Origin of the sequence: Streptomyces similanensis, from assembly GCF_039543625.1 — a bacterium.
Classification (GTDB): domain Bacteria; phylum Actinomycetota; class Actinomycetes; order Streptomycetales; family Streptomycetaceae; genus Streptomyces; species Streptomyces similanensis.
Genome location: NZ_BAABKC010000132.1, coordinates 1 through 56,891, shown reverse-complemented (window position 1 = coordinate 56,891; position 56,891 = coordinate 1). Strand labels below are relative to the sequence as shown.

Genomic DNA, 56,891 nt, shown 5'->3' with positions numbered 1-56,891 from the left:
TGCAGGAGAAGCAGAAGGGCACCGGGCACGCCGTCCGCATGGGGCTTCAGGAGCTGGGCGGCTCCGTCGAGGGCACCGTCATCGTGGTGTGCGGGGACACCCCGCTGCTGACCGCCGGGACGCTGCGCGACCTGGCCGCCGCGCACACCGCGGACGGCAACGCCGTCACGGTGCTGACCGCCGAGGTGCCCGACGCCACCGGGTACGGCCGGATCGTGCGCGACGCCGCGAGCGGCGCGGTGACGGCGATCGTCGAGCACAAGGACGCCACCGAGGCCGAACTGGCCGTCCGCGAGATCAACTCCGGGGTGTTCGCCTTCGACGGGCGGCTGCTGGCCGACGCGCTGGGCAAGGTGCGCACGAACAACAGCCAGGGCGAGGAGTACCTCACCGACGTCCTCGGCATCCTGCGCGAGGCCGGGCACCGCGTCGGCGCCAGCGTGGCCGGCGACCACCGGGAGATCGCGGGCATCAACAACCGGGTGCAGCTGGGCGAGGCGCGGCGCACCCTGAACGAGCGGCTGCTGACCGCGGCGATGCTCTCCGGGGTGACCGTCGTGGACCCGGCGACGACGTGGGTGGACGTGACGGTGACGTTCGCGCAGGACGTGACCGTGCTGCCGGGCACGCAGCTGCACGGCGCCACGCACCTGGCCGAGGGCAGCGTGGTCGGCCCGAACAGCCGGCTGACCGACACCAAGGTGGGCGCCGGGGCGCGGGTGGACAACACCGTCTCGGACGGCGCGGTGGTCGGCCCGGAGGCGTCCGTGGGGCCGTACGCCTATCTGCGGCCGGGGACCCGGCTCGGCCTGAAGTCGAAGGTCGGCACGTACGTCGAGACGAAGAACGCCCGGATCGGCGAGGGCACGAAGGTGCCGCACCTGTCGTACGTGGGCGACGCGACGATCGGCGAGTACACGAACATCGGCGCCGCGAGCGTGTTCGTGAACTACGACGGCCAGGACAAGCACCACACCACGATCGGGTCGCACTGCCGCACCGGTTCGGACAACATGTTTGTGGCTCCGGTCACGGTCGGGGACGGCGCCTACACCGCCGCCGGCTCGGTGATCACGAAGAACGTGCCGCCGGGTTCGCTGGCCGTGGCCCGCGGCCAGCAGCGGAATATCGAGGGTTGGGTGGAGCGCAAGCGCCCCGGGAGCGCGGCGGCGAAGGCGGCCGAGGCGGCGACCCCGAGGGCGGAAGGCGAAGCCTGACCGGAAACAGGTGCGTCCGCGACGGCGTACCGTGATAAGTGCACACCCGCACCCCACCAGCTGAGACGGCCTCTCGCGCACGGTTGACGAGGTCATCTCGACACCCAGCTGCGAACACCCTCCGAGGAGACAGTGCTGTGACCGGGATCAAGACGACCGGCGAGAAGAAGATGATGTTCTTCTCCGGCCGCGCCCACCCCGAGCTTGCCGAGGCGATCGCCCACGAGCTGGGTGTCGGGGTCGTCCCGACGAAGGCGTTCGACTTCGCCAACGGCGAGATCTACGTGCGGTATCAGGAGTCGGCCCGCGGCGCGGACTGCTTCCTGATCCAGAGCCACACCGCCCCGATCAACAAGTGGATCATGGAGCAGCTGATCATGATCGACGCGCTCAAGCGCGCGTCGGCCCGCTCCATCACCGTCATCGTGCCGTTCTACGGTTACGCCCGGCAGGACAAGAAGCACCGCGGCCGTGAACCCATCTCGGCGCGTCTGGTGGCCGATCTGATGAAGACCGCGGGCGCCGACCGGATCCTCGCCGTCGACCTGCACACCGACCAGATCCAGGGCTTCTTCGACGGCCCGGTGGACCACCTGTTCGCGCTGCCGCTGCTGGCGGACTACGTGGGCAGCAAGGTGGACCGCGACAAGCTGACGATCGTCTCCCCGGACGCCGGCCGGGTGCGGGTCGCCGACCGCTGGTGCGACCGCCTGGGCGCGCCGCTGGCCATCGTGCACAAGCGGCGCGACAAGGACGTGGCCAACCAGGTCACCGTGCACGAGGTCGTCGGTGACGTCGAGGGCCGCATCTGCGTGCTGGTGGACGACATGATCGACACCGGCGGCACCATCTGCGCCGCCGCCGACGCCCTGTTCGCGCACGGCGCCGAGGACGTCATCGTGACCGCCACGCACGGCGTGCTGTCCGGTCCGGCCGCCGACCGGCTGAAGAACTCCAAGGTGAGCGAGTTCGTGTTCACCGACTCGCTGCCCACGCCGGGCGAGCTGGAGCTGGACAAGATCACCGTGCTGTCGATCGCGCCCACCATCGCCAGCGCGGTGCGCGAGGTGTTCCAGGACGGTTCCGTCACCAGCCTGTTCGACGAGCAGTAACGATCACTCCGGCGATCGTCCCAGATCGTTTTGGATCCGGCCTCCCTGGCCGAGTAGACTGCTCCAGTTGCTCGGCGAGGGAGGCCGTTTCCGTTTGCGCGGACACGGCGGTCCGTTATCGACGCGCTCTTCGTAGCAGGCCGTTCGTAGGCCGGGTGACCACAGTCCCTACTTTCTACGAGGAGTGAAGAGCATGTCCGAGGTGAAGATCTCCGCCGGTACGCGCAGCGAGTTCGGCAAGGGCGCCGCCCGCCGTATCCGCCGTGACAACAAGGTCCCCGGCGTCCTGTACGGGCACGGCTCCGAGCCGCTGCACCTGACCCTGCCGGGCCACGAGCTGCTGCTGGCGCTGCGCACGCCGAACGTCCTGATCTCGCTGGACATCGACGGCAAGTCCAACGAGCTGGCGATTCCGAAGTCCGTGCAGCGCGACCCGCTGAAGGGCTTCATCGAGCACGTCGACCTGCTGCTGGTCAAGCGCGGCGAGAAGGTCAACGTCGAGATCCCGGTCGTCGCCGAGGGCGAGCTGGCCGCGGGCGGCAACCTGCTGGAGCACGTCCTGGCCGCGCTGCCGGTCGAGGCCGAGGCCACGCACATCCCCGAGCAGGTCACCGTGTCCGTGGAGGGCCTGGAGGCCGGCGCCTCCGTCCACGCCAAGGACATCACCCTGCCGAACGGCGTCTCGCTGGCCGTCGACGCCGACGCGGTCGTCCTCCAGGTCCTGGCCGCCCAGGCCGAGGAGGCCCCGGAGGGCGAGGAGACCGAGGGCGACGAGGCCGCGGAGGCCTGATCCCCACGCGCACCGTTTTCGTCCGGCCGCCGCTCCCGTATCCCGTACGGGAGCGGCGGCCGGCGCGTATCAAGGAGACATGGACGTGAGCACCCCGGCGAGTTCCGCGACCGACCCCTGGCTGATCGTGGGGCTCGGCAATCCCGGACCGGAGTACGCCATGAACCGGCACAACGTGGGGTTCATGGTGGCGGACCTGCTGGCCGACCGCGTCGGGGGCCGGTTCAAGCGGGCCGGCAAGGCACAGGCGCAGGTCGTGGAGGGGCGGATCGGCCCGCCGGGGCCGGGCAGCCGGCGCGTGGTGCTGGCCAAGCCGATGTCCTACATGAACCTGTCGGGCGGCCCGGTGAACGCGCTGCGCGACTTCTACAAGGTGCCCCTCGACCACGTCGTGGCGATCCACGACGAGCTGGACATCGACTACGGGGTGCTGCGGCTGAAGCTGGGCGGCGGCGACAACGGGCACAACGGCCTGAAGTCGATGACCAAGGCGATGGGCCCCGGCTACCACCGGGTGCGGTTCGGCATCGGCCGGCCGCCGGGCCGGATGCAGGTCGCGGACTTCGTGCTGAAGGACTTCTCCTCGGCCGAGCGCAAGGAGCTGGACTACTTCGTGGACCGGGCGGCGGACGCGGTGGAGGCCCTGCTCTCCGACGGTCTGGAGCGCGCGCAGGGTGCGTACAACTCCTGACTTGTCCGGGTCCCGGCCGCCCGTGAGTTGACCGGGCGTACAGGTATGGCCAATGATCCCGGCCATGTCCCCAGCCACTGCCCGCACCGCCTCCGTCGCCGCGCTGCGGCTGGGCCGGGTCGTCTCGATGGGCGCGGTCGCGGCGCTCCTTCTGATCGCGGGCGTCTGGGCGTCCTGGAGCACCGCGCCGTACGTGCTGCTGACCAAGGGGCGCGAGCGCGGCACGGTCGAGGTGACGGCGTGCGCCCGGGAGGCGTGCAGCGGACCGTACACACCGCGCACGCCGGGGTCCACGGCGCGCGCCCGGGTGGAGATCGACTCGGTGGCGGTGCGCAAGGGGCATGCCTACGACGTGGTGGTGAAGCCGGGCACCGATCAGGTGCTCAGATCGGGTCCGGCCGGGATCCTGTACGCGTGGGCCCCGCTGGGCGGCTCGCTGCTGCTGGCCTCCGTGGTGGTGGCGGGCGGGCTGCGCCGGACCCGGGCGGCCTGGGTGCTGGCCGGTTCGGGCGTCGCGCTGCTGACGGCGGCGTTCCTGGCCCTGTGAGTCCCGACGGCGCACACGCGAAGGGCGCGCCCCCGGGTCGTACGAACCCGGGGGCGCGCCCTTCGCGCGGGACGGTCAGCCGGTGTTGCGCAGGCCGGCGGCCACGCCGTTGACGGTCAGCAGCAGCGCCCGCGCGAGCAGCGGGTCCGCCTCCCGCTCCGCCGCCGCCTCGTCGCGCTGCCGCTTGAGCAGGGCGACCTGGAGGTAGGAGATCGGGTCGAGGTAGGCGTCGCGGATGGCGAAGGTCTGCTTCAGCTCGGGCTGGGCGGCCAGCAGTTCGCTCTCGCCGGTGACCCGCAGGACCTCGGCGACGGTGAGTTCGTGCTCGGCCTTGATGACGTCGAAGACGTGCTTCAGCTCGTGGGGGACGAGGGTGTCGACGTAGTGCTGGGCGATGCGCAGATCGGTCTTGGCGAGCGTCATCTCGACGTTGGAGATGAAGTTGCGGAAGAAGTGCCACTGTTCGTGCATCTCGCCGAGCACGGTGTCGCCGTCCTGCCGCAGACCCGCTTCGCGCAGCGCCTTGAGGCCGGAGCCGACGCCGAACCAGCCGGGCACGATCTGCCGGGACTGGGTCCAGCCGAACACCCACGGGATGGCGCGCAGGCCGTCGAGCGAGACGCCCGAGCCGGGGCGGCGGGAGGGCCGCGAGCCCAGGTGCAGCTCGGCGAGCTGGTCGACCGGCGTGGAGGCGAGGAAGTACGTCGGCAGGTCGGGGTCCTCGACGAGCCGGCGGTAGGCGGCGTGGGCGGCGTCGGAGACGACGTCCATGGCCGCGTCCCAGCGGGCGAGCGCCTCGTCGGACTGGCGGGGCGCGGTGTGCAGGGCGGACGCCTGGAGGGTGGCGGCGACCGTCAGCTCCAGGTTCTCCCGGGCCAGGGAGGGGATCAGGTACTTGTCGGAGATGACCTCGCCCTGCTCGGTCACCTTGATCTCGCCCTCCAGGGTGCCCCAGGGCTGGGCGAGGATCGCGTCGTGCGAGGGGCCGCCGCCGCGGCCGACGGTGCCGCCGCGGCCGTGGAAGAGGCGCAGCCGCACGCCGTAGCGGTGGGCGACGTCGCGCAGCCGGCGCTGGGCGCGGTGGATCTCCCACTGCGAGGTGGTGATGCCGCCGAACTTGGAGGAGTCCGAGTAGCCGAGCATGACCTCCTGCACGTCCCCGCGCAGCGCGACCAGGCGCCGGTAGGACGGGTCGGAGAGCATGTCCTCCAGGATGGTGTCGGCGGCCTTCAGCTCGTCGGTGGTCTCCAGCAGCGGCACGATGCCGATCTTCGCCCAGCCGGCGTGCAGGTCGATCAGACCGGCCTCGCGGGCGAGGACGGCGGCGGCGAACACGTCGTCGGCGCCCCGGCACATGGAGATGATGTACGACTCGATGACCTCGGGCCCGAAGACGCGCAGGGCGCGCCCGACGGTCTCGAAGACGCCGAGGGTCTTGGCGCCGGCCGCGTCCACGGGCGCCGGGGTCGGGGCGAGCGGCCGCCGCGAGCGCAGCTCCTTGGCGAGCAGCTTGGCCCGGTACTCGCGGGGCATGTCGGCGTAGCGCCAGGACTCCTCGCCGAGCCGGTCGAACAGCTGGCCGAGGGCGTGGTGGTGGGCGTCGGCGTGCTCGCGCACGTCCATGGTGGCGAGCTGGAGTCCGAAGGCGGCCAGGGTGCGGATGGTGCGGGCGAGCCGGCCGTCGGCGAACAGGCCGCCGCGGTGCTGGCGCAGCGAGTCCTGGAGCAGCCGCAGGTCGGCGAGGAGTTCGGCGGTGCCGAGGTAGTCGCGGCCACTCTCGTGCCCGGTGGAGCGGGCCAGGCGGCGCTTGGTGTTGACGAGCTTCTGCCGGATGCAGGTGGCCTTGAGCCGGTAGGGCTCCTCGGCGTTGAGCCGCTTGTAGCGGGGGCTGATCTCGGGCAGGTTCTCCAGGTCGCTCCGGAGGGAGTCGAGCAGTTCCTCGGTGGCGCCGGTGTAGCGGATCGAGTTGGACAGGAAGCCGCGCAGCTCGTCCACCATGTCCAGGGCGTCGTTGATGCCGTGCTCGTGCTGGAGGATCAGCACGTCCCAGGTGACCTGCGGGGTGACGTTGGGGTTGCCGTCGCGGTCGCCGCCGATCCAGGTGCCGAAGGTGAGCGGGCGGGTCTCGTCGGGCAGCTTGACGCCGACGCGCTCCAGTTCGGCGGTCAGGTCCTCCAGGACGTCGCCGACCGCGCCGGCGTGCAGTTCGTCCAGGTAGTAGATGGCGTTGCGGGCCTCGTCGGTGGGTTCGGGGCGGGCGACGCGCAGTTCGTCGGTCTGCCAGACGAGGTCGATGTTCTCGGCCAGGCGGGTGTCCAGGCGGCGCCGGTCGGACTCGATGACCGGCGTCTCCAGCAGCGCGGCGATGCGCCGGAGCTTGTTGAGCACCGAGCGGCGGGCGGCCTCGGTGGGGTGGGCGGTGAACACCGGGCGCACGTTGAGGTGTTGGACGCTCTGCCGCAGGTGCTCGGGGTCGGCGTCCTTGAGCCGGTCGGCCGTACGGGCGAGCAGGCCGCCCTCGGCGGCGCGCCGGGCGCGCAGTTCGCGGCCGCGGTGCACCTGCTCGGTGACGTTGGCGAGGTGGAAGTAGGTGGAGAAGGCGCGGACCAGCTTGGCCGCGGTCTCCAGTTCGGTGCCGCGCAGCAGTTCGGCGGCGGCCTCCCCGTCCTCTCTGGTGAGGCGGCGGACCTTCTCGACCAGGTCGAGGAGTTCCGGGCCTTCCTGCCTGACCAGGGTCTCCCCCAGCAGGTCGCCCAGTCGGCGGATGTCGGCGCGCAGCTCGGTGCTGGTCGTGGTCTGGTCGTCGGCACTGCTCACAGGTGCGGCTCCTTGCAGTGTGGAAGCTCTCTGGAAGGGGACCCGGAAGCGTGCCGCGCGGCGGGGGCCGCATACGGGCCGGGCATCCGGGAAGTCATCTTCAGCGGACCGCGCTGTCCGACCGGGACCAAGTCTAGGTGTCGGGCCGGACGCGCAGGCCAGTGGCTCTTGCCGGGCGGCGACGCACTGCCATACTTACGTTGCCGTAGGTTACGCAACCGTAGGGAGCGGGTCGTTCCCGTAAGACCTCCGGCACCTGTCTCGACCCTCGACCCCACAGGGGACGCCCATGACCGCAAGCTCCTCCGATGTGATCGACGACGCCCCGCGCACGGCGGCCGACGCGACGCCCTCCGCCACCCTGGGCGGCGAGCAGAAGCGTTCGATCGAGCAGATCACGCTGCTGCTGTTCATCACCGTTCCGTTCCTGGCGCTGCTCGCGGCGGTGCCCCTGGCGTGGGGGTGGGGGGTGAGCTGGCTGGACCTCGGTCTGCTGGTCTTCTTCTACTTCCTGGGCTGCCACGGCATCACCATCGGCTTCCACCGGCACTTCACCCACGGCTCCTTCAAGGCCAAGCGGCCGCTGAAGATCGCGCTGGCGATCGCGGGGTCGATGGCGGTGGAGGGACCGCTGGTGCGCTGGGTGGCCGATCACCGCCGGCACCACAGGTTCTCCGACCACGAGGGCGACCCGCACTCGCCGTGGCGCTATGGGGAGAGCGTCCCGGCGCTGCTGAAGGGCCTGTGGTGGGCCCATGTGGGCTGGATGTTCGACGAGGAGCAGACCCCGCCGGAGAAGTACGCGCCGGATCTGGTCAAGGACCCGGCCATGCGGCGGATCTCCCGCCAGTTCGTGCTGTGGACGGTCGTGTCGCTGGGGCTGCCGCCGCTGATCGGCGGACTGGTGACGATGTCGTGGTGGGGCGCGTTCACCGCGCTCTTCTGGGGTTCACTCGTCCGGGTGGCGCTGCTGCACCATGTGACCTGGTCGATCAACTCCATCTGCCACGCGGTCGGCAAGCGCCCGTTCAAGTCGCGGGACCGCTCGGGCAACGTGTGGTGGCTGGCGATCCTGTCCTGCGGCGAGTCCTGGCACAACCTGCACCACGCCGACCCGACCTCCGCGCGGCACGGTGTGGAGCGCGGGCAGCTGGACTCCTCGGCGCGGATCATCCGCTGGTGCGAGCGGCTGGGCTGGGCGTACGACGTGCGCTGGCCGTCACGCTCGCGTATCGATTCCCGCCGCAACACCGACGAACGCGGCTCCCGCCGCCGGAGGGAAACCGCGAAGGCGGCATGATTGACGCCGTGGCGACCGACTCCAGCACCCCCAGCGATGACAAGCCGCGGCGTGCGCGCCGCACCCGCATGACCGGTGCCGAGCGCCGCCAGCAGCTGCTGGAGATCGGTCGCACGCTGTTCGCGGCGAAGGGGTTCGAGGGCACGTCGGTGGAGGAGATCGCGGCGAAGGCCGGGGTGTCCAAGCCGGTGGTCTACGAACACTTCGGCGGCAAGGAGGGGCTGTACGCGGTGGTGGTGGACCGCGAGATGCGGCGGCTGCTGGACATGGTGACCGGCTCGCTGACCGCCGGCCACCCGCGCGAGCTGTGCGAGCAGGCCGCCTTCGCGCTCCTGGACTACATCGAGGAGTACACCGACGGCTTCCGGATCCTGGTCCGCGACTCCCCCATCCCGCAGTCCACGGGTTCCTTCGCCTCGCTGATCTCCGACATCGCCACCCAGGTGGAGGACATCCTGGGCCGCGAGTTCAAGTCCCGCGGCTTCGACCCGAAGCTCGCCCCTCTCTACGCCCAGGCCCTGGTCGGCATGGTCGCGCTGACCGGCCAGTGGTGGCTGGACGTGCGCCGCCCGAAGAAGGCGGAGGTCGCCGCGCACCTGGTGAACCTGGCCTGGCACGGCCTGGACGGCCTGGAGCCGAAGCCGCGGCTGATAGGGCACCGGAAGAGCTGAGGGCCACTCGATCGGGTGGATATCGACTGACAATCACTCGATCGAGTGACACCAAGAGGGCGCAAGATTAATCTTGTGGCATGGTGCGCATATGACTGAGATCGCGATCAGCGCTGCCCGTTCCCAGCTCGGCGACCTGGTCCGCCGGGCCGCCCACAGCCGCGAGACCATCGCCCTGACCGACCACGGCCACGTGGCCGCGCTTCTGGTGTCACCGCAGGTGATAGAGGATCTTGAGGACGCCTTGGCGATCGCCGACTACCAGCGGCGCAAGGCGGAGGGGACGCTCGGGCCGGGCATTCCGATGGCCGAGGTGCGCAAGCGGCTGGGGCTTGAACAGAAGTGACCTACGAGATCGTCTTCGACCCGCACGCTCTCGACGCGGCGACCCGGTTCCTGGCAGAGGACCCCGGCGGCCTCGCCGTGGTCCTGGACGCCATCGACAAGCTGGCCGACGATCCACGCCCGGCGGGGTCGAGTCCGTACAGCTCGTACGACCTTCGCCGCCTGCGGGTCGGCGACTACCGGGTCCTGTACGCCATCGAGTCCGAGGTCATCCAGATCCTCGTCACCCACCCGGGCCGCACCCCCTCCTGAAGTCCTGAGGTCACCCGGTCGGCTCCAGGAACTCCAGGCGGTTGCCCACCGGGTCCTCGGAGTAGAAGCGCCGGTGGCCCGGCAGGTGGTCGTCCCAGGTGACCGGGGCGCCGCGCTCAGCCAGCCGGGCGGCGTACGCCTCGATCCCGCGCACCCGCAGCCCCGGATGGGCCTTGCGCGCGGGCCGGAAGTCCTCCTCGATCCCCAGGTGGAGCTGGACGGACCCGGCCTGGAACCAGCAGCCGCCGCGGGCCGCGAGCAGCGGCGGCTTGGGGATCTCCGTCATGCCGAGGACACCGGCGTAGTACGCCCTCAGGTCGCCCTCGGAGCCGGGCGGGGCGGCGAGCTGGACGTGGTCGACGGCGGTGAGCACGTCTCATGCCTCCTTGACGGCGACGGCGAAGATCCGGCGGAACGGGAACGGGGTGCCGTGCGGGCCGGCCGGATAGGCCTCGCGCAGGGCGGCCCGGTACTCGGCGAGGAACTCCTCGCGGGCCGCCGGCTCGTCGGCGAGGGCGGTGAGCACGGGCCGCAGCCCGGTCCCCATCACCCAGTCCAGCACCGGGTCCTCGCCCGGGAGCAGATGGACGTACGTCGTCTCCCACACGTCGGCGGCGCAGCCGAGGGCGGTGAGCCGCTCCAGGTACTCCTGGGGCTCCAGTACGGCGTCGGCGTGGCGCAGGACGCCGGCGAGGCGGTCGCGCCAGCGGGCGGAGCCGGCCAGGGCGCGCATGATCCGGTGGCTGGGCGCGCCGAAGTTGCCGGGCACCTGGAAGGCGAGGGCGCCGCCCGGCCGCAGGGCCGCCACCCAGTCGGCGAACCGTCCGGCGTGGCCGGGCACCCACTGGAGGGTGGCGTTGCTGACGATCACGTCGTACGGCTCCGGGGGCGTCCAGGTGCGGACGTCGGCGGGCGCGAAGTCGAGCCGGCCGCCGCCGGGGGTCGCGCCCTCGTGGTCCACGACGGCCTTGTCGAGCATCTCGGGCGAGTTGTCGTACCCGGTGATGTGCGCGGCGGGCCAGCGGCCGGCGAGGTACGCGGTGACGTTGCCGGGGCCGCAGCCGAGGTCGGCGACGCGGGGCGCGGGGGCGGGCGGGGACGGGACGCGGGCGAGGAGGTCGGCGAACGGGCGGGCCCGGTGGCCGGCGTGGCGCAGGTACTGCGCCGGGTCCCAGACGGGGTTGCGGGCGCTGGACTCGGACATGGCGGCTCCTCGGGCTCGTCGTTCGGCGACACGCTGGCGCCTTCCCACTGTCGCCCGTCAATTCTCTCTATGTCAAGAATGTTGATGTCAAGAGACTTCACATCGACACAACCACTACACTGATCGCATGGAGGACGAGGTCGATCGGCTGGTCGCGGCGTGGCGGCGGGAGCGCCCGGACCTCGACGTGGAACCGCTAGAGGTGCTGAGCCGGGTCAGCAGGCTGGCCCGGCACCTGGACCGGGCGCGTCGACTGGCCTTCGCGGAGCACAGTCTGGAGCCCTGGGAGTTCGACGTGCTGACCGCGCTGCGGCGCGCCGGGACGCCGTATCAGCTCTCGCCCGGGCAGCTGCTCACCCAGACGCTGGTCACCTCGGGCACGATGACGAACCGCATCGACCGGCTGGCGAAGAAGGGCCTGGTCGAACGGCTGCCCGACCCCAGCGACCGGCGCGGGGTGCTGGTGCGGCTCACCGACGAGGGCCGCGACCGCGCGGACCAGTCCCTCGCGGGCCTGCTGGCCCAGGAGCGCGCGATCCTCGGCGAACTGTCCGCCGCCCAGCGCTCGGAACTGGCCGGACTGCTGCGGCAGTTGACGGCCCCGTTCGACAACATCCCGGGCTGAGGCGCCCGGCGCTCAGGCGCTGCTGCTCTCCTCCACGCCGACACGGCCGGCGGCGGGCGGCAGGTCGACCGGGCCGACCCCGGCGCGGCGGGCCAGGGCGACGGCGGCCAGCGTGGAGTGCACGCCGAGCTTGCCCAGCACGTTCTGCATATGGGTGCGGACGGTGTGCGGGGAGAGGTACAGCCGCTCGGCGACGGCCTTGCGGCCGAGCCCCGCGACCATGCACCGCAGCACCTCCCGCTCGCGCGGGGTCAGCGACTCCACCAGCCGCTCGCTCTCGGTGCGGTGCTTGCGGGCCGCGGTCAGTTCGCGCAGCACGCCGGTGAGCAGCGCGGGCGGCAGATGCGTCTCGTCGCGCAGCACGCCCCGGATCACGGTGAGCAGCCGGGACAGCGAGCAGTCCTTGGCCACCCAGCCGCAGGCCCCGGCCTGGAGCGCGAGCGCGGCCCGGCGCGGATCGTCCTTCTCGGCGAGCACGACGGTCCGCACCCCCGGCTGGGCGACGCGCACCCCGGCCACCAGGGAGATCCCGTCCACCAGCCCCTCCGCGTCGCCGTCCCGCACGGGCACGGCGGCCCGCTCGCCGGGTGCGTTCCCGCCGAGGTCGGCGTCTACGAGGAGCACGTCGAAGCGGCGGCCCTCGGCGGCGGCGCGCTCAAGGCAGCGCAGCGCGGCCGGTCCGGAACCGGCCGCGGACACGTCGACGTCCGGCTCGGCCGCCAGCGCGGCGGCGAGCGACTCGGCGAAGATCCGATGGTCGTCGACGACCAGGACCCGGACTCGAACCACTGAACCCCCCTCCCCCAGGCTCCCGGCGGAGCAGGGGATTCCCGTCGTCGCAGACGCGCATGGCGGACACCGGAGCGGGTACCGCACCCGGGGCCGGCGGGACCGCACGGCCGCCGCCCCGCGGAAGTGCTACCCCCACGGCGGGCGCCGTACCCGGCGGTCGCGCCCCCTGAACGGCGCCGGCCCCCACCGGCACCGTTTTTCAGAGTACGGGCGGCGGCCGGAAGGGGAAGACAATTCGCAGAACTGACCGGACGACGCGTTTGGGGTGTGCCGCATGTTCCGTATCGAGGCGGGAGTCGACAAAGTACGCCGCGATCTGCTCCGCTCCCGGCTCCGCGACACGAACACGGCGGCCTCCCCCGTGCTGGCGGCGCTGCGCGGCACCCCCGCGGAACGCGAGGCGCCCCTGCACGTCTGGGCGCTGGACCCGGCGGGCGCGCTGGCGGGCGGCCTGGTGGGCCACACCTGGACGACCTGGCTGCACGTGACCTACCTCTGGGTCGACGCCCGCCACCGGGGATCGGGCCTCGGCTCCCGCCTCCTGACCCGCGCCGAACGCATCGCCCGCGACCAACGCGACTGCACCGCCGCCCGCCTGGAGACCTGGGACTTCCAGGCCCCCCACTTCTACCGCCGCCACGGCTACAAGGTGATCTGCGCCCTCCCCGACTACCCCCCGGGCCTCACGGAGTACACCCTGGTGAAGCCCCTGGGCTGAGCGGACGCCAGCCCGGGCGCCGGAAACCCGTGGTCCTTCGTCACCGGGGATCAGCGGGGTGGGAGGGCGGTGGTGGTGGCTCGGTGGACTGCTCGGGCGAGGCGGGCGCCCCAGAGGGAGCGGGGGCCGGCGAAGGCGTGGGGGGTGGAACCGGGGGTGGGGACTCGGGCGGCTACGCAGACCGCGTCCGTGGGGGTGCCGGAGCAGTCGTGGCCCGCCTCCAGGAGGGCCTGGACCTTCGCCTCGGTGGCGGTGGCGACCGCGTTGACCAGGGCCGCGTCGGTCAGCGCCACCGGCACGGCGACGACGATGTTGATCGTGCCGGGCTGGGCGGGCAGGACGGCGGTCTGCGCCGGGGCGGCGGCCCAGCCGCGCACGCTGATGCCCGCCGTGACGACCGCCTCGACGCCGGCGTCCGCCGCCTGGCCGTAGCGGGTGACGTCGGCCGCCGTCATCAGCCCGACCCCCGGCCCCACCGCACCGGCCCCGGCGGCCAGTTCGGCGAGGTGCCGGTCGGGGTCGGTGCGCCGGTAGCCGTGGGCGACCTGCGCGTTGAGCACCCAGCCGCGCTCGCCGATCCCGCCGCCCAGCACCGCGCTGCTGATCATCCGCCAGCCCGGCCCGGCCGCCCACAGCAGCGCGTGCAGCCGCTCACCGTCCTCGGAGCGGGCGAGCAGCCGCGCGGCGCGCGGGCCGGCGGTCGTGGTGGACGGGGGCAGGGTGGCGGTCACCGGGCACGGCTCCTTGCGGTGGGAGGACCGGGCGATCCTATGCGGGGCGCCCCCATCCCGTGCCGGCGGCCGCCGCGGCACTCACCCCACCCGGCGCGCCCCCGCCGAAGGCACCGCCTCGAAGACGCGCGGGAGGGTGAAGTCCGCCGTCGTGAAGGCGTCTTCGAGGGACTTGGTGATCGCCGGGACGTCTGACTCCTCCGCCAGGACGATCGCCGAGCCGCCGAAGCCGCCGCCCGTCATGCGGGCGCCCAGGGCGCCGGCGGCCAGGGCGGTGTCGACGGCCAGGTCCAGTTCCGGGCAGGAGATGCGGAAGTCGTCGCGCAGGGAGGCGTGGCCCTCGGTCAGCACCGGGCCGATCGCGCGGGTGCGGCCCGACTCCAGGAGCGCGACGACCCGTTCGACCCGCTCGTTCTCGGTGACGATGTGCCGCACCAGGCGCCGTACCTCCGGCTCGTCGCCGAGCCGGTCGAGCGCCGCGTCCAGTCGGGCGTGGGGCACGTCGCGCAGGGCGCTCACGCCGAGCAGCGCCGCGCCCTTCTCGCAGCCGGCCCGCCGCTTGCCGTACTCGCCGTCGCTGTGGGCGTGCTTGACGCGGGTGTCGACCACCAGCAGACGCATGCCCTCGGCCGCCAGGTCGAAGGGGATCTGGCGCTGGGACAGGTCGCGGGTGTCCAGGAACAGCGCGTGGCCGGCCGTGCAGCAGGCGGAGGCGGTCTGGTCCATGATGCCGGTCGGCGCGCCGACGTAGACGTTCTCCGCGCGCTGGCACAGGCGGGCCAGCTGCCCGCCTTCCAGGCCGAGGTCGTAGAGGTCGTTCAGCGCCAGGGCGACCACCACCTCCAGGGCCGCCGAGGAGGACAGGCCCGCGCCGGACGGCACCGTGGAGGTGAGGTGCACGTCCGCGCCCGGCACCTCGTGGCCGGCCTCGCGCAGTGCCCACACCACGCCCGCCGGGTACGCCGTCCACTCCCGGTCCGAGCCGGGGGCCAGGTCGGCCACCCGCAGTTCGACCGGGCCGCCCGGCACGTCCGCCGAGTGCAGCCGCAGCACGCCGTCGTCGCGGTGGGCCACCGCGGCGAGGGTGTCGTGCGGCAGCGCGAACGGCATCACGAAGCCGTCGTTGTAGTCGGTGTGCTCGCCGATGAGGTTGACGCGGCCCGGCGCCGCCCACACGCCCTCCGGCGCGGCGCCGTAGAGCGCGGCGAAGCCGTCGGTGACTTCCTGTGCCCCCACTTACTGCTCCTTCGCGGTGTTCTGCGCGAACTCCCAGGCGTCCGCGACGATTCCCGCGAGGTCCGCGCGGGACGGGTTCCAGCCGAGCTTGTCGCGGGCGGCGGCCGCCGAGGCCACCAGGACCGCCGGGTCGCCGGCCCGGCGCAGGGCGGTGACCTCCGGGATCGGGTGGCCGGTGACCTGCCGTACGGTCTCGATCACCTCGCGGACGGAGAAGCCGTTGCCGTTGCCGAGGTTGCAGATCAGGTGCTCGCCCGGGGTGGCGGCCCGCACCGCGAGCAGATGGGCCTCGGCCAGGTCGGCGACGTGGATGTAGTCGCGTACGCAGGTGCCGTCCGGGGTCGGGTAGTCGTCGCCGTAGACGGAGATCGCCTCGCGGCGGCCCTGGGCGACCTGGAGGACGAGCGGGATCAGGTGCGACTCGGGCTGGTGGCGCTCGCCGCAGGCGCCGTACGCCCCGGCCACGTTGAAGTAGCGCAGCGAGACCGCGCCCAGGCCGTGGGCCGCCGCCTCACCGGTGATCATGTGGTCGACGGCCAGCTTGGACGCGCCGTAGGGGGAGGTCGGGGCCGTCGGGTCGGACTCGGTGATCGGCGTGTTCACCGGCTCGCCGTAGGTGGCCGCCGTGGAGGAGAAGACCAGCCTGCGCACGCCGGTCTCGCGCATCGCGCCGAGCAGCGCCATGGTGCCGCCGACGTTGTTGTCCCAGTACTTCTCCGGCCGCGCCACCGACTCGCCCACCTGCGAGAACGCCGCGAAGTGCAGCACCGCGTCGTAGGAGGCGTCCAGCCACTTGGCGGCGTCGCGGATGTCGCCCTCGACGAAGGCCGCGCCGGCGGGGACGCCCTCGCGGAAACCGGTCGAGAGGTTGTCGAGGACGGTGACCTCGTGACCCGCCTCCAGCAGGTGCTGGGCGACCACGCTGCCGACGTAACCCGCGCCGCCCGTCACCAGGTACTTCCCGCTCATGAACTCGCTACCTCTCGCAGTCGCTCGGCCGCGCGCTCCGGCGGCACGTCGTTGATGAACACGTTCATGCCGGACTCGGAACCCGCGAGGAACTTCAGCTTGCCCGAAGTGCGGCGGATGGTGAAAAGCTCGAGGTGGAGCGCGAAGTCCTCGCGGACCACGCCCTCGAACTCCGCCGGCACATCGAACGGCGCCTGGTGCCAGGCCGCGATGTACGGGGTGGGGGCCTCCCCCTCGCCGAAGATCCGGTCGAAGCGCCTCAACAGTTCCAGATACACCTGGGGGAACTCTGTGCGCGCCGCCTCGTCCAGCGCGAGCAGGTCGGGGACGCGGCGCTTGGGGTAGAGGTGCACCTCGTAGGGCCAGTGCGCGGCGTACGGCACGAAGGCCGCCCAGTGCTCGCCCTCCAGGACCAGCCGTTCACCGGCGAGTTCGCGGGCGAGGACGGCGTCGAAGAGGTTCTCGCCGCCGGTCGTCTCCTTGTGGGCGGCGAGCGAGGCCAGCATCCGCGCGGTGCGGGGGGTGGTGAAGGGGTAGGCGTAGATCTGGCCATGGGGGTGACCCAGGGTCACGCCGATCTCGGCGCCGCGATTCTCGAAACAGAACACCTGCTCGACGGAGGGCAGATGCGACAGCTCCGACGTCCGGTCGGTCCACGCCTCCAGGACCAGCCGCGCCTGCTCCTCGGTCAGATCGGCGAAGGACGCGTCGTGGTCGGAGGTGAAGCAGACGACCTCGCAGCGGCCCGAGTCGCCGGCCAGCGAGGGGAAGCGGTTCTCGAAGACGGCCACGTCGTAGGACGCGTCGGGGATCTCGGTCAGCCGCTCGCCGTGCGTCGGGCACAGGGGGCACTCGTCGGCCGGCGGGTGGTAGGTGCGGCCCTGGCGGTGCGAGGCCACCGCCACCGCGTCGCCGAGCAGGACGTCGGGGCGGATCTCGGAGGTGGTGACGGTCGGCTCCAGCGGGCGGCGGTCGACGGCGTCGCGCACGGTGTCGTCGCTCAGGTCGTAGTAGATCAGCTCGCGGCCGTCGGCCAGCCGGGTCGAGGTCTTCTTCACTGTCGGACTCCCTACTGGTCCAAGCCCGGGCCACCGCACCCGCTCAGCCAATCAACCGAATCACTCAACACAATCAAACATAACACGTCACAACCAATCATCGTAGCCCTCGCAGCAGCACAGCGCTGGCGTGGCGAAAGGTCACTCCGGCGGCTACATCACAATCAAACAAAGACAACCAACAAAAGTGTTCAATTCATGAACGCACAGGCGTAGGTTCCCCGCTGGATCAGTTCGCGCGACGAAGCGAGTTCTCATGCAAACCCCCACATACGCACCCGCGTACCTGGCAGCGGAGCTACGGCTGCCCACCAACGGTCTCGACTACGCGATCCTCGGCATCTACTTCGCCGTGGTCCTCGGCATCGGCCTCGCCGCCCGCCGCTCGGTGAAGACCAGCCTCGACTTCTTCCTGTCCGGGCGCTCACTGCCCGCCTGGATCACCGGTCTGGCGTTCATCTCCGCCAACCTGGCCGCCACCGAGATCCTCGGCATGGCCGCCAACAGCGCCCAGTACGGCGCCTACACCGTGCACTGGTACTGGATCGGCGCCATCCCGGCCATGGTCTTCCTCGGCCTGGTGATGATGCCCTTCTACTACGGCTCCAAGGTGCGCTCGGTCCCCGAGTTCCTGCTGCTGCGCTTCGACAAGGGCGCGCACCTGCTCAGCTCGATCCTGTTCGCCTTCGCGGCCATCCTGATCGCGGGCGTCAACCTCTACGCCCTCGCGATCGTCGTGGAGGCGCTGCTGGGCTGGCCGCAGTGGGTGGCGATCGTGGTCGCCGGCTTCTTCGTGCTCGCCTACATCACCCTCGGCGGCCTGTCGTCCGCGATCTACAACGAAGTGCTCCAGTTCTTCGTGATCCTCGCGGCGCTCATCCCGCTCGTGGTGCTCAGCCTGAAGAAGGTCGGCGGCTGGGACGGCCTGACGCACAAGCTGAACGCCGCCCACGGCGACAACTTCACCTCCGCCTGGGGCGGCACCGGCATCGGCCACGCCAACCCGCTCGGCGCGAACTGGCTGACCATCGTCCTCGGCCTCGGCTTCGTGCTGTCCTTCGGCTACTGGACGACCAACTTCGCCGAGGTGCAGCGGGCGCTGTCCGCGAAGAACCTGTCCGCCGCGCAGCGCACCCCGCTGATCGCCGCGTTCCCGAAGATCTTCATCGTCTTCCTGGTGATGATCCCGGGCCTGGTCGCCGCCGCGCTGGTGCCCAACATCGGCACCTCCACCTCCGGGCTCCAGTACAACGACGCGATCCCCTACCTGATGCAGGAGCTGCTGCCCAACGGCGTGCTCGGCATCGCGGTGACCGGACTGCTCGCCGCGTTCATGGCCGGCATGGCCGCCAACGTGTCGTCGTTCAACACCGTGTTCACCACCGACATCTGGGCGAAGTACCTCGTCAAGGACCGCGAGGACGCCTACTACGTGCGGTTCGGGCGGCTGATCACCGCGGTCGGCGTGCTGGCCTCGGTCGGCACGGCGTTCCTGGCGTCGTCGTTCTCGAACATCATGAGCTACCTCCAGACGCTGTTCTCCTTCTTCAACGTGCCGATGTTCGTCGTCTTCATCGTCGGCATGTTCTGGAAGCGGGCGTCCATGAAGTCCGGCTTCTGGGGGCTGCTGGCCGGTACGACGGCCGCGATGGTGAACTACTTCGTCCTCTACAAGAAGGGGATCGTGGACATCCCCACCGACCAGGGCGCCAACTTCGTCTCCGCGATCGCCGGGTTCGTCGCGGGCGCGGTGGTCATGGTGGCGGTGTCGCTGTTCACCAAGCCGAAGCCCGCCGAGGAACTGCACGGGCTCGTCTACGGCACCACGTCGCCGGGCATGGCGGAGGCGCCGGCGCCCGGGGACGAGGCCTGGTACCGCCGGCCCGCGCTGCTCGGGTGGGGCGCCGTCGCCCTCGCCGCCGTCTGCTACATCCCGTTCTCGTTCTGACCGCGGGAGGATTGAGAGACCATGTCACAGTCTGAGAACTCCGGACGGTCCGAGCGTCCCGGTCACCCCGAGCGTTCCGGTCACTCCGAGCGTTCCGGTCACTCCGAGCGTTCCGGTCACTCCGAGCGTTCCGGTCACTCCGAGCAGGACGTCCACCAGCACGTCACCGAGCTGGAGGGGAAGTCGGCGACCGCCGCGCGCATCTTCGACCTGCGGCGGATCATCGGCGGCCTGTTCGTGCTGTACGGGATCATCGTGACGATCACGGGGATCACCGACTCGCAGGCGGCGATCGACAAGGCGCAGGGCGTCAACATCAACCTGTGGACCGGCATCGGGATGCTGGCCCTCGGGGTGTTCTTCCTGGTGTGGCTGAAGCTGCGCCCGGCCGAGGCGCCGAAGGGCCCGGAGCCGGAGTGACCGGAGCCTTAAGTGAGGTGACCGGGGGCGGTTCGGCCGGTCCCGGTCAAGCGTCAGGGGCGGTTCGCCCGGTCCAGCAGGCCGGTGCGGGCCGCCAGGGCCGCCGCCTCCAGGCGGGAGCCCACCCCGAGCTTCATCAGGACCCGCTGCACATGGGTGCGGGCCGTGCTGGGAGCTATGCCCATGCCCGCGGCGATCACCCGGGTGTCCTCCCCTTCGGCGACCCGCACCAGCACCTCCACCTCGCGCGGGGTGAGCAGCCGCAGCAGCCGGCGGCCCTCGTCGTCCGGTTCGGCGGCCGGGTTCAGCAGCTCCGCGAAGGCGCCTTGCAGCAGGCCGGGGGCGATCGCGGCCTCGCCCGCCCGCGCCTTCGCGATCGCCCGCTCCACGCCCTCGATCCGCTCGTCGTGGCGTACGTAGCCGCAGGCCCCCGCCGCGAAGGCGGCCGCGATGCCGCGCGGGGAGGGGACCGGGCCGAGGACCACCACCGCCACCTGCGGGCGTTCCCGCCTGATCCGGGCGACCGGGTCGAACGTGCCCGGCTCGGCCGGCGCCGCCGTGCCCAGCAGGCACACCTCCGGCGCCCGGCTGATCACCAGGTCCGCCGCGCCCGCGGCCGGCGCCGCCGCCGCCAGCACCCGGTGTCCCCGCAGCTTCAGCGCGGAGGCCAGCGCCTCGGCGAGCAGTCGGTGGTCGTCGACCACCATGAGCCGCACTCCCATCGAGCAACCCCCCAGTCCCCCGGCCGGCGCCCGTGCGGGCCCGTCCGTGCCGCTACGGCCCGTACGGACGGGAGGCCCCCCGGCTCTCCCGCCCGTCGCGCACCGGTGCTCCGGGAAACTACACGCTCGCCCGACCCCGCGCTGCCCCTACCGGGGGAAAGAAACCCGGATCGGCGCACTTTCCGGCGCGCGGAGGTCAGCCCACGCCGAAGGCCGTCGCCAGATACTTCTGGCCGCTGCTGCTCCAGTCGGAGATGTAACGCTGGGACAGGTACAGGCGGCCGTTCTGGTAGAGGGTCTCGCCGTAGCGCACCGGGAAGCTGGCCACCAGGTCGCGGACCGAGTCGTCCGCGGAGGTCTGGAGCAGGACGGTCTGCTTGAACGTGGTGCCGTCGATGCCGACGACCTGGCCGCCCTTGTTGTAGGGCGGTTCCTTGTAGGCCACGATGTTCTGGCCGTCCATGCGCAGCGGGGTGACCGTGTAGCCCTCGCCCGCGTCCGCGCGCTGGCCGGTCTCCTTGCCGGTGCCGAGATCGAGGGCGACGACCTCGTTGGTCTGGGCGATGCTGTCGCCGCCCGCGTCGTGCTGCGCGGTGGCCAGGTACGCCTTGTCGCCGCCGACGACGATGCCGACGCAGTCCTCGATCCGGGTGATGCCGTCGCACTTGGCGCCGTACCGGTCCGGCGGGATGGAGATCCGGGTGCGCAGGGCGCCGGTCCCGCTGTCGATGCTGAACAGGTCCGAGACGCCCTGGCCCTTGCCGGAGTCGCCGACCTCCGCGCCGACCACGAGCGGATCGGTGGAGACGACGCTCGCGTACTCGATGCCGGTGGCCAGCTTGTACTCGGAGAGCACCTTCCCGGACTTCGGGTCGATGGTCTGGATGTGCAGCTGACGGCTGCCGTACTGGCCGCACTTGCGCACCGCGACCAGCTTCGCGCCGCCGCCGTAACCGGCGTCGTAGCAGGTGTCGCCGGGCTTCGGGCTCCACAGGACCTTGCCGGTGGCGAGGTCGAAGGCGGCGCCGCCGTTGGTGCTGCCCGCGGCGACCGTGGTGCCGCTGAGGGTGATGTTGTCGAAGTTGACGAGTTCGTCGCCGGACTTGACCGTCTTCGTCCACAGCTTCTTGCCGGCGTCGAGGTCGATCACCGCGACCTGGCTGCAGCCGTGCGAGGGCTTGGCCTTGGTCGCCATGGCGGGCTCGTACATGATCGCCGTCTTGTGGTCCGCCGTGGTGTGCGGGGTGATCTCGCACATCGGGCCGGGGAGCTTGATCGTCCAGAGCTTGGTGCCCTTGGCCGGGTCGTAGCCCACGACCTCGGCGATGCCCGTCTTGGCGTACACCTTGTCGGTGAGCCAGGAACCGGTGACCGTGACCTGGTCCGCCACCTTGGTCAGCGGCACCTGGAAGAGCGTCTTGGCGGTGGGGTCGGCGGGCGCCTTCTCGGTGCCGTGCGCCGAGCCGCCCTTGTCGTCGCCCTTGCCGCCGGCGCCGCCGCTGGAGTGCGCGGTGTCCTGCTTGTCGTCGTCACCGGAGGAGCGCGCGTACCAGAAGCCGCCGCCGACGATCAGCGCGATGGCGACGACGGCCGCGGCGATGATCAGCAGCTGGTTCCGGCGCGCTCTGTCGCCCCCGCCCGGCCCGCCGGGGCCCTGCTGCGGGGGGTACGGGGCGGTGGGCGGCTGGCCGGGGTAGCCGTAGCCCGGCTGTCCCGGGCCGCCCGGGCCGCCCGGAACGCCAGGACCGCCCGGCTGGCCGGGGTAGCCGTAGCCGGGCTGCGGGGTGCCGTACTGGCCCGGCTGGCCGGCGCCGTAGGCGTTCGGGGGCGGGGCCTGGGCCGGAGACGGGGCCGGGGCCGGCGGCTGCGCCGGGTAGCCGTAGCCCGCCGGCTGCTGCGGCGGCTGCGGGGTCTGCGGAGACTGGGGAGACTGGGGATAGCCGTAGCCGGGCGGGGTCTGCGGCGGGCCCGCCGGGGGCGGCGGGGTCTGCGGGGCGCCCTGCGGGGGCGGGGGCGTCTGCGGGGCGCCCTGCGGGGGCTGCGCCGGGTAGCCGTAGCCCGCCGGCTGCTGGGGCGGCTGCGCGGGCTTGCCGAGGTCCGGGCCGCTCGGGGGCGGCCCGAACCCGCCCTGCGGCGGCGGCTGGTGGGGCGGTGGCGGCGGCTGGGTCATGACGGTGCACCTCGAAGAAACGGGAAGAGCCGGGGAAGGGCCGGGAGGAACCGGGCGGGGCCGGCAAGGGCGGGGACGAAGGCGGCGGCGGGCGACGCAGGCGGCGGGCGGTCCGGCTCAGTTGCCGAAGGCGAGCATCAGCTTCTCCCGCGACTTGTCGCTGCCGCTCAGCCGCGTGGTGGAGAGGTAGAAGCGGCCGTCGACCCAGTCGATGTCGCGGGAGAAGAAGCCGTTCTCGATCTCCGCGGTGCTCTGCGGGTTCTGGAGCAGCCTGGTCGTGGCGTGGCTCGCTCCGGCGGTCGGCACGGAGACGATCTGGCCGCCGCTGTCGTAGGACGGCTCGACGTAGGCGATCAGCTTCCCGTCCGCCACCTTGACCGGCATCATCGAGGTGTCCTCGGGGGACTTCACCCGCCACTTCTCCTTGCCGGTGGCCAGGTTGACCGCGACGATCTCGTTGGCGCCGGTGGTCGCCTGGGTCGGCAGGTAGAGGGTGTCCGCGTCGGCGGCCACGCCCTGGCAGCCCTGGAGGTCGCGTTCGAGGATGGCCCAGCCGCACTGGGGGGCGAAGGAGCCCTTGACGTCGACCTGGGAGCGGACCGCGCCGTCGTCCTTCAGGGTCGACACGTTCCAGTGCTTCTTGTCGTCCGTCGAGTACAGGACCAGCGGGTCGAGGGAGTACACCCGCTGCACCGACCAGCCCTTGGGGATCTTCCGGGTCCACCTGACCTTGCCGGTGGCCGGGTCGAGCTGCTGCACCTCGTCGTGTTCGTTGGCGCCGCCGGCCCCGCAGGAGGCGACCGATATCAGCTTGGCGCCGCCCGCGAACGCGGTCGGGAAGCACGCCTCGCCGTACTTCTCCTTCTCGTAGAGCTTGCGCCCGCTGTCCATGTCGTAGGCGACGCCCGACTGCGAGCGGCCCACCATCAGCGTCCTGCCGGTGACGGACAGCTCGACGGTGATCGTGCTGTCGAAGAGCCGGCCCTCGGAGAGCTTGACGCTCCAGCCCTTCTTGCCGGTGTTCAGGTCGAGTTGCTGGAGCTGGTTGCACTTGGCGCGGTCGCTGGTGCCGCTCTCGTAGGCCACCACGACCTTGTCGTCGGCCGACTTCTCCGGCGTCACGGCGCAGATCTTCTGCGGGAAGGCGATCGGGGCCCAGGTCGGCTTGCCGTCACCGACGTCGTAGGCGAAGACCTGCTTGTACGCCGCCTTCACCGCCGTCTTGTCGGTGATCCACATGCCGGGGGCGTCGGCGCCGGAACCGGGCGCGTCGGGCGCCTCCTTGTACCAGAGCACCTTGGCCTCGCCGGCCTGGCGGCCCTCGTTGAGGTTCTCCGGGTCGTCGCCGCCGTCGCCGCTGCCGTCACCGGGGTTGGCCGGGAGGCCGGAGGCGCCGGAGGCGGAGGGCTTGGGGTCGTCGCTCTGGTGCGCGACCGGCTTCTTGCCGCCGTCGTCGCCGCCGCTGGTGACGGCGTACACGGTGCCGCCGACCACGAGCAGCCCGGCCACCGCGGCGCCGATCACCACGGCGGGGCGGCCCTTGAACGGGTTGCGGGAGCCGCCGGGCGGCGGGGTGCCGGGCAGGCCAGGGCCGCCGGGGAACTGCGGCTGCTGCGGATAGCCGTAACCGGGCTGCGGGGCGGTGCCGTAAGGGCCCGGGGTGCCGGGGGCGCCGTAAGGGCCGGGCTGCGGGGTGCCGTAGGGGCCGGGCTGCTGCGGGGGCTGGCCGTACGGGCCCGGGGTGCCGGGGGCGGCGTAGGGGCCGGGCTGCGGGGCGCCGTACGGGCCCGGCTGGGCGTACGGGCCGGGGGCCTGGGCGGGCTGCTGCTGCTGCTGCGGGTAGCCGTAGCCGGGCTGGGGCTGCGGAGGACCCGCCGGGGGCGGCGGGGTCTGCGGGGCGCCCTGCGGCGGCCCCGCCGGGGGCGGCGGCGTGGCCCGGCGCGGGTCCTGGTCGGCCGGGGGCGGAGTCGGCTGGGCGCCCTGGGGCTGCTGCTGGGGCGGTTGCGGGGCGCCGAAGCCGGGGCTCTGGGGGGCGCTCTGGGGTGGCTGCGGCGGCGGCTGCGGAGGCCGGTCCTGTGGTTCCGGTGCGCCGAAGCCGCCCTGCGGCGGCTGGTTGGGTGGCTGAGACATCAGCGCGTTTCCCCCTCATCGGCTGATTTCTCGCCACGTCCGGAGCCGCGCGGTGGCCCCGGAGCCGTACTCAGCCGGTTTCAGACAGTTCTCGGACGGCCCTTTCTATCACTGGCCGCCGAGACCCCACCGGGCCGTGCCCACCCCTGTTTCCAAGGGAGGACCGGCCCGTGATGCCGCCGTTACGGCGCGCCGGGAATCCGCCGGAAACCGGCACGCGCCCTTCACACGGCGCACGCGCCCCCCGTCACGCGCCTAGGCGTCCTCGGCGAGTTCGAGCCAGCGCAGCTCCAGTTCCTCGCGCTCGGCGGCCAGGTCCCGCAGTTCGGCGTCGAGTTCGGCCACCTTCCCGAAGTCCGTGGCGTTCTCGGCGATCCGGGCGTGGAGCTTGCTCTCCTTGTCGGAGATCCGGTCCAACTGCCGCTCGATCTTCTGGAGTTCCTTCTTGGCGGCGCGCTGCTCGGCGGCGCTCTTCTCGGAGCCGCCGGAGGTCTCGGCGGCGGGCGCCGGGGCCGGGGCGGCGGCCGCGGCCCGCTGCTCCATGCCGTGGCGGCGCTCCAGGTACTCGTCGATGCCGCGCGGCAGCATCCGCAGCGTGCCGTCGCCGAGGAGGGCCTGCACCGTGTCGGTGGTGCGCTCGATGAAGAACCGGTCGTGGGAGATCACGATCATCGAGCCGGGCCAGCCGTCGAGGACGTCCTCCAGCTGGGTGAGGGTCTCGATGTCGAGGTCGTTGGTGGGCTCGTCGAGGAAGAGGACGTTGGGCTCGGCCATCAGCAGGCGCAGCAGCTGGAGCCGCCGCCGCTCGCCGCCGGACAGGTCGCCCACCGGCGTCCACTGCTTCTCCTTGCCGAAGCCGAACGTCTCGCACAGCTGGCCCGCGGTCATCTCCCGGCCCTTGCCGAGGTCGACGCGCTCGCGCACGTCCTGCACGGCCTCCAGGACCCGCTTGGCGGGGTCGAGTTCGGCGACCTCCTGGGAGAGGTAGGCCAGCTTGACGGTCTTGCCGACGGCGATCCGGCCGCCCGCGGGCTGCGCCTCGCCCTCGGTGCGGGCGGCCTCGGCCATGGCCCGCAGCAGGGAGGTCTTGCCGGCGCCGTTGACGCCGACCAGGCCGATGCGGTCGCCGGGGCCGAGCTGCCAGGTGACGTGCTCCATCAGCACCTTGGGGCCGGCCTGGACGGTCACGTCCTCCAGGTCGAAGACGGTCTTGCCGAGCCGGGAGGAGGCGAACTTCATCAGCTCGCCGCTGTCGCGCGGCGGCGGCACGTCCTTGATCAGCTCGTTGGCCGCCTCGACGCGGAAGCGCGGCTTGGAGGTGCGGGCGGGGGCGCCGCGGCGCAGCCAGGCCAGCTCCTTGCGGACCAGGTTCTGCCGCTTGACCTCCTCGGTGGCGGCGATGCGCTCGCGTTCGGCGCGGGCGAAGACGTAGTCGGAGTAGCCGCCCTCGTACTCGTAGACGTCGCCGCGCTGGACGTCCCACATGCGGGTGCAGACCTGGTCGAGGAACCACCGGTCGTGGGTGACGCAGACGAGCGCCGAGCGGCGGCCGCGCAGGTGCGCGGCGAGCCAGGAGATGCCTTCGACGTCGAGGTGGTTGGTGGGCTCGTCCAGGACGACCAGGTCCTGTTCCTCGATGAGCAGCTTGGCCAGCGCGATGCGCCGCCGCTCGCCGCCGGACAGCGGTCCGATGACGGTGTCCAGCCCCTTGGGGAAGCCGGGCAGGTCGAGGCCGCCGAACAGGCCGGTCAGCACGTCGCGGATCTTGGCGTTGCCCGCCCACTCGTGGTCGGCGAGGTCGCCGATGACCTCGTGCCGCACGGTGGCCTCGGGGTCCAGCGAGTCGTGCTGGGTGAGGACGCCCAGACGCAGCGCGCCGGAGTGGGTGACCCGTCCGGTGTCCGCGTCCTCCAGCTTGGCGAGCATCCGGATGAGCGTGGTCTTGCCGTCGCCGTTGCGCCCGACGACGCCGATCCGGTCCCCTTCGGACACGCCGAGCGAGACACCGTCGAGCAGGGCACGGGTGCCGTACACCTTGCTGACGTTCTCGACATTGACCAGGTTGACGGCCATTTCACTCCTGCCCGGGGGGATGGATCAGCCTTCAAGCGTAGGGCCTCCGGGGGGCGGCCCGGAGCGCGGTCCCGCTGAGCCCTCCGGCGGCCGTCAGAGCAGCGTCGCGCCCGGGGCCGGGGAGGCGGCGGCGCGGGTGGTGCGGCAGGTGCCGGAGGTCTGGAGGGTCCGGGCGATCTCGGTCGCCGCGGCGGCGTCCGGGGCGAGGAAGGCCGTCGTCGGGCCCGAGCCGGAGACCAGGGCGGCCAGGGCGCCGGCCGCGCGGCCCGCCGCGAGGGTGGCGGCCAGGGACGGGCGCAGGGAGAGCGCGGCGGGCTGGAGGTCGTTGGAGAGGGCGGCCGCGAGCGCGTGGACGTCGCCCTTGGCCAGCGCGGTCAGCAGGTCCTCGGAGGCGGCCGGCTCGGGGACGTCGGCCTGCGCGGTGAGGCGGTCGAACTCGGCGTAGACCGCCGGTGTGGACAGTCCGCCGTCGGCGACGGCGAACACCCAGTGGAAGGCGCCGCCCACCTCCAGCGGCCGCAGCCTCTCGCCCCGGCCGGTGCCGAGCGCCGCCCCGCCGACCAGGCTGAACGGCACGTCGCTGCCGAGTTCGGCGCAGATGCCGAGGAGTTCGTCGCGGGAGGCGCCGGTGCCCCACAGCGCGTCGCAGGCGAGCAGCGCGCCCGCGCCGTCCGCGCTGCCGCCGGCCATGCCGCCGGCCACCGGGATGTCCTTGGCGATGTGCAGGTGCACGCGGGCGTCGCGGCCGTACCGCTCGGCGAGCGCGAGGGCCGCGCGGGCGGCCAGGTTGGTGCGGTCCAGGGGAACCTGGGCGGCGTCCGGGCCCGAGCAGGTCACCCGCAGCTCGTCGGCCTCGGTGACGGTGACCTCGTCGTACAGGCCGACCGCGAGGAAGACGTTGGCCAGGTCGTGGAAGCCGTCGGGCCGGGCGGCGCCGACCGCGAGCTGGACGTTGACCTTGGCGGGGACGCGGACGGTGACGCTCACTGGTTTCCGGGCTCCTCGTGCTCGGTGACGCGGGTCTCGGCGGCGCGTTCGCCAGGGGTACGGTCGCGGTCCTCGCGGACGCGGTGTTCGGCGATGCGGGCGAACTCCTCGACGGTCAGGGCCTCGCCCCGCGCCTGCGGGGACACCCCGGCCGCGACCAGCGCCGCCTCGGCCGCCGCCGCCGAACCGGCCCAGCCGGCCAGCGCGGCCCGCAGGGTCTTGCGGCGCTGCGCGAAGGCCGCGTCGACCACGGCGAAGACCTCGCGCCGGGTGGCGCTGGTCCGGATCGGCTCGGTGCGCCGGACCAGGGAGACCAGTCCACTGTCGACGTTCGGCGCGGGCCAGAACACGTTCCGGCCGATCGCGCCGGCCCGCTTCACCTCGGCGTACCAGTTCGCCTTCACGGACGGCACGCCGTACACCTTCGAACCGGGCGCGGCGGCGAGCCGGTCGGCGACCTCGGCCTGCACCATCACGAGGGTGCGCTCGATGCTCGGGAAGGTTTCGAGCATGTGCAGCAGCACGGGCACGGCGACGTTGTACGGCAGGTTCGCGACCAGCGCGGTGGGGGCCGGTCCGGGCAGCTCGCCTACGTGCATCGCGTCCGAGTGGACCAGCGCGAACCGGTCGGCGCGCTCGGGCATCCGGGCGGCGACCGTCGCGGGCAGCGCACCGGCGAGCACGTCGTCGATCTCCACCGCCACGACCCGCTCGGCGGCCTCCAGCAAAGCCAGGGTGAGGGAGCCGAGCCCCGGCCCGACCTCCACGACCACGTCCTCGGGACGGACGCCGGCGGTGCGGACGATACGGCGGACGGTGTTCGCGTCGATCACGAAGTTCTGGCCGCGCTGCTTGGTGGGACGCACACCGAGGGCCGCCGCCAGCTCACGAATGTCGGCGGGGCCCAGCAGGGCGTCAGGGGTGGGGCTGCTCACCGCACCAGGGTACGGGGGCGCGGTACGCCCGGTGACCGAGGCCGCCGGGCGCGGTGCGCGGTGCGCGGTGCGCGGTGCGCGGTGCGCGGTACATCGCGGCGCCGGGCCGCCGGGGCGGTCACGCGTGCAGGCGGGCGCCGCACTGGGGCCAGGGGCTCGGGCCCCGGCGCACGTAGAGCTCCTTGGCGCGGTCCGTCTGCTCCGCCGCCGGCGCGTCCTGCGGGCGGCCCCGGCCGCCGAGGCCGTGCCAGGTGACCTCGTCGAGCTGGTAGAGGCCGCCGTACGTGCCCGACGGGTCCACCGCGTCCGCCCGGCCGCCCGACTCGCAGCGCGCCAGGCCCGCCCAGTCCAGCCGGTCGGCGTCGCGCACCGTCGCCGGGTGGGCCCGGGTGCCGACCCTGACGAGCTGGGTGCGCGGGGCGCGCACCACCTCCGAGGCGACGCGCCGGGGCCGCTCCCGCACGCCGTTGACGGTGCGCAGCGTGTACGTCACCCGGCGCACCCCGGGCTCGCCGGGCCGCTCCACGACCTCCGTGCCCGAGAACAGCGTCGGATCGGCGACGCGCCGGACGCCGAAGGGCACCGGTTCCTCGCGCACCTCCCGCGCCCCGGTGATCCGCAGCACCGTGACGGTCTGCCCGTCGCGCGGGAAGCCGTCCGGCGGGACCGAGGTGGCGTCCTGCCCGCTCAGCGTGACCCCGGCCTCCGCCACCGCCTCCGCGACGGTGGCCGCGTTGGTGCGCACGGTGCGCGCCCGGCCGTCCGCCATGACGGTGACCGTGCGTTCGGTGCGCACGTCGAGGGCGAGGCCCGCGCGGCCGATCGGCTGGGAGCGCGCCAGGGACAGATACGCGCCCTCCGTCCGCACCCCCCACTGCCGGAGCGCGCCCTCCACCGTGCGCGCCGTGGTCCACGCCTGGCGCCGGCGCCCGTCGAGGGTGAGCCGTACCGGCCGCCCGTGCCGGACCGCGATCGCGTCGCCGCTGCGCAGCGGGGCGCCGGGGGCGGGCGCCACCGTGTCGTGCGCCCCCAGCGGCACGCCCTCCTCGGCCAGCAACTCGGAGACGTCGTCGGCGAAGGTGTGCAGGGTGCGCGGCCGGCCGTCGACGGTCAGCTCGATCGCCTTGTCCTGGGCGACGAACGCCGTGGTGCCGCCGGCCAGGAACGCCACCACCAGCGCCTGCGGCAGCAGCCGGCGCACCCCTGTCTCCGGGCGGCCCGGGTACGGCGGCCGCGCCCCGCGCCGCCGCAGCCCGCGCCCGGCGCCGCCGGACCGCGCCTGCCGGGGCAGCGCCGCCGGGGCGAGTGCGTAGGCGGGCCGGTAGGTGTCGTCGTACGGCGCGCCCTGCCCCGGCGGCTCGGTCCATTCGTACGGCTCGGTCGGCGCGTGCCGTTCGGACGACTCGTACGACTCGTAGGGCGTTGTGCTCACACCGACACGCTCCAGGGGCCGAGGTCGCGAGGGCCCGGATCGGGCCCCCAGAACCTAGCGGAGCGTCCGTCACTCTCCAAAGCGACCCGACTACCCTGCGTACGTCACCGCACGCTCAGTAGTCGAAGGCGCGTGCGGTGTTCGCGGCGAGCGCCGAGGCCAGCGCGTCCTCCCCGATGCCCCGCACCGCCGCCATCGCCCGCACCGTGACCGGGACGAGGTACGGCGCGTTGGGCCGTCCGCGGTAGGGCGCCGGAGTGAGGAAGGGCGCGTCGGTCTCCACCAGGACCAGCTCCAGCGGGGCGACGGCGAGGGCGTCGCGCAGATTCTGGGCGTTCTTGAAGGTGACGTTGCCGGCGAAGGACATGAAGTAGCCCGCGCGGGCGCACACCTCGGCCATCTCCGCGTCGCCCGAGTAGCAGTGGAACACCGTCCGCTCGGGCGCGCCCTCCTCCTTCAGCACGCGCAGCACGTCGGCGTGGGCGTCGCGGTCGTGGATGACGAGGGCCTTGCCGTGCCGCTTGGCCATCTCGATGTGGGCGCGGAAGGAGCGCTCCTGGGCGGCCTTGCCCTCGGGGCCGGTGCGGAAGTGGTCGAGGCCGGTCTCGCCGACGCCCCTGACCTGGGGCAGCGCGGCCAGCCGGTCGATCTCGGCCAGCGCCTCGTCCAGCGCCGCGTCGCCGCCGGCCTGCCGGGCGCCCTGGCGTGACCAGCCGTCGGGGTCCCCGTGGACGATGCGGGGCGCCTCGTTCGGGTGCAGGGCGACCGCCGCGTGGACGTTCTCGTACGTCGCGGCGGTCTCGGCGGCCCAGCGCGAGCCCGCGAGGTCGCAGCCGACCTGGACGACCGTGGTCACCCCCACCGACGCGGCCTTGGCCAGGCCCTCCTCGACCGTGCCGGACTGCATGTCGAGGTGGGTGTGGGAGTCGGCGACCGGTATCCGGAGCGTTTCCGGGAGCGGGGGCGCCGCGTTCTTGTCGGCGGGTGCAGGCATGCTCCGATCCTACGGAAGGAGCACGCCCCCACCCGCGCCGAAGCGGTGCGGGTGGGGGCGGTGGGCCCCGCTCCTCAGTCCGCCTTGCGGTGGTGGAACGGGTGCAGCAGGTCGGACAGGTGCCAGTGGTGGTCGCCCTCCGGCCTGCGGTCCGCCGCCTCCTCCCCGGGCGCGGACTCGGACGCGGGCGCCGTCACCGGCCCCGCCGGGCGCTGCCGCCGGTCGTGCAGATGGCTCTGCGCGGACGAGACCCGTCCGGCCGTCATGATCCGCACGACGTGGCCGTCGCAGTTCTGGCAGCTGGGCCGGCTCAGCGGCGAGGGCACGACGTGGCCGTCGGCGACGTAGAGCACGAAGTCGTGCCCGTCGGCGTCCGTGTGGTGCTCTATCTCGTACGACTGCTCCCACCCGTGCCCGCAGCGCATGCAGGCGAAGGAGTACGACTCGTTGACGACGGCCGTGGCAGTACCGCGGTGGCCGGTCTGCCCTGCTATCTCGCTCATGCCAGCTCCTCGTGTCCGCTGGACGAAGGGACCGGTGCGTCCCTGTCCTCCAGTGGACGCCTCCGGCGGCGCGGACGCAGCGGCCCTGTCGAGTGTTGGAGCCGATTTGGGCGGCGCTTGCCCAAGGGGCCCCCGAACGGCAGGTATCGCTTTGCGTTCACGAAACGCCGCTTTGCTCCCCCATGGGGCGCGCGCTCATGAGAGATACGCCCTGCTCAGCGGGGGTGTGAGCAAGGTCCCACCAGCTGCCCCGCCGTCAACCGGCGTACGCGGCCCTCAGCCGGCGTGCTTGGCCGCCACCACCGCGTCGAAGACCTCGCGCTTGGGCAGGCCGGCCTCCGCCGCGACCGCCGCGATGGCCTCCTTGCGCCGCTCGCCCGCCTCCTCGCGCACCCGCACCCGGCGCACCAGCTCCTCGGGGCCGATCTCCTCGGCGCCCTTCTCCGGCGCCCCCTCGACCACCACCGTGATCTCGCCGCGCACGCCCTCGGCGGCCCACGCGGCCAGCTCGCCGAGCCCGCCGCGCCGTACCTCCTCGTAGGTCTTGGTCAGCTCCCGGCACACCGCGGCGCGCCGCTCGGCGCCGAACACCTCGGCCATCGCCGCGAGCGTGTCGTCGAGCCGGTGCGGGGCCTCGAAGTAGACGAGGGTGCGCCGCTCGGCGGCGACCTCGCGCAGCCGGGACAGCCGCTCGCCCGCCTTGCGCGGCAGGAACCCCTCGAAGCAGAACCGGTCGACCGGCAGCCCGGACAGCGCCAGCGCGGTCAGCACCGCGGACGGCCCGGGCACGGCGGTCACCCGCAGGTCCTTCTCGACGGCCGCGGCCACGAGCCGGTAGCCGGGGTCGGAGACGGACGGCATGCCCGCGTCGGTCACCAGCAGCACCCGCGCCCCGCCGAGCAGTTCCTCGACCAGCTCCGGCGTCCGGGCGGCCTCGTTGCCCTCGAAGTAGGACACGATCCGCCCCCTGGGCGTCACGCCCAGCGCCTGCGTCAGCCGGCGCAGCCGCCGGGTGTCCTCGGCGGCGACCACGTCGGCGTCGGCCAGTTCCGCGGCGAGCCGGGGCGGCGCGTCCTGGACGTCGCCGATGGGAGTGCCAGCCAAGACAAGGGTTCCAGTCACCTCCCCATCCTCTCAAGCCCGCGCCGGGCGCCCGCCCCCAGCACCGCCCCGCCCCCTCCCGGAGCCCGCCGCGAGGCCGCCGAGAGGCTGCCGCGGGGCCGCCGAGAGGCCGCCCCGGACACGGACGCACCCCACCCGTACCGCCCATGCACGGGACTCACACAGCGCCGTTCCCTACGATGGCGCGGTGACCAGTACCGCGTCCTCCACGGACCCCCGGCAGGACCTGGCCCCGTACGACCGGCAGCCGACGTGGCGGCAGCGGCTGCGCCGCTTCGGCCACGAGGCGGCCCCGGCCGGGCCCGCAGGCGACGTACGCGACCGGCTGGCGCCCCCGTACGCCGAGCCGGGCCCCCGGCTGTGGACGGCCCTCGGCCTCCCGGCCGGGTTCGTCCACTTCCTCGTGCGCTGGTCGGGCTGGACCGGTCCGCTGCTGGTCACGCTGCTGGCGGGCGTGCTGCGCTTCTGGCACCTGGGCAGCCCGCACGCGGTGATATTCGACGAGACGTACTACGCCAAGGACGCGTGGGCGATCGTCCACCACGGCTACGAGGTCAACTGGGACAAGAACGCCAACGACCTGATCCTCAGCAGCCACGGCCACCTCGCGATCCCGTCGGACGCGGCGTACGTCGTGCACCCGCCGGTCGGCAAGTACGTGATCGGCCTGGGCGAGCTGATGTTCGGGTTCAACCCGTTCGGCTGGCGCTTCATGACGGCCCTGCTCGGCACGCTCTCGGTGCTGATGCTGTGCCGGATCGGCCGCCGCCTGTTCCGCTCCACCTTCCTGGGCTGCCTGGCGGGCACGCTGATGGCGGTGGACGGGCTGCACTTCGTGATGAGCCGCACCTCGCTGCTCGACGGCGTGCTGATGTTCTTCGTGCTGGCCGCCTTCGGCTGTCTGCTGATCGACCGCGACAAGGCGCGGGCGAGACTGGCCGCCGCGCTGCCGGTGGACGCCGACGGCCGGGTGCGGCCGGACGCGCGGATCGCGGAGAGCGCCCGGCTGGGACTGCGGCCCTGGCGCTGGACGGCGGGCCTGATGCTGGGCCTGGCGATCGGCACCAAGTGGAACGGTCTCTACGTCCTGGCCGCGTTCTGCGTGATGGCGGTGCTGTGGGACGTGGGCGCGCGCCGGGTGGCCGGCGCCCGGCGCCCGTACGTCGCGGTGCTCCGGCACGACCTGGGCTGGGCCTTCCTGGCGACGGTGCCGGTCGCGATCGTCACCTACCTCTGCTCCTGGATCGGCTGGATCCTCTCCCCCACCGACGGCACGGGCGGCTACTTCCGCAACTGGGCGGCGACCGACGGCAAGGGCGGCGCCTTCTCCTTCCTGCCGGACTGGCTGCGCAGCCTGTGGCACTACGAGCACGAGGTCTACAAGTTCCACGTCGGCCTGTCCTCGCCGCACACCTACCAGTCCAACCCGTGGAGCTGGCTCGTCGACGGCCGCCCGGTGTCGTACTTCTACGAGTCGCCCGCGCCCGGCGCCGACGGCTGCCCGGCCGACGCCGGCGAGAAGTGCGCCCGCGAGGTCCTCGCGCTGGGCACGCCGATGCTGTGGTGGGCGGCGTGCGCCGCGCTGGTCTACGTGCTGTGGCGCTGGTTCTTCCGCCGCGACTGGCGCGCGGGCGCCATCGCCTGCGGCGTCGCGGCCGGCTACCTGCCCTGGTTCCTGTACCAGGAGCGGACGATCTTCTTCTTCTACGCCGTCGTGTTCGTCCCGTTCCTGTGCCTGGCGGTTACGATGCTGGTCGGCGCGATCCTCGGCCCGCCCGGCGCCTCGGACACCCGCCGGGTGGCGGGCGCGACGGGCGCGGGCGTCCTGGTCCTCCTCATCACCTGGAACTTCATCTACTTCTGGCCCCTGTACACCGGCACCGCGATCCCGATCCAGGACTGGCGGGCGCGGATGTGGCTGGATACGTGGGTGTAGGCGGGCGGGAGGTCGGCGGCGCGGCCGCCCGCACCGTTCACATACGTGGCCGAATGGGCCCATCCGGGTCAGCCCGCTGATTGCTGTTCGGACAAGTTCCCCGGGCCTCGGTGACCCCGGGCCGCCGCTGCGCATACAGTGCAAGGCGCAGACAGTCTTTGAACGCGTTCAATAATCGCGCGGGTGAGGGCTTCCGGGGCGGAACGGGGAGGGAGCGCGCTGATGCGCAAGGGGGCCAAGGCCGCGATAGTCGGCGGGGTGTTCGTCGTGTTCGTGGGCGGGGCGGCGTACGGCGGGTACAACCTGCTGTCCGCGCTGCACGGGACGGCGGTCGCCGACACCCCCGCGCCGGTGCGGACCGGGCCGCCGAACGCGGCCGAGGTGAAGGACGCCTCGGCGAAGTTCTTCGCGGCCTGGGCCAAGGGCGACGCGACGACCGCCGCCTCGTACACCAACTTCCCCGACGCCGCCCGGTCGCTGCTGTCGTCCTACGGGCACGACGCGCACATCGGCCACGTGAAGATCACGCCGGGCGCCGCCGCCGGGGCCACCGTGCCCTTCTCGGTCACGGCCACCGTCTCCTTCGACGGCGAGTCCAAGCCGCTCGCCTACCGCAGCCGGCTGACCGTCGTGCGCGGCACCAACAGCCACCGGCCGCTCGTCGACTGGCAGCCCTCGGTCGTCCATCCCGACCTGCGGACCGGCGACACGCTCGTCACCGGCGCGTCCGCCGCCCCGCCGATCCAGGCCGTCGACCGCCACGGCACCGTGCTCACGAAGGACGACTACCCCTCGCTCGGGCCGATCCTGGACGAGCTGCGGGCCAAGTACGGCGACAAGGCGGGCGGCACCCCGGCGATCGAGCTGAGCATCCACCACGAGAACGCCGACGCCGCCGAGACCCCGCTCCTCACCCTCGCCAAGGGCAAGGCGGGCAAGCTGCGCACCACGCTCAGCGCACGCGTCCAGGCGGCGGCCGAGCAGGCGGTGCAGAAGTACGCCGAGTCCTCGGTGGTCGCCGTGCAGGCGTCCTCCGGCGAGGTGCTCGCGGTCGCCAACCACCGCCAGGACGCCTTCAACGCGGCGTTCCTCGGACAGCTCGCCCCCGGCTCCACCATGAAGATCATCACCGCCGCCGCCCTCATCGACAACGGCCTCACCACGGCGAGCGGCCCCGCGCCCTGCCTGGACGACGTGCTGTGGGAGGGGCAGACCTTCCACAACCTCACGGGCATGAAGGCGAACGAGCACGCCACCCTCTCCGAGAGCTTCGCCCGCTCCTGCAACACCGCCTTCATCAAGTTCACCCCCAAGCTCAAGACCGACTCCCTCACCCGGGAGGCCCAGGACCGCTTCGGGCTCGGCCGGGACGACTGGAAGACCGGCATCCCCTCCTACGACGGCTCGGTGCCCGCGGTCAGCGGCCCGGACCGGGCGGCCAACCTGATCGGCCAGGGCCAGGTGCAGATGAGCCCGCTGAACATGGCCTCGGTGACCGCCACCGCGCTCACCGGCCGGTTCCGGCAGCCGATCCTCGTCGCGCCGGGCCTGGACGACCGCGAGATCGCCACCGCCCAGGGCCTGCCGGCCGCCACGTCCGCCCAGTTGCGGCAGATGATGAACCGCACCGCCACCACCGGCACCGGCGCCGTCGCGATGTCCGGGCTGAGCGGCAGCATCGGCGCCAAGACCGGCTCCGCCGAGGTGGACGGGCAGGCCAAGTCAAACAGCTGGTTCACCGGCTACCGCGACGACGCCGCGGCCGCCGCGATGACCCAGGAGGGCGGCCACGGCGGCGACGCGGCCGGCCCGATCGTGGCAGCGGTCCTGCGCGCGGCCGGCTGAGGCCCTGCGGCCAGTTGAGGCGCCGCGGCCGGCTGAGGCGCCGTGGCCGGCCGTTGGGCCGGTCGGGTCCGTCCGGATGCGGCGGCGGAGCGATTGTCGCAGGTTGGCTACGGTCGGCCCCACGGCGTCAACCTGGCGTGACGGGACCCTAGGCTGGTCGCCGTCGTTGGGTCCGTGAGGCACAAGCGCGCACGAGGACGACGGCAGCACGGGCGGCGGGGCCCCGGATCGCGGAGGACGGACGGCAGTGGGCAAGAGAAGGCGCGTCACCGAGCGACGGAAGAAGCGTCCGGCCGTGATCGGCGCACTGGCCGCCGTGATCGTCGGCGGCGCCGGCATCGGCGCCTACGCGCTGTACGGCGGCGGCGCCGAGGCCGAGGGCCGCACCACGTCGGCGGGCGCCGTGAAGAAGGTGAAGACCGGCCCGCTCACCGCCCTGGAGGTGCAGACCACCGCCGGACGGTTCCTGACGGCCTGGCAGCAGGGCCGCACCGCCCAGGCCGCGGCGGCGACCAGCGACTCGGCGGCGGCCACCGCCCTGCTCACCGCGTACGCCAAGGACGCGCACCTCACCGGCGTCACCCTGACCGAGGGCACGCCCAGCGGCGGCAAGGTGCCGTTCTCCGTGAAGGCGACGGTGGCGTACAAGGGCGTGACCGCGCCGCTGCGTTACGACAGCGCGCTGAACGTCGTACGCCGTACCGCCGACGGCGCGCCGGTCGTCGACTGGCGCCCCGCCGTCGTCCACCCCGACCTCAGGGACGGCGACCGGCTCGTCACCGGCGCCTCCGGCACCCCGCCGGTCAAGGCCCTGGACCGGGACGGCCACGAGCTGACCGCCGCCGCCTACCCGTCGCTCGGCACGGTGCTGGACGGACTGCGCGACAAGTACGGCAGGATCGCCGGCGGCAGGGCGGGCGTCGAGCTGCGCATCGTGCGCGGCGCGGCGGCGAAGAAGGACAAGCTGTCCGACAAGACGCTCGCCGAACTGAGCAAGGGCACCCCGGGCACGGTCCGCACGACGCTGAGCCCCACCCTCCAGGCGGCGGCCGAGCGGCAGGTGGCCAAGCGGGACCGGTCCGCGGTGGTCGTCCTGCGGCCGTCCACCGGTGAGATCCTCGCGGTGGCCAACGCCGGCCACGGCTTCGACACCGCCCTCCAGGGCTCCCTCGCGCCCGGCTCCACCATGAAGATCATCACCTCGTCGCTCCTGATCGACAAGAAACTCGCTTCGGTGGACAAAACGCACCCGTGCCCGAAGACGTTCACCTTCGGCGGCTGGAAGTTCCACAACGACGACGACTTCGAGATCAAGGACGGCACCTTCAAGGCGAGCTTCGCCCGCTCGTGCAACACCGCCTTCATCAGCCAGGCGGGCAAGCTGAAGAACGACGACCTGACCCGCCAGGCCCAGCAGGTGTTCGGCCTGTCGAGGGACGACTGGGCGATCGGGGTGCCGTCCTTCGACGGCGCGGTGCCGGTGCAGTCGGCGGCCCAGATGGCGGCCTCGCTCATCGGCCAGGGCGGGGTGCGGATGAACCCGCTGAACATGGCCTCGGTGGCCGCGACCGTGAAGACCGGGACCTTCCACCAGCCGTACCTGGTCTCCCCGTCCGTGGACCACCGCAAGCTCGCCACCGCCTCGCGCACCCTGTCCGCGGACACCCTCGCCCAGCTGCGCGAGCTGATGCGGTACACCGCCGAGTCCGGCACGGCCGCCGAGGCGATGGCCGGGCTCGGCCCGGACTACGGCGCGAAGACCGGCTCCGCCGAGGTGGACGGGCAGAAGAAACCCAACGGCTGGTTCACCGCCTACCGCGGCGACCTCGCCGCGGCCGGCGTCGTCCAGGCCGGCGGCCACGGCGGCGACACGGCGGGCCCGATCGTGGCGTCCCTGCTGAAAACGGGCTGACCGGCCCCGCTGACGGACATGCGCTGAACGTCCCCGCTGACGGACACGTACGGAACGGCCCCGCCGGCGGACAGGTGCGGAACGTCTCCGCCGGGGCCGGACCGCGCGGCCGCTACCGGTGCGCCACCGCCGGCGCCTCCGCGGCCGCCGCCGTATAGGTGCGCCGCAGGAACCTGGTCAGCGTCCGCGTCTCGAACTGGACCACCGACACGCCTCCCGCCGAGTGGAACTCGACCACCGCCTGTACCCGGCCGCACGGCCACACCCGCACCTCACCGGTGCCGGTCGGGGCCCGCAGGCCCTGTTCGAGCAGCGCGCGGGAGAACGTCCACTCGTGCCGGTCGGGCAGCCTGACCCGCACGGAGCGCGGCTCCTCGGGGTCGTAGCGCAGGACGACCGGTACGGCGCCGGGATCGTCGCGCGGATCGTCGTCGGTGACTATGTGGGCTCGTGCGTACTGTTCGACTACCGACATCGGACGACCCCTTACGCTCGGTGACCCCCACAAGAGATGCTCATCCTCTTGAATCCCCGTTCCCTCCAATGTCGCACATTTCCCGGAGAGCGCTTCCCGAACCATCCGGGACCGGCACCGTCCCGCCGGCGCCGTCCCGAACCCACACCGACCCCAACCCACGACGACCTCGCTCTTGCAACTGGTTCGCAACTGCCCGCTATCCTCGAACGGTGCATGTGCCTGACGGATTCATCAACGCCCCCACCTCCGCCGCCGCCGGTGTGGTAGCCGCCGGCGCCCTAGCCGTGAGCCTGCGCGGCGCCCGCCGGGAGCTCGACGAACGGACCGCGCCCCTGGCCGGTCTGGTCGCCGCGTTCATCTTCGCGGTGCAGATGCTCAACTTCCCCGTCGCGGCCGGCACCAGCGGCCACCTCCTCGGCGGCGCCCTCGCGGCGATACTCGTGGGCCCCTACACCGGGGTCCTGTGCGTGTCCGTGGTCCTGCTGATGCAGGGCATCCTCTTCGCCGACGGCGGCCTGACCGCGCTCGGCGTCAACATCACCGACATGGCGATCACCACGACCGTCGTCGCGTACGCCGTCTTCCGCGGCCTGGTGAAGGTGCTGCCGCGCCGCCGCGGCTCGGTGACCGTCGCCTCGTTCGCCGCCGCGCTGCTCTCGGTCCCGGCCGCCGCGGTCGTCTTCACCCTGATCTACGCGATCGGCGGCACCACCGACGTCTCCCTGGGCAAGGTCGCCACCGCCATGATCGGCGTGCACGTCCTGATCGGCGTCGGCGAGGCCGCGATCACCGCGCTCACCGTCGGCGCCGTGATCGCCGTACGCCCCGACCTGGTGCACGGCGCGCGCGGCCTGGAGCAGCGCCTGAAGCTGCGGGTCAACGGCGAACTGGTCGACGCGCCCGCCGCCGAGCCGACGCCGGCGCCCGTCCCCGCCGCCGCCCGCTCCTCGCACCGCAAGCTGTGGATCACCGGCCTGGTCACCTCCCTGATCCTGGCCGGCTTCGTCAGCTTCTACGCCTCCGCCAGCCCCGACGGCCTGGAGAAGGTCGCCCACGACAAGGGCATCGACCAGAAGGAGAAGCCGCACACCAACGCGGACTCCCCGCTGGCCGACTACGGCGTGAAGGACGTCTCCGACGCCCGGCTGTCCGGCGGCCTCGCGGGCGTGATCGGCGTCGGCGTCACCGTCGTCGTCGGCAGCACCGTCTTCTGGATCGTCCGCAGGCGCCGTACGGACGCCGGGACCTCCGGCGGCTCCGTCTCGCAGGCCGCCTGAGATGGGCGCGGGGCACGCCCACCGGCTGTACCGGCACGGGCACTCGCCCGTGCACGGGCTGCCGGCGCACACCAAGCTGGCCGCCGCCTTCGCCTTCGTGGTGGTCGTGGTGTCCACCCCGCGCGAGGCGATGTGGGCGTTCGCCCTGTACGCCGTGCTGCTGGCCGCCGTCGCCGCGGCGGCCCGGGTGCCGGCCGGCTTCCTGCTGAAGCGGCTGCTGATCGAGGTGCCGTTCGTCGCGTTCGCGGTGCTCATGCCGTTCGTCGCCGAGGGCGAGCGGGTGCACGTCCTCGGTCTCTCGCTGAGCGTGAACGGCCTGTGGGGCGCCTGGAACGTGCTCGCCAAGGGCACCCTGGGCGTCGCCGCCTCCGTCCTGCTGGCCGCCACCACCGAACTGCGCGAACTGCTGCTGGGCCTGCAACGGCTGAAGCTGCCCCCGCTGCTGGTGCAGATCGCCTCCTTCATGATCCGCTACGGCGACGTCATCACCGACGAGATGCGGCGGATGCGGATCGCCCGCGAGTCCCGCGGCTTCGAGGCGAGCGGGGTGCGCCACTGGGGGGTGCTCGCCAAGTCGGCGGGCGCGCTGTTCATCCGCTCCTACGAGCGCGGCGAGCGGGTCCACCTGGCCATGGTCAGCCGCGGCTACGCCGGTTCGATGCCCGTCATCGACGAGGTGACCGCCTCCCGGGCCCAGTGGTCCTCCGCACTGGCCCTCCCCTGTGCCGCGCTCCTCGTCTGTCTGCTGGGATGGGTCCTGTGACTGCTTCTCTGGAGGTCTCCGGCCTCGCCTTCGCCTACCCCGACGGACACCAGGCCCTGTTCGGCGTGGACTTCACCGTCGGCCGCGGTGAGCGGGTGGCGCTGCTCGGCCCGAACGGCGCCGGCAAGACCACCCTCGTCCTGCATCTCAACGGCATCCTCGGCGGCGGCGCCGGCGCCGTGACGGTGGCCGGACTGCCGGTCGGCAAGCGGCACATGGCCGAGATCCGGCAGAAGGTCGGCATCGTCTTCCAGGACCCCGACGACCAGCTGTTCATGCCGACCGTGCGCGAGGACGTGGCGTTCGGCCCGGCCGCGGCCGGTCTGAAGGGGCCCGCGCTGGACGCGCGGGTGCGCACCGCCCTGGAGCGGGTGGGCATGGCCGACTTCGCCGACCGTCCGCCGCACCACCTCTCCTTCGGCCAGCGCCGCCGGGTGGCGGTGGCGACCGTCCTCGCCATGGAGCCGGAGATCCTGGTCCTGGACGAGCCCTCGTCCAACCTCGACCCCGCCTCCCGCCGTGAACTGGCCGACATCCTGCGCTCGTTGGACGTGACCGTGCTGATGGTCACGCACGACCTGCCGTACGCGCTCGAACTGTGCCCGCGCGCGCTGATCCTGAGCGACGGCGTGATCGCGGCGGACGGAGCGACCGGCGAACTCCTCTCCGACGACGCCCTGATGCGCGCCCACCGCCTGGAGCTGCCGTTCGGCTTCGACCCGCGCTCCGTGACGGCCCGGGCCTGAACCCGCGCCCGCCGCTCCACCCCGAGGAATCGCAGGCCGCGCGCCCGTGTTCCACTCACTGTCGCAGGCGAGCGGCGGCTGCGGGTGACGAGTGACGGGAGTACGGACGTGGGCGTGGACGTGAACGGCACGGTGGCCGAGGGCTTCGAGCCGGTCCGGGAAGCGTTCGCGGACAACTTCGCCGCGCGCGGCGAGCGGGGCGCGGCGGTCGCGGTCTACCGGGGCGGGCGCCGGGTGGTCGACCTGTGGGCGGGGACACGGGACGTAGACGGCGCTGACGGCGGCGCCGACGGCTCCGGCGGCGCGGCGCGCTGGGAGCGGGGCACCGCGCAGGTCGTGCGCTCGGCCACCAAGGGCGTCGCCGCCGCCGTCCTCCTGCTGCTGCACCAGCGCGGGCAACTGGACCTGGCCGCGCCGGTGGGCGCGTACTGGCCCGAGTACAAGGCGGCCGGCAAGGAACGGACCCGGGTGTGGCACCTGCTCGCGCACCGGGCGGGCGTGCCCGCGCTGGACGTGCCGCTCACCCCGGCGCAGGCCGCCGACCCGGCGCTCGCCGCACGCGCGGTGGCCGCGCAGGCGCCGGCCTGGGAGCCGGGCACGGACCACGGCTACCACGCGCAGACCTACAGCTGGCTGACGGACGGCCTGGTGCGGCGGGTGACCGGGCGCGGCATCGGCGAGTGGATCGCGGCGGAGATCGCCGGGCCGCTCGGCGCGGACCTGTGGGTCGGCCTGCCCGAGAGCGCCCGCGCCCGGGTGGGCCGGGTGGGCCGCGTGCAGCCCCCGGCCGCGGAGAGCGGCGGCCTGCGGACCCGGCCCAAGCGCGCGGTCGCCGCGGCCTACGCCGACCCGGACTCCCCCACCAGCCGCGCCTTCGGCGCGATCACCCCGCACGCGGACGAGAACGACCCGGCCTACCGGGCCGCCGTGCTGCCCGCCTCCAACGGCATCGCCACCGCCGACGGCCTGGCCCGCTTCTACGCCTCGCTGATCGGCGAAGTCGACGGCGGGATACGGCTGTTCACGCCCGAGACACGGGAGCGGGCGCGCGCCGAGGCGTCGGCGGGAGCGGACCGCGTCCTCGTCGTCCCCACCCGCTTCGGCCTCGGCTACATGCTGCACGGCGGCGCGTCACCGCTGCTCGCGCCGGGCTCCTTCGGCCACCCGGGGCGCGGCGGCGCGCTCGGCTTCGCCGACCCGGAGGCGGACCTCGCCTTCGGCTACGTCACCAACGGCTTCCGCACCGGTGTCACGGCGGACCCGAGGGCGCAGGCGCTGGTCCGCGCGGTGCGCGCCGCGACGGCGTGACGGTCGCGGGACGGGCGTGACTCACACGCGGCTCACACGCGGACGCGCGGCTCACATGTGAACTCACATGTGAATGGGCTGCGAGGTGCGCCCCGACGCCTGGTCGATCTCGCCGTGCGCCTTGGTGAGCAGTTGCTCGGCGAGTTCGTTCAGGGCGCGGGCGCCGGCGATCTCCTCGCCGATGCGCGGCTGGTTGGAGTCGATGCGGTGCCGGCTGGCGCTGCCGTGCGCGCGCACCGCGCTGCCGTCGGGCAACCGGACCATCGCCGCGGCTCTGGTGTGCTGATCGTCCTCCTTGAACTCCAGCTCCACGTGCCAGCCCACGGCCGTGTTCGTCGTGTCCATCGCCATGACCATCACCTCCGGAACACCTGCTTCCAGGGTGCGCCCTTCCGCACCGGTGCGCAGCGTCAGCCGCCCGGCACGGCCGAACGGCCGACGCGGACCCGGTCGGGGTCCGCGCCGGCCGTTCGGCTGCCGGAGGCGGGAGTGCGCGTGGGGACGAGGGGTCAGGCGTGGACCAGTTCGCGGTCCTCGTCGGCGTCCTTGGCGCGCAGGCCCTCGCCCTCCACGTCCACGTTGGGCAGGGCGCGGTCCAGCCAGGCCGGCAGCCACCAGGCGCGGCGGCCGAGCAGGGCCAGGACCGCCGGGACGATGGCCATGCGGACGATGAACGCGTCGAAGAAGACCGCGATGGCCAGGCCGAAGCCGATCATCTTGATCATCGACTCGCTGGAGCCGATGAACCCGGAGAAGACGGCGATCATGATGACCGCGGCGGCCGTCACCACGCGGGCGCCGTGCCGGAAGCCGGTCACGATCGCCTGCGTGGGCTTCTCGCCGTGGACGTACGCCTCGCGCATCCGGGTCACCAGGAACACCTCGTAGTCCATCGCGAGGCCGAAGACGACGCCCACCATGAAGATCGGCATCATCGACATCACCGGGCCGGTCTGCTCCACGCCCATCAGGCCGGACAGCCAGCCCCACTGGAAGACCGCGACGACGGCGCCGAGCGCGGCCAGCACCGAGAGCAGGAAGCCGAGCGCCGCCTTCAGCGGGACCAGGATCGAGCGGAACACGATGATCAGCAGCAGGAAGGCGAGGCCGACCACCAGCGCCAGGTACGGGACCAGGGCGTCGTTCAGCTTCTGCGAGACGTCGATGTTCATGGCCGTGGAGCCGGTGACGAGGATCTCGGCGTCGGTCTTGGCCTTGATGTCCGGGCCCGCGCCGCGGATGGCGTGGACGAGGTCCTCGGTGGTGGTGGAGGACGGCTTGGAGTTCGGGACGACGGTGATCGTCGCGGTGTCGCCGGCCTTGTTGGGCTGCGCCGGGGTGACGGTGACGACGTCCTTGAGGCCCTTGATCTCGTCGGTCACCTCGGTGAAGGCGGCCTTCGGGCGGGCGCTGTCCTTGGCGTCGACGACGACCATCAGCGGGCCGTTGAAGCCGGGGCCGAAGCCCTCGGAGAGCAGGTCGTAGGCGCGGCGCTGGGTGGTGGAGACGGGCTGCGAGCCGTCGTCGGGCAGGCCCAGTTCCAGCGAGGCGGCCGGGACGGCGGCGGCGCCCAGGCCGACCACGCCGAGCAGCAGCACGGCGACGGGCCGGCGCACGACGAAGCTCGCCCAGCGGGTGCCCATGTTGGGCCGGGCCGGCTTCTTGGCGGGGCGGCCGCCGCCGAGCAGTTTGCTCTTCTCGCCGGCCGGCTTGACCCTGCGGCCGGCGTAGCCGAGCAGCGCCGGGATCATGGTGAGGGCGATGAGGACGGCGATGACGACCGTGCCGGCGGCCGCGATGCCCATCTTCGTCAGCATCGGGATGTTGACGACGGACAGGCCGACCAGGGCGATGACGACGGTGAGGCCGGCGAAGACCACGGCGGAGCCCGCGGTGCCCACGGCGCGGCCGGCGGCCTCCTCGCGGGAGCGGCCCTCGGCCAGTTCGGCGCGGTAGCGGGAGACGATGAACAGCGCGTAGTCGATGCCGACCGCGAGGCCGATCATCGAGGCCAGCGTGGAGGTGGTGGTGCCGAGGTCGAGGGCGCTGGCCAGGGCGGTGACCGTGGAGACGCCGATGCCGACGCCGATGATCGCGGTCAGCAGCGGCAGTCCGGCGGCCAGCAGGGAGCCGAAGGTGATGATGAGGACGACGGCCGCCATGGCGATGCCGATGACCTCGGTGGCGCCGGTCTCGGGCGCGGCGCTGAGCGCGTCGCCGCCGATCTCCACGGTGAGCCCGGCCTTGTGCGCGTCCTCGGCCGCATCCTTCAGGGCGGTGCGGGAGGGGTCCTCCAGCTCCATGCTGGAGACCTTGTAGGACACCGAGGCGTACGCGATCCGGCCGTCCTTGCTGACGGCGTGACCGGCGTAGGGGTCGGCGACGGAGGCGACCTGGGCGTCACGGCCCAGTTCCTTGACCGTCTTGCGCACGGTCGCCTTGTTGGCGGCGTCGGTCATCTTCTCGCCGGCGGGCGCCTTGAACACCACGCGCGCGGTCGCGCCGTCGGCGCTGGCGCCCGGGAAGCGCTGTTCCAGCAGGTCGAAGGCCTTCTGCGCCTCGGTGCCGGGGATGGAGAAGGAGGTGTTGCCCGCGGCGGGCGCGGAGGCCGCGCCGACGCCCGCGAGCGTCAGCAACGCCACCCAGATCAGGGCGACGATGTGCCGTCGCCGGAAGGCGAGGCGGCCGATTTTGTACAGGAACGTGGCCACTGGGGCGTACTCCCGGTCAGGTCGTTGAGTGGAACTGGGCAGGGGTCATCAGCCCGACGACGTGAGCGGTGACGTCAGAAAGTGGGCTTGCTGGGGAGAGTCAGGGGGTGGGGCGTGGGGGGGGTGGGGGGTGGATCAGGAGGTCGGCGCGCCGAGGGCGGGGAGCACCACGGCGTCGATGTACGAGCGGAGGAAGTCCTGGGTGGGCGGCTGGTCCTCCATCAGCGCGCGGACGACGAACCCGCCGGCCATCATGTGCACCACGAAGTCCAGGGCCGGACAGTCCGCCCGGACCTCGCCCCGGTCGACGGCGCGCCGCACCAGGCGGTGGAAGGCGGCCGTCTCGGGCTCGATGAGCTGTTCCCGGAAGGCCTGCCGGAGGTCGGGGTTGCTGTGCATCGCCATGGCCAGGCCCCGCATCAGCGCGGAGTTCTGCTCCATGGTGCAGTCGTCCTCGTGGACGACCAGGGCGTGCAGGTCGCCGCGGAGCGATCCGGTGTCGGTGCCGTCGAACGTGCCCGGCTTGCCGTGCCGGACGGCTCTGACCACCAGTTCGGCCTTGCCGCCCCACTGGCGGTAGAGCGTGGCCTTGCTGGAGCGGGTGCGGGCGGCGACGGCGTCCATGGTGAGGGCGTCGTAGCCGACCTCGCGCAGCAGGTCGAGCACGGCCGCGTACAGCTCGGCCTCGCGCTCGGGCGTGAGCCGGCTCCGACGTGTGGTCGCCACCTCGGTCATCCCGCCCACCCTTCCCCACTCCGCTTCGGCCGCGCCGAACGAGCTGTCTCGTACGTCACGAATGTAGCGCACACAGGAATCGAAACGAAACCGTTTCGTACGTGTGTTGGGTCACGTCTGTTCGGTCGGTATAAGTTGCCGCATAAGTTGCTGCGCTCCTGCGCCGGGCGAAGCATGGATTGGTGAGTTATCTGCGCCTGCCGCACCTCAGCGGCGACCTGTTGTGCTTCGTGGCCGAGGACGATCTGTGGCTGGCCCCGCTGGACGGAGGGGACCGGGCCTGGCGGCTCACCGTGGACCGCACCAAGACCGGCCACCCCCGCTTCTCCCCCGACGGCCGCCACATCGCGTACACCACTTGGCGCAGCCTCGCGCCGGAGATCCACCTCGTGCCGGTGGACGGCGGACCGGCCCGGCAGCTGACGTACTGGGGCAGCTCCGACACCCGTGTGTGCGGCTGGGCGCCGCCCGACGAGATCGGCGGCACCGAGATCCTCGCCGTCACCTCGCAGGGCGAGCCGTTCTCGTACTTCACCTGGGCCTACAAGGTGGCCACCGACGGCTCCCCCGGCCGCAAACTGCCCTGGGGCCCGGTCTCCGACCTCCAGGTCGCCGACCTGGACGGCGAGCGCAAGACCCTGCTGCTGACCGGCACCCCGCCGCACGAGCCCGCCTCCTGGAAGCGCTACCGGGGCGGAGCGACGGGCCGGCTCTGGCTGCACGGGCAACGGCTGCTGCCCGGCCTGGGCGGCCATCTGGCCTGCCCGATGGCCGTCGGCGGCCGGATCGCCTTCCTCTCCGACCACGAGGGCGTGGGCAACCTCTACTCGTGCGCCCCCGACGGCTCCGACCTGCGCCGGCACACCGACCACGACGCCTTCTACGCCCGGCACGCCGCGAGCGACGGCGCCCGGGTCGTGTACCAGTGCGCGGGCGACCTGTGGCTCGTGGACGACCTGTCCGCGAGCGCGCGGCCGCGGCGGCTGGAGGTACGGCTGAGCGGGCCGCGGGCGGGGCGCCGCCGCCATCCGGTGCCGGCCGCGCAGAACGTGGACGCCGTCTCCGCCGACGAGACGGGCCGGGCCAGCGCGGTCGTCGTGCGCGGCTCGCTGTACTGGCTGACCCACCGCGACGGTCCGGCGCGCACCATCAGCGACACCCCGGGCGTACGGGTGCGGCTGCCGGAGATGCTCGGGGAGAGCGGGCGGATCGCCTACGTCACCGACGCCGGCGGCGAGGACGCCGTCGAGATCGCCGGCCTGCCCCGCGCCACCGGCTCCCGCCCGCCCCGCAGGCTCGCCACCGGCGAACTCGGCCGCGTCCTGGAGATGGTCTCCGACCCCGAGGGCGAACGCCTCGCCATCGCCGCCCACGACGGCCGCCTGCTGCTGGTCGACGTCTCGGAGCAGGCGGAGAGCGACCTCCTGCGGACGGCCACCGAGGAGCCCGCCCCCGACGGCGGAACGGAGCCTCCCGAGGACCCCGACGACGGGGCCGGAACTCCAGCCACTACGCCCTCCGACGGCGAACCCGGGACCCCGGAGGCGCCTGACGGCGAAGCCGGGACCCTCGCAACCGACGGCGGAACCGAGACCCCCGCGGCCGACGGCGAAGCCGAAAGCCCCGGCGGGGCCGGAGCAGCGGAGCCCGCGGACGAGACCGGCGGCGAAGCCGGGACCCTCGCAGCCGACGGCGAAGCCGGGACCCTCACGGCCGGCGGCGAAGCCGAAAGCCCCGGCGGGGCCGGAGCAGCGGAGCCCGCGGACGAGACCGGCGGCGAAGCCGGGACCCTCGCAGCCGACGGCGGAACCGGGACCCCCGCGGCCGGCGGCGAAGCCGAAAGCCCCGGCGGGGCCGGAGCGGCGGAGCCTGCGGGCGAGGCCGGCGGGCCTGAAGCCTCCGCGCCCCCCGGCGAAGCCCCAGCCCTTGGCGAAGCCGACACCTCCACAGTCCCCGGCGAAGCCGACGTCCCCGCGACTCCTGGCGAAGCCGACGCCCTCACACCCCTCGGCGAAGCCAGGTCCCCCGGCGAAGCCGACACCCTCACGCCCCTCGGCGGAGCCGAACCCCCCACACCTCCCGGCGGAGCCCCAGCCCCCGGCGGAGCCGAACCCCCTGCACCCCCGGGCGAAGCCCAAACCTCCGGCGGAGCCGAACCCCCCGCGCCCCCGGGCGGAGCCCAAACCCCCGGCGGAGCCGACCCCCCCGCCGCACCCCCCGGAGGGCTCGTCACCGAGTTGACGCGGTCGGAGAACGGTCCCGTGCGGGATCTCGCGTTCTCGCCCGACGGGGCCTGGGTCACCTGGTCGCACCCCGGCATCGGCCGCTCCCTGCGGCAGATCAGGATGGCCCGCATCAAGGACCGCACGGTCATCGACGTCACCGACGGCCGCTTCGAGGACGAGAACCCCGTCTTCACCCGCGACGGCCGCTACCTCGCCTTCCTCTCCTGGCGCGGCTTCGACCCGGTGTACGACGTGCACACCGGCGACCTGTCCTTCCCGCTCGGCTGCAAGCCCTACCTGGTCCCGCTCTCCTCCGCGACCCCCTCCCCCTTCGCCCTGACCCCCGAGGGCCGCCCCGCGGCCGGCGGTCTCGACCCGGTCGAGGACGAGGAGACCGGCGAGCCGGGCGCGGTGACCGTGGAGGTGGAGGGCCTGGAGAGCCGGGTGACGCCGTTCCCGGTCACCGCCTCCAAGTACTCCGCGCTGCACCCCGTCGCCGGCGGCGGCCTGGTCTGGCTGCGCTGGCCCATCTCCGGCGCGCTGGGCGAGACGTTCGCCAACCCCAACGACATGACCGGCCGCCCGACGCTGGAGTACTTCCAGATCAGCAAGGCGAAGAAGGCCGAACTCGTCGGCCATCTCGACTGGTTCACGGTCAGCGGCGACGGCACCCGGCTGGTGGTCGTGGACGAGGGCGACCTGCGCGCCGTCCCCGCCACCGAGCTGGGCGACAGCGACACCACGACCTGGATCGACACCCGCCGCATCCTGCACACCGTCGACCCGCCCGCCGAGTGGCGGCAGGCGTACGAGGAGGCGGGCCGGATCGTCCGGGACTACTTCTGGGACCCGGGGATGTGCGGCATCGACTGGAGCGGGGTGCTCGACCAGTACCGCCCGCTGGTCGACCGCGTCGCCTCCCCCGACGAGTTCGCCGACCTGCTGCGCGAGGTCCTCGGCGAGCTGGGCACCTCGCACGCCTACGTCGCCGCCGCCCGCCGCAACGAGGGCCCCCCGCACTACCAGCGCTGGCAGGGCCTGCTCGGCGCCGACCTGGTCCGCCGCGACGCCGGCTGGGCGGTCCGGCGGATCCTGCCCGGCGACTCCTCCGACTCCCGCGCCCGCTCCCCGCTGGCCGGCGCCGGCATCCGCGACGGCGCGGTGCTGACCCACGTGGACGGCCGCCCGGTGGACCCGGTGACGGGCCCGCTCCCGCTGCTGGCCGGAGCGGGCGGCACGACCGTGGAGCTGACGTTCGCGACGGCCGGGGGCGAGGGACCCGCGCGCCGGGTCGCGATCGTCCCGCTGATCGACGACCGGCCGCTGCGCTACCAGGACTGGGTGTCCAAGCGCCGTGCGGTGACCCGGGAGTTGAGCGACGGCCGGTGCGGCTACCTGCACATCCCGGACCTGGGCGGCTCGGGCTGGGCGCAGTTCAACCGGGACGTGCGCATGGAGATGTCCCGGCCCGCGCTGATCGTGGACGTGCGCGGCAACGCGGGCGGCCACATCAGCGAGTTGGTCATCGAGAAGCTGACCCGCACGATCCTCGGCTGGGACCTGACCCGCGACGCGCAGCCGGTGTCGTACGCCTCGAACGCGCCGCGCGGCCCGATCGTCGCCCTCGCCGACGAGGCGACCTCGTCGGACGGCGACATGATCACGGCCGCGATCAAGCTGCTGAAGCTCGGTCCGGTGGTCGGCCAGCGCACCTGGGGCGGCGTGGTCGGCATGACCGGCCGGCACCGCCTCGGCGACGGCACGGTGATCACGGTGCCGATGAACGCGGCGTGGTTCGACGCGTACGGCTGGTCCGTCGAGAACCACGGCGTGGCCCCCGACGTGGAGAGTCTGCGCACCCCGCTGGACTGGGCCGAGGGTCACCACCGCGAGATGGACGAGGCGATCGAGCTGGCCCTGAGCCTCCTGGCCGCCAACCCTCCGGCCATCCCGCCCACTTACGCCGACACCCCCGACCTCGCCCGCCCGCCCCTGCCCCCGCGCCCCGGCTCCCGGCCGGAGTGACCCGCCCGCACTGCCCGCGCCGCCGGTACCGCCCAGCGCGGCGCACGAGAACGCGGTACGGCGACGAGAACGCGGGGCGGCGCACGAGAACGCGGGGCGCCCAGAACCCTGGGTGCCCCGCGCCGTCCCGGCCAGGCCGGGAAGTCAGGCCGACCGCTCAGCGGTCGAAGTCCTCACCGATGCGCTCGTCCAGCTCGTCGTGCGTGTCGTCGATGCCCTGACGCCCGCGCTCGCCCTGCTGCGACGCCCGCTGACCGGCCTTCGAGCGCGCCTCGCCGGCCTTCTCGCGCCCCTGCTGCGTGCCCTGCTGCTGGGCCTGACGGCCCTTGTCGCGCAGCTGCTCGGCCTGGCCCTGGATCTTGTCCTTCATACCCATGCTGTTTCACTCCTGTGTGGGTGAGCCGGTCCCCAAGTCGGTGAGGGGACCGGGCTCGACCAGATTCACACGGGCGGTGACCCTGCGCATGTCGATCAACGACGGTGCGTGACCGCCGTGCTCCGCTCCTGCTCGTCGGCCGCGCCCCCCGCCCCGACCAGCCCGATCCGCATCCCGCTCAGCCGGTCCGCGAACCGCCGCATCTCCCGCTGCCCCACGGTCCCGATGACGGCCGGCAGATACCCGCGCACGCTCTGCATCCCGCGCAGCCACCACTGCCCGTACACATGGCTGGAGCGCCGCTCGATGCCGTCCACGATCCGGTCCACGGCCGGGCCCAGCGGATAGGTCTTGTTGGACGGCCACGGCAGCCGCTGCCGCAACTCCCGCATCACGTCGTCCTGGTCGGCCCCGCGCACCATGTCCGTGTCGGTCCATGACAGGTAGCCGACGCCCACCCGCACGCCCTGGTAACCGACTTCGGCGCGCAGGCTGTGCGCGTACGCCTCCACACCCGACTTGGAGGCGCAGTACGCCGACATCATCGGCGCCGGGGTGATCGCGGCGAGCGAGGCGATCTGGAGCAGATAGCCGCGGCTCTCGGCGAGCGCGGGCAGGAACGCCCGGCCGGTGACCGCCGAACCGATCAGGTTGACCTCGATCACCCGCCGCCAGGCCTCCGGGTCGGAGTCGACGAACGGACCGCCGCTGGCCACACCGGCGTTGGCGACCACGATGTCCACCCGCCCGAACCGCTCCTTGACCTCCGCGGCGACCCGGGCCATCGTCTCGTGGTCGGTGACGTCGGCGTGCCAGTGGGCGCTCTCGGTGTGCAGCCGCTCGGAGAGCTGCTTGAGGGCGTCCGGCTCCAGCCCGACCAGCGCCACCTTCACCCCTCGCGCCGACAGCTTGCGCGCGAGCAGTTCGCCGACGCCCCGTGCGGCGCCCGTGACGACCGCGACCTGCCCCTCCAGGCTGACCCTGCTCATGCGCCCTCTCCGATCCGTACGTCGTCGTTGTCGGTTTCGTTGTCGCGGTCCGTGCGGCGGGGGCTCGCGTACGCGGCGACCAGCTCCCGGATCTTCGCGGTGATCGCCCCGGGCGCCTCCATGGGCGTCATGTGGCCGAGGCCCGGCAGCTCGGTCAGGCCGACGCACCGCGGCAGCGAGGCGGCCAGCGCGCGGGCGTGCACGGGCGGGGTGAGCCGGTCGGCGGTGCCCACGACCACCGCGGCCGGCACCCGCAACCGCCGTACGCCGTGGTCGAGATCGAGCAGGTCGAGCACCTGCGACCAGGCGTGGCGCACTCGGCGCGGGCAGGCGTGCACGATCCGCGCGCACGCCTGGACCGCGTGCGGGGCCGCGCCGGGGCCCATGGTGCCGTACTTGAGGATGCGCAGGGCGAGCGGTGTGACCGGCCCGAGCGGCGCCCGGGAGCCGAGGACGCGCCGGGTCAGACCGGTGCGCAGCCGGCCGGCCCGGATCGGTACGACGGTCGACTCGGCGACCAGCCGGGAGGCGCCGGTGCTGCACAGCAGGACGGCGGCGGCGTGCTCCTGGAAGCCGGGCCGCTCGGCCGCGGCCATGATCGTCATGCCGCCCATGGAGTGGCCCGCGAGTACCGCCTGCTCGCCGGGGGCGAGGGTGGCGGCGAGCACGGCCTCCAGGTCGTCGGCGAGCGCGTCGGTGCTGCACGTCCGGCCGGCCGGGCTGCGGCCGTGGCCGCGCTGGTCGTAGGCGATGACGCGGTGGTCGGCGGCCAGGTCCCGGATCTGCGCGGCCCAGAAGGCGGTGGAGCAGGTCCAGCCGTGGGCGAGGACGACGGCGGGGGCGCACTCCGGGCCGTGCACCTCGACGTGCAGCCGGGCGCCGTCGGCGGAGACGACGGTGAGTTCGCGGGCGGCGGCGGGCGGGGCGTAGAGGTCGGCGGCGGGGGCGGCCGGGCGGCTCACGCGCCCACCTCCACCTGCGGACCGGCGCTGCCCGCGCCGTCGCCGTCGCCGCCGGCTTCAGCGGAAGTCGCCTTCTTCACCGCGTCCTTGGCGACGGCGGCGCGCACGACCTCGTACTCCGCGAGGTCCACCCGGCGGGTGGCGCGCCGGAACTCGGTCGTCGTGCCGGGCCAGATGGTGGTGTTGCGGCCGCTGGCGTCCAGGTACCAGCTGGTGCAGCCGCCGGTGTTCCACACCGTGCGCTCCATGCGCTCCTGGACCTTGCGGTTCCAGGCGTTCACGGCGCTCGGCCGGGCGTCGAGGGCGACCCGGCCGCCGAGGACGTCCAACTGCCGCAGGTAGTCGGCCATGTAGTTCAGCTGGGACTCGATCATGAGGATCATCGAGGAGTTGCCGAGGCCGGTGTTGGGGCCGATGATCGTCATCCAGTTCGGGAATCCGGCGGCGGCCGCGCCGCGCAGCGCGGCCATGCCGGTCTTCCAGGTCTCCGCGAGCGTACGGCCGTCCGCGCCGACGACCCGCTCGGAGATCGGCATGTCGGTGACGCGGAAGCCGGTGCCGAAGATGATCGCGTCGACCTCGGTCTCGGTGCCGTCGGCGGCGACGACGGTCGAGCCGCGGACCTCGCTCAGCCCGCTGGCCACCACGTCGACGTTGTCCCGCGCGAGCGCCGGATAGTAGGTGCTGGAGAGCAGGATGCGCTTGCAGCCGATGCGGTAGTCGGGGGTGAGCTTGGCGCGCAGCTCCGGGTCCTTGACGGCGCGGGCCATGTTGCGCTTGGCCAGCTGCTCGACGAAGCCCAGCTCGTTGGGGTGCTTGGTGAACGCCTGGACCTGCAACTCCCGGATGCCCCACAGCAGTCCGCGGCGCAGCTGGGTGGTCAGCGGCAGCGCGCGGTGCAGCGCGCGCTCCACGCCGCTGATGGGCCGGTCGATCCGGGGCATCACCCAGGCCGGGGTGCGCTGGAAGAGGGTGAGGCGGCCGACCTCGGGCTGGATGGCGGGCACGATCTGGATGGCGGAGGCGCCGGTGCCGATCATGGCGACGCGCTTGCCGGCGAGGTCGTAGTCGTGGTCCCAGCGGGCGGAGTGGAAGACCTTGCCGGGGAAGGTGTCCAGGCCCGGGATGTCGGGGACCTTCGGGTCGGACAGCGGTCCGGTCGCGGAGACGACGACGTCGGCGGAGTAATCGCCGCCGGTGGTCTCGATGTCCCAGCGCAGCAGCTCCGTGTCCCAGGTCATCTTCTTCACCTCGGAGTTGAGGCGCAGATGCGGGCGGAGCCGGAAGGTGTCGGCGACGTGCTCCAGGTAGGCGCGGATGTGCTGCTGGCCGGAGAAGGTGCGCGGCCAGTCGGGGTGGGGCGCGAAGGAGAACGAGTACAGGTGCGAGGGCACGTCGCAGGCGCACCCCGGGTAGCTGTTGTCGCGCCAGGTGCCGCCGACGCTGTCGGCCCGCTCCAGGACGACGAAGTCGGTGATGCCCTCGCGGCGCAGCCGTACGGCGGCGCCCAGGCCGCCGAAGCCGGACCCGATCACCGCCACCCGCACATGCCTCTTCCTGTGCCCGTGCTCCTGCTCGGCCATTGAGCGCCCCTCCATGACTCGCCTACTCGCCTACAGCTCCACGCGTCCGGCGCGGTCCGCACCGGCATTCCAGCGACTCTGCCAGTGAACACTGGCGCAATGGTGAGAGCGTAGAGGAGGTCCGTACCGATCGGTAGGGGTGCGCCAAGGAAAGTTACCGGCGGTACAACATAGGCTGCCGGTGTGGCAGAAGAGGCTGGACGAGACGGCGCGACGGGTACCGGCGGCCCACGCGAGTACCGCATGGAAGAACTGGCCCGACTGGCCGGCATCACCGTGCGCACCCTGCGCTTCTACCGCGAGCGCAAGCTCATCCCGCCGCCGCGCCGCGAGGGCCGCATCGCCTGGTACGACGACCACCACCTGGCCCGGCTGCGCACCATCTCGGCCCTGCTGGAGCGCGGCCACACCCTCAACGGCATCGCCGAACTGGCCGAGGCGTTCGACCACGGCCGCGACGTGGGCGACCTGCTGGGCGTGAGCGGCGCCCCCACCGAGGAGACCCCGGTCCGCCTCACCCCCGAGGAACTGGCCGACCACTTCGCCGGCGAGGTCACCGCGGAGAACCTGGCCGCCGCGATGGACCTCGGCTACCTGGGCACCGACGGCGACGAACTCGTCCACATCAGCCGCCGCCTGCTGGACGTCTCGGCCGCCCTGGTCCGCGAGGGCATCCCGCTGGCCGAGGTCCTGGCCGCCGGCCACCGCGTCCGCGAACACGCCGAGTCCCTGGCCGACCTCTTCACCGCCCTGATCACCCGCCACGCCACGAAGAACGACCTGGAACGCCTGCGCCCCCTGGCCAAGAGCGTCGTCGACGCCGAACTCTCCATGGCCCTGGACCGCCGGCTGCGCGAGCGGCCGTAGCGGCGGGCCGGCTTCGGACGGGGGCGAGGGCGGGCGAGCCCGGTCTCAGAGGTCGTAGACGACCGTCACCGGGGCGTGGTCCGACCACCGCTCGGCATGCGTGGCCGCCCGCTCCACGAACCCCTTGACGGCCTTGCCGGCCAGCCCCGGCGTGCTCACGTGGTGGTCGATGCGCCATCCCGCGTCGTTGTCGAAGGCCCGCCCCCGGTAGGACCACCAGGTGTACGGGCCCTCGGTGCCCGGGTGGAGGGCGCGGACGACGTCGACGTAGCCGCCGGCCTCGGGGGTGAGGACCTGGGTCAGCCACTCGCGCTCCTCCGGCAGGAAGCCGGAGTTCTTCAGGTTGCCGCGCCAGTTCTTCAGGTCGGCCTGCTGGTGGGCGATGTTCCAGTCGCCGCAGACCAGGACCTCGCGGCCGTCGGCGGCGGCGCGCTCGCGCAGTTCCTTCAGGTAGGCGAGGAACTCGCCCATGAAGCGGGTCTTCTCGTCCTGGCGTTCGGTGCCGACCTCGCCGGAGGGGAGGTAGAGGGAGGCGACCGTCACACCGGGCAGGTCGGCCTCGACGTACCGCCCGCTGCCGTCGAACTCCGTCGAGCCGAAGCCGACCCGGACGCGGTCGGGCTCGCGGCGGGTGTAGAGGGAGACGCCCGCACGGCCCTTGGCGGCGGCGGGCGCGTGCAGCACGTGCCAGCCCTCGGGCGCGCGCACCTGCTCGGGCAGCTGCTGCGGCTCGGCGCGCACCTCCTGGAGGCACAGCACGTCGGCGTCGGTCCGCGCGAGCCATTCCACGAAGCCCTTCTTCGCGGCGGCGCGCAGTCCGTTCACATTGGCGGAGGTCACAGTCAGCACCCGGGCACCCTACCGGCACACTGGAACGGGTCCCGCGAGGGACCGGCCTCGGGCCCCCGTCCCCCACTGCATTGATATACGGTATTCAACATGCTTATTCGCCCCGTTCCGTTCGACCACCCGGACGCCGTCAAGCTCAACGACGAGGTCCAGGCCGAGTACCACGTCCGCTACGGCGACGGCGGCGACGCCACCCACCTCGACCCGGACCACTTCCGGCCGCCGAACGGCGCGTACCTGATCGCCTACGACGAGGACGGCGCCCCGGTCGCCACCGGCGGCTGGCGCAGCCAGGACAAGAACGACGAGGGCAACGAGGACGGCGACGCCGAGCTGAAGCGCATGTTCGTCGTCGCCGCCGCGCGCGGCCGGGGTCTGGCCCGCCGCATCCTGGCCGCCCTGGAGCAGGACGCCCGCGAGGCCGGCCGCACCCGCATGGTCCTGGAGACCGGCACCAAGCAGCCCGAGGCCATCGCCCTGTACACCTCCAGCGGCTACGCGCCCTGCACCAAGTTCGGCTACTACCGCTTCCACGCGGAGAGCCTCTGCTACGCGAAGGCGCTGTAGCGGGATCGCGGTGGGGGCGGCGGCACCAGGCGTCGCCCCCGTGGCGCGCGTCCTCCCGGTCTCCGCCCATCGATCCCGGAAACGACGAAGGTCCCGGCCGATCAGATGATCGGCCGGGACCTTCGATTGCTGCTCTCTGTCGAGAACAGCCGTGCGTGGGGTGTTCACGAGCCGGTCCTATCAGGCACGATGCGGCGGCTCAGAGATCGTTTCCCAGGAGGCAAGT

The 56,891-nt window shown here is 73.0% G+C and carries 50 protein-coding genes (1 of these 50 running past the window's edge); 23 read left to right on the top strand and 27 right to left on the bottom strand.

Annotated features, from left to right (window positions below; all coding sequences use genetic code 11):
- The 5 genes from glmU to ABEB07_RS35915 form a co-directional block, all read left to right on the top strand.
- A protein-coding gene (gene glmU / locus ABEB07_RS35935) for a bifunctional UDP-N-acetylglucosamine diphosphorylase/glucosamine-1-phosphate N-acetyltransferase GlmU (protein ID WP_176149308.1) crosses the window boundary here: on the top strand, positions 1-1,217 show its 3' portion. 232 nt of this gene lie to the left of the window's left edge; the window shows 1,217 of its 1,449 coding nt (coding positions 233-1,449); its start codon lies beyond the left edge, outside the window; the stop codon is at positions 1,215-1,217.
- Between the two features lie 137 nt (positions 1,218-1,354).
- Positions 1,355-2,329 (top strand): ribose-phosphate diphosphokinase, encoded by a 975-nt coding sequence (locus tag ABEB07_RS35930; protein ID WP_164586863.1) that lies wholly within the window; start codon positions 1,355-1,357, stop codon positions 2,327-2,329.
- Positions 2,330-2,522: 193 nt separating this feature from the next.
- Positions 2,523-3,119 carry a 50S ribosomal protein L25/general stress protein Ctc gene (locus tag ABEB07_RS35925; protein ID WP_176149309.1) on the top strand — a complete coding sequence of 199 codons (597 nt, stop codon included), beginning with the start codon at positions 2,523-2,525 and terminating at the stop codon, positions 3,117-3,119.
- A gap of 79 nt (positions 3,120-3,198) precedes the next feature.
- Positions 3,199-3,810 (top strand): aminoacyl-tRNA hydrolase, encoded by a 612-nt coding sequence (gene pth / locus ABEB07_RS35920; RefSeq protein WP_176149310.1) that lies wholly within the window; start codon positions 3,199-3,201, stop codon positions 3,808-3,810.
- Between the two features lie 52 nt (positions 3,811-3,862).
- Positions 3,863-4,357 carry a hypothetical protein gene (locus ABEB07_RS35915; RefSeq protein WP_345672256.1) on the top strand — a complete coding sequence of 165 codons (495 nt, stop codon included), beginning with the start codon at positions 3,863-3,865 and terminating at the stop codon, positions 4,355-4,357.
- A gap of 75 nt (positions 4,358-4,432) precedes the next feature.
- Here the strand turns inward: ABEB07_RS35915 and ppc are convergent, their stop codons facing one another.
- On the bottom strand, positions 4,433-7,174 hold the full coding sequence (ppc, locus tag ABEB07_RS35910) for a phosphoenolpyruvate carboxylase (RefSeq protein WP_345672255.1): 2,742 nt from the start codon (positions 7,172-7,174) through the stop codon (positions 4,433-4,435).
- Between the two features lie 289 nt (positions 7,175-7,463).
- Between ppc and ABEB07_RS35905 the strand changes: the two genes are divergently transcribed.
- The 4 genes from ABEB07_RS35905 (at position 7,464) to ABEB07_RS35890 (ending at position 9,742) form a co-directional block, all read left to right on the top strand.
- Entirely contained in the window at positions 7,464-8,474 is a 1,011-nt protein-coding gene (locus tag ABEB07_RS35905) for an acyl-CoA desaturase (RefSeq protein ID WP_176149313.1), read from the top strand.
- Positions 8,471-9,145, top strand: coding sequence for a TetR/AcrR family transcriptional regulator (locus ABEB07_RS35900; protein WP_164586874.1), 675 nt, complete (start codon positions 8,471-8,473; stop codon positions 9,143-9,145). The genes ABEB07_RS35905 and ABEB07_RS35900 overlap by 4 nt, the downstream gene beginning before the upstream one ends.
- A 91-nt stretch (positions 9,146-9,236) precedes the next feature.
- The gene (locus ABEB07_RS35895; RefSeq protein WP_176149315.1) at positions 9,237-9,491 is read left to right on the top strand and encodes a type II toxin-antitoxin system Phd/YefM family antitoxin; all 255 of its coding nucleotides are present in this window, start codon (positions 9,237-9,239) and stop codon (positions 9,489-9,491) included.
- Positions 9,488-9,742: a type II toxin-antitoxin system RelE family toxin gene (locus ABEB07_RS35890; protein WP_345672254.1), complete on the top strand. Its 255-nt coding sequence runs from the start codon at positions 9,488-9,490 to the stop codon at positions 9,740-9,742. The genes ABEB07_RS35895 and ABEB07_RS35890 overlap by 4 nt, the downstream gene beginning before the upstream one ends.
- Positions 9,743-9,752: 10 nt before the next feature.
- Here ABEB07_RS35890 and ABEB07_RS35885 read toward each other — a convergent pair whose 3' ends face one another.
- Both ABEB07_RS35885 and ABEB07_RS35880 read right to left on the bottom strand, forming a co-directional pair.
- Positions 9,753-10,115, bottom strand: coding sequence for a VOC family protein (locus ABEB07_RS35885; RefSeq protein ID WP_345672253.1), 363 nt, complete (start codon positions 10,113-10,115; stop codon positions 9,753-9,755).
- Positions 10,116-10,118: 3 nt separating this feature from the next.
- Positions 10,119-10,946, bottom strand: coding sequence for a trans-aconitate 2-methyltransferase (locus ABEB07_RS35880; RefSeq protein WP_345672252.1), 828 nt, complete (start codon positions 10,944-10,946; stop codon positions 10,119-10,121).
- Between the two features lie 127 nt (positions 10,947-11,073).
- Between ABEB07_RS35880 and tamR the strand changes: the two genes are divergently transcribed.
- Positions 11,074-11,571, top strand: coding sequence for a MarR family transcriptional regulator TamR (gene tamR, locus ABEB07_RS35875; RefSeq protein ID WP_345672251.1), 498 nt, complete (start codon positions 11,074-11,076; stop codon positions 11,569-11,571).
- A 12-nt stretch (positions 11,572-11,583) separates the two neighbouring features.
- Here the strand turns inward: tamR and ABEB07_RS35870 are convergent, their stop codons facing one another.
- Positions 11,584-12,360, bottom strand: a complete 777-nt coding sequence (locus tag ABEB07_RS35870) for a response regulator transcription factor (protein ID WP_345672250.1) — start codon at positions 12,358-12,360, stop codon at positions 11,584-11,586.
- 277 nt (positions 12,361-12,637) lie between these two features.
- Here ABEB07_RS35870 and ABEB07_RS35865 point away from each other — a divergent pair, with 277 nt between their 5' ends.
- Positions 12,638-13,081 carry a GNAT family N-acetyltransferase gene (locus ABEB07_RS35865; RefSeq protein WP_345672249.1) on the top strand — a complete coding sequence of 148 codons (444 nt, stop codon included), beginning with the start codon at positions 12,638-12,640 and terminating at the stop codon, positions 13,079-13,081.
- Positions 13,082-13,131: 50 nt separating this feature from the next.
- On the opposite strand, the gene ABEB07_RS35860 is transcribed toward ABEB07_RS35865, so the two are convergent.
- The 4 genes from ABEB07_RS35860 to galT form a co-directional block, all read right to left on the bottom strand.
- Positions 13,132-13,812 carry an adenosylcobinamide amidohydrolase gene (locus ABEB07_RS35860; protein WP_345672248.1) on the bottom strand — a complete coding sequence of 227 codons (681 nt, stop codon included), beginning with the start codon at positions 13,810-13,812 and terminating at the stop codon, positions 13,132-13,134.
- Positions 13,813-13,893: 81 nt separating this feature from the next.
- The gene (galK, locus tag ABEB07_RS35855; RefSeq protein ID WP_345672247.1) at positions 13,894-15,048 is read right to left on the bottom strand and encodes a galactokinase; all 1,155 of its coding nucleotides are present in this window, start codon (positions 15,046-15,048) and stop codon (positions 13,894-13,896) included.
- Complete coding sequence (galE, locus tag ABEB07_RS35850; RefSeq protein WP_345672246.1) at positions 15,049-16,017, bottom strand: UDP-glucose 4-epimerase GalE; 969 nt, start codon at positions 16,015-16,017, stop codon at positions 15,049-15,051.
- Positions 16,014-17,075: a galactose-1-phosphate uridylyltransferase gene (gene galT / locus ABEB07_RS35845; protein WP_345672245.1), complete on the bottom strand. Its 1,062-nt coding sequence runs from the start codon at positions 17,073-17,075 to the stop codon at positions 16,014-16,016. The genes galE and galT overlap by 4 nt, the downstream gene beginning before the upstream one ends.
- Positions 17,076-17,331: 256 nt before the next feature.
- On the opposite strand from galT, the gene ABEB07_RS35840 reads away from it, so the two are divergent.
- Together ABEB07_RS35840 and ABEB07_RS35835 are read left to right on the top strand one after the other, a co-directional pair.
- Positions 17,332-19,023 carry a sodium:solute symporter family protein gene (locus tag ABEB07_RS35840; protein ID WP_176149325.1) on the top strand — a complete coding sequence of 564 codons (1,692 nt, stop codon included), beginning with the start codon at positions 17,332-17,334 and terminating at the stop codon, positions 19,021-19,023.
- Between the two features lie 21 nt (positions 19,024-19,044).
- Positions 19,045-19,443 carry a hypothetical protein gene (locus tag ABEB07_RS35835; RefSeq protein ID WP_345672244.1) on the top strand — a complete coding sequence of 133 codons (399 nt, stop codon included), beginning with the start codon at positions 19,045-19,047 and terminating at the stop codon, positions 19,441-19,443.
- A 53-nt stretch (positions 19,444-19,496) separates the two neighbouring features.
- On the opposite strand, the gene ABEB07_RS35830 is transcribed toward ABEB07_RS35835, so the two are convergent.
- The 10 genes from ABEB07_RS35830 to rsmI form a co-directional block, all read right to left on the bottom strand.
- The gene (locus tag ABEB07_RS35830; protein ID WP_164584698.1) at positions 19,497-20,165 is read right to left on the bottom strand and encodes a response regulator transcription factor; all 669 of its coding nucleotides are present in this window, start codon (positions 20,163-20,165) and stop codon (positions 19,497-19,499) included.
- Between the two features lie 196 nt (positions 20,166-20,361).
- On the bottom strand, positions 20,362-22,335 hold the full coding sequence (locus ABEB07_RS35825; protein WP_345672243.1) for an outer membrane protein assembly factor BamB family protein: 1,974 nt from the start codon (positions 22,333-22,335) through the stop codon (positions 20,362-20,364).
- Positions 22,336-22,452: 117 nt separating this feature from the next.
- Positions 22,453-24,465 (bottom strand): outer membrane protein assembly factor BamB family protein, encoded by a 2,013-nt coding sequence (locus ABEB07_RS35820; RefSeq protein WP_345672242.1) that lies wholly within the window; start codon positions 24,463-24,465, stop codon positions 22,453-22,455.
- A gap of 255 nt (positions 24,466-24,720) precedes the next feature.
- Positions 24,721-26,538 (bottom strand): ABC-F family ATP-binding cassette domain-containing protein, encoded by a 1,818-nt coding sequence (locus tag ABEB07_RS35815; RefSeq protein ID WP_345672240.1) that lies wholly within the window; start codon positions 26,536-26,538, stop codon positions 24,721-24,723.
- Between the two features lie 93 nt (positions 26,539-26,631).
- On the bottom strand, positions 26,632-27,525 hold the full coding sequence (locus tag ABEB07_RS35810) for a 4-(cytidine 5'-diphospho)-2-C-methyl-D-erythritol kinase (RefSeq protein WP_345672239.1): 894 nt from the start codon (positions 27,523-27,525) through the stop codon (positions 26,632-26,634).
- Positions 27,522-28,460, bottom strand: coding sequence for a 16S rRNA (adenine(1518)-N(6)/adenine(1519)-N(6))-dimethyltransferase RsmA (gene rsmA / locus ABEB07_RS35805; protein ID WP_345672238.1), 939 nt, complete (start codon positions 28,458-28,460; stop codon positions 27,522-27,524). Before rsmA ends, ABEB07_RS35810 begins: the two co-directional genes overlap by 4 nt.
- Positions 28,461-28,578: 118 nt before the next feature.
- Entirely contained in the window at positions 28,579-29,892 is a 1,314-nt protein-coding gene (locus ABEB07_RS35800) for a ubiquitin-like domain-containing protein (protein WP_345672237.1), read from the bottom strand.
- A gap of 115 nt (positions 29,893-30,007) precedes the next feature.
- Complete coding sequence (locus ABEB07_RS35795) at positions 30,008-30,886, bottom strand: TatD family hydrolase (protein ID WP_345672236.1); 879 nt, start codon at positions 30,884-30,886, stop codon at positions 30,008-30,010.
- A gap of 74 nt (positions 30,887-30,960) precedes the next feature.
- Positions 30,961-31,389: a hypothetical protein gene (locus tag ABEB07_RS35790; protein ID WP_345672234.1), complete on the bottom strand. Its 429-nt coding sequence runs from the start codon at positions 31,387-31,389 to the stop codon at positions 30,961-30,963.
- A gap of 276 nt (positions 31,390-31,665) precedes the next feature.
- Positions 31,666-32,511, bottom strand: a complete 846-nt coding sequence (gene rsmI / locus ABEB07_RS35785; protein ID WP_176149333.1) for a 16S rRNA (cytidine(1402)-2'-O)-methyltransferase — start codon at positions 32,509-32,511, stop codon at positions 31,666-31,668.
- 187 nt (positions 32,512-32,698) lie between these two features.
- Here rsmI and ABEB07_RS35780 point away from each other — a divergent pair, with 187 nt between their 5' ends.
- From ABEB07_RS35780 to ABEB07_RS35770, 3 genes are all read left to right on the top strand, one after another.
- Positions 32,699-34,447, top strand: a complete 1,749-nt coding sequence (locus ABEB07_RS35780; RefSeq protein WP_345672233.1) for a dolichyl-phosphate-mannose--protein mannosyltransferase — start codon at positions 32,699-32,701, stop codon at positions 34,445-34,447.
- A 222-nt stretch (positions 34,448-34,669) separates the two neighbouring features.
- On the top strand, positions 34,670-36,292 hold the full coding sequence (locus tag ABEB07_RS35775) for a penicillin-binding transpeptidase domain-containing protein (RefSeq protein ID WP_345672232.1): 1,623 nt from the start codon (positions 34,670-34,672) through the stop codon (positions 36,290-36,292).
- Positions 36,293-36,539: 247 nt separating this feature from the next.
- Positions 36,540-38,204: a penicillin-binding transpeptidase domain-containing protein gene (locus ABEB07_RS35770; protein ID WP_345672231.1), complete on the top strand. Its 1,665-nt coding sequence runs from the start codon at positions 36,540-36,542 to the stop codon at positions 38,202-38,204.
- Between the two features lie 112 nt (positions 38,205-38,316).
- Here the strand turns inward: ABEB07_RS35770 and ABEB07_RS35765 are convergent, their stop codons facing one another.
- Complete coding sequence (locus ABEB07_RS35765) at positions 38,317-38,679, bottom strand: SsgA family sporulation/cell division regulator (RefSeq protein ID WP_164589661.1); 363 nt, start codon at positions 38,677-38,679, stop codon at positions 38,317-38,319.
- 212 nt (positions 38,680-38,891) lie between these two features.
- Between ABEB07_RS35765 and ABEB07_RS35760 the strand changes: the two genes are divergently transcribed.
- The 4 genes from ABEB07_RS35760 (at position 38,892) to ABEB07_RS35745 (ending at position 42,776) form a co-directional block, all read left to right on the top strand.
- Positions 38,892-39,959 carry an energy-coupling factor ABC transporter permease gene (locus ABEB07_RS35760; protein WP_176149337.1) on the top strand — a complete coding sequence of 356 codons (1,068 nt, stop codon included), beginning with the start codon at positions 38,892-38,894 and terminating at the stop codon, positions 39,957-39,959.
- Position 39,960: 1 nt separating this feature from the next.
- Positions 39,961-40,722, top strand: coding sequence for a cobalt ECF transporter T component CbiQ (gene cbiQ, locus ABEB07_RS35755; RefSeq protein ID WP_176149338.1), 762 nt, complete (start codon positions 39,961-39,963; stop codon positions 40,720-40,722).
- Entirely contained in the window at positions 40,710-41,468 is a 759-nt protein-coding gene (locus tag ABEB07_RS35750) for an energy-coupling factor ABC transporter ATP-binding protein (protein WP_176149339.1), read from the top strand. The genes cbiQ and ABEB07_RS35750 overlap by 13 nt, the downstream gene beginning before the upstream one ends.
- Positions 41,469-41,582: 114 nt before the next feature.
- Positions 41,583-42,776, top strand: a complete 1,194-nt coding sequence (locus ABEB07_RS35745) for a serine hydrolase domain-containing protein (protein WP_345672285.1) — start codon at positions 41,583-41,585, stop codon at positions 42,774-42,776.
- A gap of 63 nt (positions 42,777-42,839) precedes the next feature.
- Here ABEB07_RS35745 and ABEB07_RS35740 read toward each other — a convergent pair whose 3' ends face one another.
- From ABEB07_RS35740 to ABEB07_RS35730, 3 genes are all read right to left on the bottom strand, one after another.
- A complete protein-coding gene (locus ABEB07_RS35740; RefSeq protein WP_345672229.1) occupies positions 42,840-43,133 on the bottom strand; it encodes a DUF1876 domain-containing protein in 294 nt (97 codons plus the stop codon).
- Positions 43,134-43,285: 152 nt separating this feature from the next.
- On the bottom strand, positions 43,286-45,487 hold the full coding sequence (locus ABEB07_RS35735; protein ID WP_345672227.1) for an MMPL family transporter: 2,202 nt from the start codon (positions 45,485-45,487) through the stop codon (positions 43,286-43,288).
- Between the two features lie 135 nt (positions 45,488-45,622).
- Entirely contained in the window at positions 45,623-46,222 is a 600-nt protein-coding gene (locus ABEB07_RS35730) for a TetR/AcrR family transcriptional regulator (RefSeq protein ID WP_164583496.1), read from the bottom strand.
- A gap of 182 nt (positions 46,223-46,404) precedes the next feature.
- Between ABEB07_RS35730 and ABEB07_RS35725 the strand changes: the two genes are divergently transcribed.
- Complete coding sequence (locus ABEB07_RS35725) at positions 46,405-50,472, top strand: S41 family peptidase (protein WP_345672225.1); 4,068 nt, start codon at positions 46,405-46,407, stop codon at positions 50,470-50,472.
- Positions 50,473-50,629: 157 nt separating this feature from the next.
- On the opposite strand, the gene ABEB07_RS35720 is transcribed toward ABEB07_RS35725, so the two are convergent.
- The 4 genes from ABEB07_RS35720 to ABEB07_RS35705 form a co-directional block, all read right to left on the bottom strand.
- The gene (locus ABEB07_RS35720; protein ID WP_176149342.1) at positions 50,630-50,848 is read right to left on the bottom strand and encodes a hypothetical protein; all 219 of its coding nucleotides are present in this window, start codon (positions 50,846-50,848) and stop codon (positions 50,630-50,632) included.
- Between the two features lie 95 nt (positions 50,849-50,943).
- The gene (locus ABEB07_RS35715) at positions 50,944-51,837 is read right to left on the bottom strand and encodes an SDR family oxidoreductase (protein WP_176149343.1); all 894 of its coding nucleotides are present in this window, start codon (positions 51,835-51,837) and stop codon (positions 50,944-50,946) included.
- Positions 51,834-52,799, bottom strand: a complete 966-nt coding sequence (locus ABEB07_RS35710) for an alpha/beta fold hydrolase (protein ID WP_176149344.1) — start codon at positions 52,797-52,799, stop codon at positions 51,834-51,836. Before ABEB07_RS35710 ends, ABEB07_RS35715 begins: the two co-directional genes overlap by 4 nt.
- Entirely contained in the window at positions 52,796-54,382 is a 1,587-nt protein-coding gene (locus ABEB07_RS35705) for a flavin-containing monooxygenase (RefSeq protein ID WP_345672223.1), read from the bottom strand. Before ABEB07_RS35705 ends, ABEB07_RS35710 begins: the two co-directional genes overlap by 4 nt.
- A gap of 243 nt (positions 54,383-54,625) precedes the next feature.
- On the opposite strand from ABEB07_RS35705, the gene ABEB07_RS35700 reads away from it, so the two are divergent.
- Complete coding sequence (locus tag ABEB07_RS35700) at positions 54,626-55,249, top strand: MerR family transcriptional regulator (RefSeq protein ID WP_176151985.1); 624 nt, start codon at positions 54,626-54,628, stop codon at positions 55,247-55,249.
- 45 nt (positions 55,250-55,294) lie between these two features.
- Here ABEB07_RS35700 and ABEB07_RS35695 read toward each other — a convergent pair whose 3' ends face one another.
- Positions 55,295-56,098 carry an exodeoxyribonuclease III gene (locus tag ABEB07_RS35695; protein WP_345672222.1) on the bottom strand — a complete coding sequence of 268 codons (804 nt, stop codon included), beginning with the start codon at positions 56,096-56,098 and terminating at the stop codon, positions 55,295-55,297.
- 90 nt (positions 56,099-56,188) lie between these two features.
- On the opposite strand from ABEB07_RS35695, the gene ABEB07_RS35690 reads away from it, so the two are divergent.
- Positions 56,189-56,665: a GNAT family N-acetyltransferase gene (locus tag ABEB07_RS35690; protein ID WP_176149346.1), complete on the top strand. Its 477-nt coding sequence runs from the start codon at positions 56,189-56,191 to the stop codon at positions 56,663-56,665.
- Positions 56,666-56,891: the final 226 nt, after the last annotated feature.

Excerpts from the sequence above, each read along its gene's own strand:
- ABEB07_RS35795 (WP_345672236.1), bottom strand. The coding sequence starts at position 30,886 with ATGCCTGCACCCGCCGACAAGAACGCGGCGCCCCCGCTCCCGGAAACG.
- ABEB07_RS35700 (WP_176151985.1), top strand. The coding sequence starts at position 54,626 with ATGGAAGAACTGGCCCGACTGGCCGGCATCACCGTGCGCACCCTGCGC.
- ABEB07_RS35815 (WP_345672240.1), bottom strand. The coding sequence starts at position 26,538 with ATGGCCGTCAACCTGGTCAATGTCGAGAACGTCAGCAAGGTGTACGGC.
- pth (WP_176149310.1), top strand. The coding sequence starts at position 3,199 with ATGGACGTGAGCACCCCGGCGAGTTCCGCGACCGACCCCTGGCTGATC.
- ABEB07_RS35750 (WP_176149339.1), top strand. The coding sequence starts at position 40,710 with ATGGGTCCTGTGACTGCTTCTCTGGAGGTCTCCGGCCTCGCCTTCGCC.
- ABEB07_RS35715 (WP_176149343.1), bottom strand. The coding sequence starts at position 51,837 with ATGAGCAGGGTCAGCCTGGAGGGGCAGGTCGCGGTCGTCACGGGCGCC.
- galE (WP_345672246.1), bottom strand. The coding sequence starts at position 16,017 with ATGAGCGGGAAGTACCTGGTGACGGGCGGCGCGGGTTACGTCGGCAGC.
- ABEB07_RS35915 (WP_345672256.1), top strand. The coding sequence starts at position 3,863 with ATGATCCCGGCCATGTCCCCAGCCACTGCCCGCACCGCCTCCGTCGCC.
- ABEB07_RS35880 (WP_345672252.1), bottom strand. The coding sequence starts at position 10,946 with ATGTCCGAGTCCAGCGCCCGCAACCCCGTCTGGGACCCGGCGCAGTAC.
- cbiQ (WP_176149338.1), top strand. The coding sequence starts at position 39,961 with ATGGGCGCGGGGCACGCCCACCGGCTGTACCGGCACGGGCACTCGCCC.
- tamR (WP_345672251.1), top strand. The coding sequence starts at position 11,074 with ATGGAGGACGAGGTCGATCGGCTGGTCGCGGCGTGGCGGCGGGAGCGC.
- ABEB07_RS35820 (WP_345672242.1), bottom strand. The coding sequence starts at position 24,465 with ATGTCTCAGCCACCCAACCAGCCGCCGCAGGGCGGCTTCGGCGCACCG.
- ABEB07_RS35730 (WP_164583496.1), bottom strand. The coding sequence starts at position 46,222 with ATGACCGAGGTGGCGACCACACGTCGGAGCCGGCTCACGCCCGAGCGC.
- ABEB07_RS35840 (WP_176149325.1), top strand. The coding sequence starts at position 17,332 with ATGCAAACCCCCACATACGCACCCGCGTACCTGGCAGCGGAGCTACGG.
- ABEB07_RS35830 (WP_164584698.1), bottom strand. The coding sequence starts at position 20,165 with ATGGGAGTGCGGCTCATGGTGGTCGACGACCACCGACTGCTCGCCGAG.
- ABEB07_RS35720 (WP_176149342.1), bottom strand. The coding sequence starts at position 50,848 with ATGGGTATGAAGGACAAGATCCAGGGCCAGGCCGAGCAGCTGCGCGAC.
- ABEB07_RS35835 (WP_345672244.1), top strand. The coding sequence starts at position 19,045 with ATGTCACAGTCTGAGAACTCCGGACGGTCCGAGCGTCCCGGTCACCCC.
- ABEB07_RS35690 (WP_176149346.1), top strand. The coding sequence starts at position 56,189 with ATGCTTATTCGCCCCGTTCCGTTCGACCACCCGGACGCCGTCAAGCTC.
- ABEB07_RS35895 (WP_176149315.1), top strand. The coding sequence starts at position 9,237 with ATGACTGAGATCGCGATCAGCGCTGCCCGTTCCCAGCTCGGCGACCTG.
- ABEB07_RS35790 (WP_345672234.1), bottom strand. The coding sequence starts at position 31,389 with ATGAGCGAGATAGCAGGGCAGACCGGCCACCGCGGTACTGCCACGGCC.
- ABEB07_RS35865 (WP_345672249.1), top strand. The coding sequence starts at position 12,638 with ATGTTCCGTATCGAGGCGGGAGTCGACAAAGTACGCCGCGATCTGCTC.
- ABEB07_RS35905 (WP_176149313.1), top strand. The coding sequence starts at position 7,464 with ATGACCGCAAGCTCCTCCGATGTGATCGACGACGCCCCGCGCACGGCG.
- ABEB07_RS35775 (WP_345672232.1), top strand. The coding sequence starts at position 34,670 with ATGCGCAAGGGGGCCAAGGCCGCGATAGTCGGCGGGGTGTTCGTCGTG.
- ABEB07_RS35705 (WP_345672223.1), bottom strand. The coding sequence starts at position 54,382 with ATGGCCGAGCAGGAGCACGGGCACAGGAAGAGGCATGTGCGGGTGGCG.
- ABEB07_RS35740 (WP_345672229.1), bottom strand. The coding sequence starts at position 43,133 with ATGGTCATGGCGATGGACACGACGAACACGGCCGTGGGCTGGCACGTG.
- ABEB07_RS35925 (WP_176149309.1), top strand. The coding sequence starts at position 2,523 with ATGTCCGAGGTGAAGATCTCCGCCGGTACGCGCAGCGAGTTCGGCAAG.
- ABEB07_RS35765 (WP_164589661.1), bottom strand. The coding sequence starts at position 38,679 with ATGTCGGTAGTCGAACAGTACGCACGAGCCCACATAGTCACCGACGAC.
- ABEB07_RS35825 (WP_345672243.1), bottom strand. The coding sequence starts at position 22,335 with ATGACCCAGCCGCCGCCACCGCCCCACCAGCCGCCGCCGCAGGGCGGG.
- ABEB07_RS35900 (WP_164586874.1), top strand. The coding sequence starts at position 8,471 with ATGATTGACGCCGTGGCGACCGACTCCAGCACCCCCAGCGATGACAAG.